The sequence below is a fragment of the Dinoroseobacter sp. S124A genome, from assembly GCF_049801015.1.
Classification (GTDB): domain Bacteria; phylum Pseudomonadota; class Alphaproteobacteria; order Rhodobacterales; family Rhodobacteraceae; genus Dinoroseobacter.
In genome coordinates this window covers 50952-105416 of record NZ_JBNAGD010000009.1, presented here as the reverse complement: position 1 = coordinate 105416, position 54465 = coordinate 50952, and the positions used below count along the sequence as shown (strand labels likewise).

The 54465-nt window shown below is 65.4% G+C and carries 60 protein-coding genes (2 of these 60 running past the window's edge); 31 read left to right on the top strand and 29 right to left on the bottom strand.

All coding sequences use genetic code 11. The annotated features are described in order from the left end of the window. Together pnp and ACP15I_RS19350 are read left to right on the top strand one after the other, a co-directional pair. Positions 1 to 198, top strand: the 3' end of a protein-coding gene (pnp, locus tag ACP15I_RS19355) for a polyribonucleotide nucleotidyltransferase (RefSeq protein ID WP_424976305.1). Its footprint begins 1938 nt before the window's first position; only the last 198 of its 2136 coding nucleotides appear in the window; its start codon lies beyond the left edge, outside the window; its stop codon occupies positions 196 to 198. A gap of 162 nt (positions 199 to 360) precedes the next feature. After that, positions 361 to 2808 carry a mechanosensitive ion channel domain-containing protein gene (locus ACP15I_RS19350; protein WP_424976304.1) on the top strand — a complete coding sequence of 816 codons (2448 nt, stop codon included), beginning with the start codon at positions 361 to 363 and terminating at the stop codon, positions 2806 to 2808. A gap of 51 nt (positions 2809 to 2859) precedes the next feature. Here ACP15I_RS19350 and ACP15I_RS19345 read toward each other — a convergent pair whose 3' ends face one another. The 6 genes from ACP15I_RS19345 to dctP all read right to left on the bottom strand — a co-directional run bounded on the left by ACP15I_RS19345 (position 2860) and on the right by dctP (position 9197). Further along, positions 2860 to 3375, bottom strand: a complete 516-nt coding sequence (locus ACP15I_RS19345) for a hypothetical protein (protein ID WP_424976303.1) — start codon at positions 3373 to 3375, stop codon at positions 2860 to 2862. Between the two features lie 137 nt (positions 3376 to 3512). After that, positions 3513 to 5024: a malonate--CoA ligase gene (locus tag ACP15I_RS19340; protein ID WP_424976302.1), complete on the bottom strand. Its 1512-nt coding sequence runs from the start codon at positions 5022 to 5024 to the stop codon at positions 3513 to 3515. Then, positions 5021 to 6274, bottom strand: coding sequence for a malonyl-CoA decarboxylase (locus ACP15I_RS19335; protein ID WP_424976301.1), 1254 nt, complete (start codon positions 6272 to 6274; stop codon positions 5021 to 5023). The genes ACP15I_RS19340 and ACP15I_RS19335 overlap by 4 nt, the downstream gene beginning before the upstream one ends. Continuing rightward, complete coding sequence (locus ACP15I_RS19330) at positions 6271 to 7587, bottom strand: TRAP transporter large permease (RefSeq protein WP_424967993.1); 1317 nt, start codon at positions 7585 to 7587, stop codon at positions 6271 to 6273. The genes ACP15I_RS19335 and ACP15I_RS19330 overlap by 4 nt, the downstream gene beginning before the upstream one ends. Then, positions 7587 to 8138: a TRAP transporter small permease subunit gene (locus ACP15I_RS19325; protein WP_424967994.1), complete on the bottom strand. Its 552-nt coding sequence runs from the start codon at positions 8136 to 8138 to the stop codon at positions 7587 to 7589. Before ACP15I_RS19325 ends, ACP15I_RS19330 begins: the two co-directional genes overlap by 1 nt. Before the next feature lie 75 nt (positions 8139 to 8213). Further along, positions 8214 to 9197 carry a TRAP transporter substrate-binding protein DctP gene (gene dctP, locus ACP15I_RS19320; protein ID WP_424967995.1) on the bottom strand — a complete coding sequence of 328 codons (984 nt, stop codon included), beginning with the start codon at positions 9195 to 9197 and terminating at the stop codon, positions 8214 to 8216. 140 nt (positions 9198 to 9337) lie between these two features. Between dctP and ACP15I_RS19315 the strand changes: the two genes are divergently transcribed. Both ACP15I_RS19315 and ACP15I_RS19310 read left to right on the top strand, forming a co-directional pair. Then, entirely contained in the window at positions 9338 to 9994 is a 657-nt protein-coding gene (locus tag ACP15I_RS19315) for a GntR family transcriptional regulator (protein WP_424976300.1), read from the top strand. 112 nt (positions 9995 to 10106) lie between these two features. Beyond that, positions 10107 to 10424, top strand: a complete 318-nt coding sequence (locus tag ACP15I_RS19310) for a hypothetical protein (protein WP_424967997.1) — start codon at positions 10107 to 10109, stop codon at positions 10422 to 10424. Here ACP15I_RS19310 and rpe read toward each other — a convergent pair. From rpe to ACP15I_RS19270, 8 genes are all read right to left on the bottom strand, one after another. Next, positions 10415 to 11104 carry a ribulose-phosphate 3-epimerase gene (gene rpe / locus ACP15I_RS19305; RefSeq protein ID WP_424976299.1) on the bottom strand — a complete coding sequence of 230 codons (690 nt, stop codon included), beginning with the start codon at positions 11102 to 11104 and terminating at the stop codon, positions 10415 to 10417. The genes ACP15I_RS19310 and rpe overlap by 10 nt on opposite strands. A gap of 136 nt (positions 11105 to 11240) precedes the next feature. Further along, complete coding sequence (locus ACP15I_RS19300; protein ID WP_424976298.1) at positions 11241 to 14408, bottom strand: alpha-mannosidase; 3168 nt, start codon at positions 14406 to 14408, stop codon at positions 11241 to 11243. Between the two features lie 63 nt (positions 14409 to 14471). Further along, positions 14472 to 16196, bottom strand: a complete 1725-nt coding sequence (locus tag ACP15I_RS19295; protein WP_424976297.1) for an ABC transporter ATP-binding protein — start codon at positions 16194 to 16196, stop codon at positions 14472 to 14474. Positions 16197 to 16204: 8 nt separating this feature from the next. Continuing rightward, on the bottom strand, positions 16205 to 17149 hold the full coding sequence (locus ACP15I_RS19290; protein ID WP_424968002.1) for an ABC transporter permease: 945 nt from the start codon (positions 17147 to 17149) through the stop codon (positions 16205 to 16207). After that, entirely contained in the window at positions 17146 to 18165 is a 1020-nt protein-coding gene (locus tag ACP15I_RS19285) for an ABC transporter permease (RefSeq protein ID WP_424968003.1), read from the bottom strand. Before ACP15I_RS19285 ends, ACP15I_RS19290 begins: the two co-directional genes overlap by 4 nt. A gap of 69 nt (positions 18166 to 18234) precedes the next feature. After that, the gene (locus ACP15I_RS19280; RefSeq protein ID WP_424976296.1) at positions 18235 to 19014 is read right to left on the bottom strand and encodes a phytanoyl-CoA dioxygenase family protein; all 780 of its coding nucleotides are present in this window, start codon (positions 19012 to 19014) and stop codon (positions 18235 to 18237) included. Between the two features lie 60 nt (positions 19015 to 19074). Continuing rightward, a complete protein-coding gene (locus tag ACP15I_RS19275; protein ID WP_424976295.1) occupies positions 19075 to 20808 on the bottom strand; it encodes an ABC transporter substrate-binding protein in 1734 nt (577 codons plus the stop codon). A 103-nt stretch (positions 20809 to 20911) separates the two neighbouring features. Beyond that, positions 20912 to 21598, bottom strand: a complete 687-nt coding sequence (locus tag ACP15I_RS19270; RefSeq protein WP_424976294.1) for an MBL fold metallo-hydrolase — start codon at positions 21596 to 21598, stop codon at positions 20912 to 20914. A gap of 184 nt (positions 21599 to 21782) precedes the next feature. On the opposite strand from ACP15I_RS19270, the gene ACP15I_RS19265 reads away from it, so the two are divergent. Further along, positions 21783 to 22229 (top strand): DMT family transporter, encoded by a 447-nt coding sequence (locus ACP15I_RS19265; RefSeq protein WP_424968007.1) that lies wholly within the window; start codon positions 21783 to 21785, stop codon positions 22227 to 22229. A 22-nt stretch (positions 22230 to 22251) separates the two neighbouring features. On the opposite strand, the gene ACP15I_RS19260 is transcribed toward ACP15I_RS19265, so the two are convergent. Next, the gene (locus ACP15I_RS19260) at positions 22252 to 23079 is read right to left on the bottom strand and encodes a phytanoyl-CoA dioxygenase family protein (protein WP_424976293.1); all 828 of its coding nucleotides are present in this window, start codon (positions 23077 to 23079) and stop codon (positions 22252 to 22254) included. Between the two features lie 90 nt (positions 23080 to 23169). Between ACP15I_RS19260 and ACP15I_RS19255 the strand changes: the two genes are divergently transcribed. The 3 genes from ACP15I_RS19255 to ACP15I_RS19245 all read left to right on the top strand — a co-directional run bounded on the left by ACP15I_RS19255 (position 23170) and on the right by ACP15I_RS19245 (position 27655). Continuing rightward, positions 23170 to 24015, top strand: coding sequence for an AraC family transcriptional regulator (locus tag ACP15I_RS19255; RefSeq protein ID WP_424976292.1), 846 nt, complete (start codon positions 23170 to 23172; stop codon positions 24013 to 24015). Between the two features lie 274 nt (positions 24016 to 24289). Further along, complete coding sequence (gene deoC, locus ACP15I_RS19250) at positions 24290 to 25267, top strand: deoxyribose-phosphate aldolase (RefSeq protein WP_424976357.1); 978 nt, start codon at positions 24290 to 24292, stop codon at positions 25265 to 25267. A gap of 45 nt (positions 25268 to 25312) precedes the next feature. Beyond that, positions 25313 to 27655 carry an aldehyde dehydrogenase family protein gene (locus ACP15I_RS19245; RefSeq protein ID WP_424976291.1) on the top strand — a complete coding sequence of 781 codons (2343 nt, stop codon included), beginning with the start codon at positions 25313 to 25315 and terminating at the stop codon, positions 27653 to 27655. 183 nt (positions 27656 to 27838) lie between these two features. Here the strand turns inward: ACP15I_RS19245 and ACP15I_RS19240 are convergent, their stop codons facing one another. Continuing rightward, positions 27839 to 28492: a DUF1523 family protein gene (locus ACP15I_RS19240; RefSeq protein WP_424976290.1), complete on the bottom strand. Its 654-nt coding sequence runs from the start codon at positions 28490 to 28492 to the stop codon at positions 27839 to 27841. A 1-nt stretch (position 28493) separates the two neighbouring features. Further along, a complete protein-coding gene (locus ACP15I_RS19235; protein WP_424976289.1) occupies positions 28494 to 28757 on the bottom strand; it encodes a hypothetical protein in 264 nt (87 codons plus the stop codon). A 125-nt stretch (positions 28758 to 28882) separates the two neighbouring features. Between ACP15I_RS19235 and ACP15I_RS19230 the strand changes: the two genes are divergently transcribed. Next, a complete protein-coding gene (locus tag ACP15I_RS19230) occupies positions 28883 to 30178 on the top strand; it encodes an acetylornithine deacetylase/succinyl-diaminopimelate desuccinylase family protein (RefSeq protein WP_424976288.1) in 1296 nt (431 codons plus the stop codon). Next, complete coding sequence (locus ACP15I_RS19225) at positions 30168 to 31619, top strand: aldehyde dehydrogenase family protein (RefSeq protein WP_424976287.1); 1452 nt, start codon at positions 30168 to 30170, stop codon at positions 31617 to 31619. Before ACP15I_RS19230 ends, ACP15I_RS19225 begins: the two co-directional genes overlap by 11 nt. Before the next feature lie 134 nt (positions 31620 to 31753). Here ACP15I_RS19225 and ACP15I_RS19220 read toward each other — a convergent pair whose 3' ends face one another. Genes ACP15I_RS19220 through nth form a run of 3 tightly spaced genes read right to left on the bottom strand, consistent with a single transcriptional unit; the run spans position 31754 to position 33782 of the window. Beyond that, a complete protein-coding gene (locus tag ACP15I_RS19220) occupies positions 31754 to 32746 on the bottom strand; it encodes an adenosine kinase (protein WP_424976286.1) in 993 nt (330 codons plus the stop codon). Beyond that, on the bottom strand, positions 32743 to 33141 hold the full coding sequence (locus ACP15I_RS19215) for a Rid family hydrolase (protein WP_424968016.1): 399 nt from the start codon (positions 33139 to 33141) through the stop codon (positions 32743 to 32745). The genes ACP15I_RS19220 and ACP15I_RS19215 overlap by 4 nt, the downstream gene beginning before the upstream one ends. Beyond that, on the bottom strand, positions 33138 to 33782 hold the full coding sequence (gene nth / locus ACP15I_RS19210; protein ID WP_424976285.1) for an endonuclease III: 645 nt from the start codon (positions 33780 to 33782) through the stop codon (positions 33138 to 33140). The genes ACP15I_RS19215 and nth overlap by 4 nt, the downstream gene beginning before the upstream one ends. A 111-nt stretch (positions 33783 to 33893) precedes the next feature. On the opposite strand from nth, the gene ACP15I_RS19205 reads away from it, so the two are divergent. The 3 genes from ACP15I_RS19205 to ACP15I_RS19195 all read left to right on the top strand — a co-directional run bounded on the left by ACP15I_RS19205 (position 33894) and on the right by ACP15I_RS19195 (position 36386). Beyond that, positions 33894 to 34781 carry a methylated-DNA--[protein]-cysteine S-methyltransferase gene (locus ACP15I_RS19205; protein WP_424976284.1) on the top strand — a complete coding sequence of 296 codons (888 nt, stop codon included), beginning with the start codon at positions 33894 to 33896 and terminating at the stop codon, positions 34779 to 34781. Between the two features lie 130 nt (positions 34782 to 34911). Continuing rightward, positions 34912 to 35538 carry an OmpA family protein gene (locus ACP15I_RS19200; protein ID WP_424968019.1) on the top strand — a complete coding sequence of 209 codons (627 nt, stop codon included), beginning with the start codon at positions 34912 to 34914 and terminating at the stop codon, positions 35536 to 35538. Positions 35539 to 35618: 80 nt separating this feature from the next. After that, positions 35619 to 36386 carry a FadR/GntR family transcriptional regulator gene (locus tag ACP15I_RS19195; protein ID WP_424968020.1) on the top strand — a complete coding sequence of 256 codons (768 nt, stop codon included), beginning with the start codon at positions 35619 to 35621 and terminating at the stop codon, positions 36384 to 36386. Positions 36387 to 36569: 183 nt separating this feature from the next. Here the strand turns inward: ACP15I_RS19195 and ACP15I_RS19190 are convergent, their stop codons facing one another. From ACP15I_RS19190 to ACP15I_RS19170, 5 genes are all read right to left on the bottom strand, one after another. Further along, entirely contained in the window at positions 36570 to 37130 is a 561-nt protein-coding gene (locus ACP15I_RS19190; RefSeq protein WP_424976283.1) for a F0F1 ATP synthase subunit B, read from the bottom strand. 4 nt (positions 37131 to 37134) lie between these two features. Continuing rightward, positions 37135 to 37659, bottom strand: a complete 525-nt coding sequence (locus ACP15I_RS19185) for a F0F1 ATP synthase subunit B' (RefSeq protein ID WP_424976282.1) — start codon at positions 37657 to 37659, stop codon at positions 37135 to 37137. A 78-nt stretch (positions 37660 to 37737) separates the two neighbouring features. Continuing rightward, the gene (locus ACP15I_RS19180) at positions 37738 to 37962 is read right to left on the bottom strand and encodes a F0F1 ATP synthase subunit C (protein WP_012179690.1); all 225 of its coding nucleotides are present in this window, start codon (positions 37960 to 37962) and stop codon (positions 37738 to 37740) included. A gap of 62 nt (positions 37963 to 38024) precedes the next feature. After that, positions 38025 to 38732, bottom strand: a complete 708-nt coding sequence (locus ACP15I_RS19175; protein WP_424968023.1) for a F0F1 ATP synthase subunit A — start codon at positions 38730 to 38732, stop codon at positions 38025 to 38027. A gap of 42 nt (positions 38733 to 38774) precedes the next feature. Next, entirely contained in the window at positions 38775 to 39107 is a 333-nt protein-coding gene (locus tag ACP15I_RS19170) for an AtpZ/AtpI family protein (protein ID WP_424968024.1), read from the bottom strand. A 359-nt stretch (positions 39108 to 39466) separates the two neighbouring features. On the opposite strand from ACP15I_RS19170, the gene ACP15I_RS19165 reads away from it, so the two are divergent. The 4 genes from ACP15I_RS19165 to ACP15I_RS19150 all read left to right on the top strand — a co-directional run bounded on the left by ACP15I_RS19165 (position 39467) and on the right by ACP15I_RS19150 (position 42291). Next, positions 39467 to 39853, top strand: coding sequence for a GFA family protein (locus ACP15I_RS19165; protein ID WP_424976281.1), 387 nt, complete (start codon positions 39467 to 39469; stop codon positions 39851 to 39853). A 143-nt stretch (positions 39854 to 39996) separates the two neighbouring features. Beyond that, positions 39997 to 40362, top strand: a complete 366-nt coding sequence (locus tag ACP15I_RS19160) for a hypothetical protein (RefSeq protein ID WP_424976280.1) — start codon at positions 39997 to 39999, stop codon at positions 40360 to 40362. Positions 40363 to 40433: 71 nt separating this feature from the next. After that, positions 40434 to 41819 carry a PepSY-associated TM helix domain-containing protein gene (locus ACP15I_RS19155; protein WP_424976279.1) on the top strand — a complete coding sequence of 462 codons (1386 nt, stop codon included), beginning with the start codon at positions 40434 to 40436 and terminating at the stop codon, positions 41817 to 41819. Positions 41820 to 41934: 115 nt separating this feature from the next. Beyond that, a complete protein-coding gene (locus tag ACP15I_RS19150; RefSeq protein ID WP_424968028.1) occupies positions 41935 to 42291 on the top strand; it encodes an ArsR/SmtB family transcription factor in 357 nt (118 codons plus the stop codon). Here ACP15I_RS19150 and ACP15I_RS19145 read toward each other — a convergent pair. From ACP15I_RS19145 to ACP15I_RS19135, 3 genes are all read right to left on the bottom strand, one after another. Next, positions 42209 to 42757: a ClbS/DfsB family four-helix bundle protein gene (locus ACP15I_RS19145; protein WP_424976278.1), complete on the bottom strand. Its 549-nt coding sequence runs from the start codon at positions 42755 to 42757 to the stop codon at positions 42209 to 42211. The two genes, ACP15I_RS19150 and ACP15I_RS19145, sit on opposite strands and share 83 nt — an antisense overlap. A gap of 80 nt (positions 42758 to 42837) precedes the next feature. Continuing rightward, positions 42838 to 43755, bottom strand: coding sequence for a DMT family transporter (locus ACP15I_RS19140; protein WP_424976356.1), 918 nt, complete (start codon positions 43753 to 43755; stop codon positions 42838 to 42840). A gap of 40 nt (positions 43756 to 43795) precedes the next feature. Next, positions 43796 to 44671 carry a LysR family transcriptional regulator gene (locus ACP15I_RS19135; protein ID WP_424968110.1) on the bottom strand — a complete coding sequence of 292 codons (876 nt, stop codon included), beginning with the start codon at positions 44669 to 44671 and terminating at the stop codon, positions 43796 to 43798. A 215-nt stretch (positions 44672 to 44886) separates the two neighbouring features. On the opposite strand from ACP15I_RS19135, the gene ACP15I_RS19130 reads away from it, so the two are divergent. The 12 genes from ACP15I_RS19130 (at position 44887) to rimM (ending at position 52060) form a co-directional block, all read left to right on the top strand. Beyond that, positions 44887 to 45465, top strand: coding sequence for an FMN-dependent NADH-azoreductase (locus ACP15I_RS19130; RefSeq protein ID WP_424976277.1), 579 nt, complete (start codon positions 44887 to 44889; stop codon positions 45463 to 45465). Between the two features lie 424 nt (positions 45466 to 45889). Next, a complete protein-coding gene (gene ffh / locus ACP15I_RS19125) occupies positions 45890 to 47401 on the top strand; it encodes a signal recognition particle protein (protein WP_424976276.1) in 1512 nt (503 codons plus the stop codon). Beyond that, entirely contained in the window at positions 47401 to 47934 is a 534-nt protein-coding gene (locus tag ACP15I_RS19120; protein WP_424976274.1) for a GNAT family N-acetyltransferase, read from the top strand. The genes ffh and ACP15I_RS19120 overlap by 1 nt, the downstream gene beginning before the upstream one ends. Continuing rightward, a complete protein-coding gene (locus ACP15I_RS19115; protein ID WP_424976273.1) occupies positions 47931 to 48446 on the top strand; it encodes a GNAT family N-acetyltransferase in 516 nt (171 codons plus the stop codon). The genes ACP15I_RS19120 and ACP15I_RS19115 overlap by 4 nt, the downstream gene beginning before the upstream one ends. Next, positions 48443 to 48970: a GNAT family N-acetyltransferase gene (locus tag ACP15I_RS19110; protein WP_424976272.1), complete on the top strand. Its 528-nt coding sequence runs from the start codon at positions 48443 to 48445 to the stop codon at positions 48968 to 48970. Before ACP15I_RS19115 ends, ACP15I_RS19110 begins: the two co-directional genes overlap by 4 nt. Then, positions 48970 to 49572, top strand: a complete 603-nt coding sequence (locus ACP15I_RS19105) for a GNAT family N-acetyltransferase (protein ID WP_424968036.1) — start codon at positions 48970 to 48972, stop codon at positions 49570 to 49572. The genes ACP15I_RS19110 and ACP15I_RS19105 overlap by 1 nt, the downstream gene beginning before the upstream one ends. Next, positions 49565 to 49861 carry a chorismate mutase gene (locus ACP15I_RS19100; RefSeq protein WP_424976271.1) on the top strand — a complete coding sequence of 99 codons (297 nt, stop codon included), beginning with the start codon at positions 49565 to 49567 and terminating at the stop codon, positions 49859 to 49861. Before ACP15I_RS19105 ends, ACP15I_RS19100 begins: the two co-directional genes overlap by 8 nt. Before the next feature lie 40 nt (positions 49862 to 49901). Beyond that, on the top strand, positions 49902 to 50279 hold the full coding sequence (gene rpsP / locus ACP15I_RS19095; RefSeq protein WP_424968038.1) for a 30S ribosomal protein S16: 378 nt from the start codon (positions 49902 to 49904) through the stop codon (positions 50277 to 50279). Between the two features lie 17 nt (positions 50280 to 50296). Continuing rightward, the gene (gene bluB / locus ACP15I_RS19090; RefSeq protein ID WP_424976270.1) at positions 50297 to 50932 is read left to right on the top strand and encodes a 5,6-dimethylbenzimidazole synthase; all 636 of its coding nucleotides are present in this window, start codon (positions 50297 to 50299) and stop codon (positions 50930 to 50932) included. A gap of 1 nt (position 50933) precedes the next feature. Then, complete coding sequence (locus ACP15I_RS19085) at positions 50934 to 51398, top strand: EVE domain-containing protein (protein WP_424976269.1); 465 nt, start codon at positions 50934 to 50936, stop codon at positions 51396 to 51398. A gap of 9 nt (positions 51399 to 51407) precedes the next feature. Continuing rightward, a complete protein-coding gene (locus ACP15I_RS19080) occupies positions 51408 to 51554 on the top strand; it encodes a hypothetical protein (protein WP_424976268.1) in 147 nt (48 codons plus the stop codon). Beyond that, on the top strand, positions 51551 to 52060 hold the full coding sequence (gene rimM, locus ACP15I_RS19075) for a ribosome maturation factor RimM (protein WP_424976267.1): 510 nt from the start codon (positions 51551 to 51553) through the stop codon (positions 52058 to 52060). Before ACP15I_RS19080 ends, rimM begins: the two co-directional genes overlap by 4 nt. 74 nt (positions 52061 to 52134) lie before the next feature. Here rimM and ACP15I_RS19070 read toward each other — a convergent pair whose 3' ends face one another. Beyond that, on the bottom strand, positions 52135 to 53124 hold the full coding sequence (locus ACP15I_RS19070; RefSeq protein WP_424976266.1) for a phosphotransferase: 990 nt from the start codon (positions 53122 to 53124) through the stop codon (positions 52135 to 52137). A gap of 89 nt (positions 53125 to 53213) precedes the next feature. On the opposite strand from ACP15I_RS19070, the gene trmD reads away from it, so the two are divergent. Together trmD and rplS are read left to right on the top strand one after the other, a co-directional pair. Next, entirely contained in the window at positions 53214 to 54059 is an 846-nt protein-coding gene (gene trmD / locus ACP15I_RS19065) for a tRNA (guanosine(37)-N1)-methyltransferase TrmD (protein WP_424976265.1), read from the top strand. Between the two features lie 50 nt (positions 54060 to 54109). After that, positions 54110 to 54465, top strand: the 5' portion of a protein-coding gene (rplS, locus tag ACP15I_RS19060; protein ID WP_424968045.1) for a 50S ribosomal protein L19. It continues 19 nt past the right edge of the window; 356 of the gene's 375 nt are visible here — the first part of the coding sequence; it begins with the start codon at positions 54110 to 54112; its stop codon lies beyond the right edge, outside the window.

The window sequence follows — 54465 nt, the reverse complement described above, 5'->3', positions numbered from 1 at the left end:
GGCAAGCGCGACGGTCTGGTCCATGTGTCCCAGATCGAGAACCGCCGCCTGAACCATCCGTCGGATGTTCTGAAGGAAGGTCAGGAAGTGAAGGTCAAGCTTCTGGGCTTTGATGATCGCGGCAAGGTGCGCCTGTCGATGAAGGTCGTCGATCAGGAGACCGGTGAAGAGGTCAAGAAGGAAGCGCCCGCCGACTAAGCGGCCCTGCCTTTGCGAAACTGCGAGCACCCCCGGCCCCTTGCCGGGGGTGTTTGCTTTTGCGGCCTTGGGCCTTGGCGGCCCTGCCCCGATGGTTCATGTTGCAGATCCGGGATCGGCCTCTGTCGATCTGTCCTTTTGATTCATCGCTTGAGTGCCCCAATGCCGACGACCCTCCCCCCTGTACCGCAGGCGCGCCCCGCCGATACGTTCCGAGCGGCTCTTCTGGTCCTTGCACTGGCGCTCTTTGCGGCCCTCTGGGCGGTTCAGGCCGCAGCCCAATCGACCTTCCCGATCCCCGGGATCGGCGGCGGCAGCAGCACCAGCGAGCCCGCGGCCAGTGACGCGCCAGAACCGGAGCCGACGCCGCAGGACCCCACTCAGGCCCTGATCGATATCCTGCAGGATGATGCGGCGCGCGCCGCTCTGATCGCCCAGCTGGAACAGGCCGCAGGCGAAAGCCCGCCCGTAGATGAAACCCAGGGCGGCGCAGGCCCACGCAGCGCAGTTTCCCCCTCCGAGGTCGCTCCACCGACCACGACGAGCACCGCGCCAGAGGGGAATTTCTCAACCCGGCTGGTGCATCAGTTGCGTACCGAAGTGGCGTCGGACGTACGTGATTTCGTGGCCCGGGTGAACCGGATCCCGACGACCCTGATGCTCGCCTTGCGGGGGTTCGAAACCGAGATCATCCTCTCGGTGATCCGCGATCTGGCCGAGGCGGTGCTCATCAGCTATGCCGCGCTCATCGCGCTGCGGCTGGCAACCCGGCCCATGCTGCGCGCCCTTGGACGGCGCGCCATCAGCGCCAACTGGTTCTACCGGCTCATCCTGCGGCTGGTCGGCACCGCAATCATTACCCTCGCCATCCCCATTGCCGGGGTGATCGGCGTCACCGCGGTGACATTCCTGATGGAAAACGGTGAGGGCGGCGCGACCTTCAGCACCGCGCAGACCGCCTTTTTCGCGGCCTTTGTGCTAGTCGAGACGCTCAAGATCCCGTCGCGCTTTGTCCTGACACCCCGGTCCAGAGACCTGCGCCTGATCGCGGTCGGAGACAAGGCGGCGCGCCGGATGCAGCGCATGCTGGCCTTTGCCATCGGACTGGCCGGGTACGGGCAGCTGGTGGCCGTGCCGGTGGTCACCGCCGAGACCTCGATCTTCATCGGGCGGGCGGTTTCGACCCTGCTGGGCGCGGTGGTGATCCTCTATCTGCTTATCGTTGTGCTGCGCTATCGCAAGGCTGTGGCGAAATGGTTGACCCGGAATTCCGAGGAGGACGCCACGCTGGACGAGGTGTTGGCCTTCTTCGCCATCCGCTGGCATTGGCCGGTGCTACTCTATCTCGGCTATCTGCTGACGGTCGTGCTGACCCGGCCGGGCAATGTTCTGGGCCCGCTGGCCATTGATACGGTCAAGGTCCTGGCGATCATCGCGGCGGGAGGGACGGCAACGGCCCTCGCCCGCCGCGCCACCCGGCGTCGTGTGCGCCTGCCACAGATGGTTGACAGCCGCCTGCCCCTTCTGGCGGGGCGGCTCAACCGGCTGCTGCCTGCCACGTTGATCGTGATCCGGATCGGTATCGTGGCGGTGGTCGTGCTCGGCGTGCTCGATGTGCTGGGTGGTTTCGATTTGAGCGGATATCTCGCCTCGGCGGCTGGGGCCAACTTCATCAGCGCCCTCTTCGGTGTGGCCTTTGCGACGATCCTCGTGACGCTGGTCTATCTGGCGATTTCGTCCTGGGTGGATTACCAGCTCAACCCGTTTGTCGGCACCGCCCCGACGCCGCGCATGATCACCCTGCTCACACTGCTGCGCAACGCGGTGACCATCGTGTTGGTGATTTTCGGGGCGATGTTCACCCTGTCCGAGCTGGGCCTGAATATCGGCCCGCTCCTGGCCTCTGCCGGGGTGCTGGGGCTCGCCATCTCCTTCGGCGCGCAGAAGCTGGTCGAGGATATCATCACCGGCGTCTTCATCCAGTTCGAGAACGCGATGAATGTCGGGGATGTGGTGGATGTGGGCGGTGTGGTCGGCGCGGTCGAGAAGCTCACCGTGCGCTCGGTCACCCTGCGTGACGTGCAGGGGGTCGTCCATATGATCCCCTTCTCCTCGGCCTCGATGATCTCGAACTACATGCGCGAGTTCTCGTTTTACGTTTGCGATATGGGCGTGGCCTATCGCGAGGATATCGAGGTCTCGAAACAGGCGATGTTCGACGCATTCGAAGAGCTGCGTGCCGATCCCGAACAGGGGGCCTTCCTGCTGGGGGATCTGGAATGGTTCGGCCTGAATTCCTTTGGTGACAGCGCGATCGTGCTGCGCGCGCGGATCAAGACCCAGCCGGGCAAGCAATGGGGCGTGGGGCGGGCCTATAACCTGATCCTCAAGCGGATCTTCGACGAACGCGGGATCGAGATCCCCTTCCCGCATCAGACGATCTATTTCGGCGAGGATCGCAAGGGCAAGGCCCCACCGGTGCATGTGATGATGCAGACAAGCAGTCCCGAAGCGTCGCAGGCCCATCCGGTGGCCGATGCGGTCCCCGATGCCAGCGGGCCGCAAGTGCTGGACGTGCCCGCCAGCGATGGCGACGATCCGGGACGGTAACCCGCCCCGGACCGAGCGCCCCCACCACGGGACGACAGGACGTCTGCGGGGCTAGGCCCGGAAATCCAGAATGGGCTGCGAGGTGTCGATCCCCGCATCCTCAAGCGCTTGCTGCAAGAGGCTGCTGAAATCCGTCTCCGCGTCGGTCTCGGAGGCCTCTTCCTCCAACTGTTCGACAATGGATTGCAGGGTCTGGACCGCGGCACTGTCCGGGCCCTTCGACCCTTGCGCCCCCCCGGGACCGCCGCCTCCGCCACCGCCGGGGGGCGGACCGCCCGCGCCACCGGGGCCACCGCCGCCGCCGGGCTTGCCCGCAATCCCGGCCTGCGCGGCCAGTTCACGGGCATCGAATCCGGCAGATCCGAGTGCCTCGGTCAGCGCGGCACCGCGCTGGATCTCGAGATCACGGATCCCTTCGACGAGGCTCCGGGCGTCCTCATCGGACAATGTCTCTGCGTCGTAGTTCGACAAGAGGTCGTCCAAGCCTTGCTGTTGCGTCTCGGACAGGGGTTTGGCCCCCAAACTCGCGCTTGGGGAAGGTGGCACACCACCTTGAACAGACAGCATGGGCCGTCTCCTTCTGCTGGCCCGCCGGGGCTGGTCGGGCCCCCTCGGGATAGGCAGAAAGCCTTGCAAAAGGCCTAGGCGCGTCCGGCGAAATGCGCCGTATTCATGTTGAATTTGCGGATTTTCCGAGGCACCGCTCAGGAAAACGCGTCGGCGAACTGGTCCCGCAGGACGTTCTTCTGGACCTTTCCCATGGTGTTGCGCGGCAGCGCGTCCATCACCACCAGCTTGCGCGGTTGCTTGAACCGGGCGAGCTCGGTCGTGATCTGGTCGGCCACGGCTTCCAGATCGATCTCCGCCCCACCCCGGGGCACAAGCACGCCCACGACACTCTCGCCGAAATCCGGATGGGGCACACCGATCACCGCGGATTCCAGAACGCCCGGCGCCTGATCCAGAGCCAGCTCCACCTCCTTGGGATAGATATTGTAGCCCCCGGAAATGATCAGGTCCTTGCCCCGCCCGACGATCTGCACATAGCCCTGATCATCGATCAACCCGAGATCGCCGGTGATGAAGAACCCGTCCGCGCGCAGCTCGGCGGCGGTCTTTTCCGGCATCTGCCAGTAGCCCTGAAAGACATTGGGCCCGCGCACTTCGATCTGCCCGATCTCGCCCTGAGCCAGCTCGACCCCGGTCTCGGGATCGGTGATCTTGAGCTCGATCCCCGGCAAAGGATGCCCCACCGTGCCCGCGCGGCGCGCGCCGTCATAGGGGTTCGAGGTGTTCATGTTGGTCTCGGTCATGCCGTAGCGTTCGAGGATCCGGTGCCCGGTGCGGTCCTCGAATTCCCGGTGTGTCTCCGCAAGGAGAGGGGCCGAGCCGGACACGAAAAGCCGCATATGAGCGACCAGATCCTTGTTGAACCGCGCATCGGCCAGCAGCCGCGTGTAAAAGGTCGGTACCCCCATCATCGAGGTGGCGCGCGGCAGGGCCGCGATCATCGCATCCGTGTCAAATTTCGGCAGGAAGATCATCGACCCGCCCGCCAGCAACGTGATGTTCGTCGCCACGAACAGCCCATGGGTATGGAAAATCGGCAGGGCGTGGAGCAGCGTGTCCTCCGCCGTGAAGCGCCAATAGTCGATCAGCACCTCGGCATTGGACAGCAGGTTCTCCTGGCTCAGCATCGCGCCCTTGGACCGGCCCGTCGTGCCCGAGGTGTAGAGAAACGCCGCCAGATCCTCACGCGTGCGGGGCACGGTTTCGAACTCTGCGGGGGCTTGCGCGGCGGCCTCGGCAAAGCTGCCCTCGCCCGCGCCTCCCAAGGTCAGGAGGGCAGCGCCCGCCTCGGCGGCGACGGGGGCAAGCCCGGCCTCGGCCCGGGGGTCGCACAGCACGAGTTTCGCCCCGGAATTGCCGACGAAATAGCTGACCTCCGCCGGGGTATAGGCGGTGTTGAGCGGCAGGAAGACGATCCCCGCCTGCACACAGGCGGCGTAGACCGCCAGCGCCTCGGGGGATTTCTCGACCTGCACCGCGAGCCGGTCTCCGGGGGCGAGCCCCTGCCCCGTCAGCGTAGCCGCGTAGCGGGCGGCCAGGGCCACGAAGTCGCCGTGGCTCTGGGTGCTGCCATCGGGCAGGTGGAGGAACGGCGCTGCGCTCCCGATATGGGCACCGAACAGGGCGTCATACAGCGGATTGGTCATATCTCGGTCTTCTCTTTCAGGTCGGCGGCGGGCGCGCGCTTGGCAAGGGCGGCCACATCGCGGGTCGTGACGATCCGCGCGTCGCTGGCATAGGCGGTGTGGTTGTCGGTGATCCGGTCGAGATCGTAAAGGTAGTTCACCATCACCCCACCGGATTGGGCACGGCCATTCTCGGACAGATCCGCCGCCGCATGGAGCGCGTGGATCAGCGCGCCATTGCCCAGATGGAAGCGGGCCACCGGGTCGCGCGGCCCCGCCCCGCGCCCCTTGACCTGGGTCAGGTAATGGGCGGCGAGGGCGCGCTGCGCCTCGGGGGCTTCGGGCCAGTCCAGACCGGCCTCGGCCACCCAGCCCTTCAGCCCCGGCAGAGGCGAGAGGGTGACGAAATTCGAGATCTGCGGCAATTCCCGCTGCAGGTCGCGCACCACCTGCTTGATCAGGAAGTTCCCGAAGGAGATCCCGGCGAGCCCGGCCTGACAGTTCGAGATCGAATAGAACGCCGCCGTGGTCGCCTGCGCCGGGTCCATCTCGACCCGTTCCGCCGCAAGCAGAGCCTGGATCGAGCCCGGCACCCCGTCGAGCAGGGCGACCTCGACAAAGATCAGCGGTTCATCGGGCATGGCCGGGTGGAAGAACGCGAAACAGCGGCGGTCCTCCGGTTCCAGCCGGCGGCGCAGGTCGTCCCAGCTGTCGATGGCGTGGACAGCTTCATAGGCGATGATCTTTTCGAGAATATGGGCCGGGCTTTCCCAGGTGATGGGCCGCAGCACGAGAAAGCCGCGGTTGAACCAGCTCTTGAAGAGATGCCGGAAATCGAGATCGACGCGCGCCAGCGCCGGGTCCTCGCCCAGCATGCTCAGCAGATCGGCGCGCATGGCCACAAGCTGTGCCGTGGCGCCCTGCACCTGGTTCAGACGGCGGGCCAGCTCTTGCCGGGGCGGCTCACTCAGGGCTGCGAACCGGCGATAGGCCCCGGCATCGCGGTCCGTGCCAAAGGCGGCCAGGGCCTCCTCCAGAGCGGCGAGGTCGAGATCCATCTCCTCGGCGAGGAAGCGAAACCAGTCCTGTCGTTCGTCCCGCCCCGCCGCCGCGTAGCGATCGAGCAGGGCATGGGCCAGCGCCCCGCCCGTCCCCTCGGCCCGGGTCTCGACCAAGGCGCGGCTGAGCTCGGGCAAGGACCGGCCATCGGGCGCACCGGCCCTGTAGCGCCGCTCAAAGAGCGTGCCGAGAAGATCCGCCATCACGCTCAAAAGCTGGGCCCCATGACCGCGTCAGGCAGCCAGGTCGCGATGCCCGGAAAGACGCAGAGGATCAGGATCGCGATCACCATGCAGGCCACGAAAGGCAGCGAGCCCATCAGGATGGTCTTGAGCTTGATATCCGGCGCGATGCCATTGATCACATAGAGGTTCAGCCCCACGGGCGGCGAGATCAGCCCGATCTCCATATTGATCGTCAGGATCACCGCGAACCAGATCGGGTCGAACCCGGCGGTGGTGATGATCGGCAACAGCACTGGCGCCGTCATCAGGATCACCGCCACGGGCGGCAGGAAGAAGCCCGCCACCAGAAGGAAGACGTTGATCGCCGCCATCAGGACCCAGCGATTGACCTCCAGCGTGCCGATCCACTCGGCGATGGCCTGGGTGATGAAGAGGCTGGACAGCATGTAGGAAAACACGCCCGCCGCCGCGATGATGAACAGGATCATCACGCTTTCCTTGGTACTGTCGCGCAGCACCGTCCAGAGGGCGGAGGGCGCCCAGAGCTTGTAGATGATCATTGCGATCAGCAGGCACAGGAGGGCCCCCACCGCCGCCGTCTCGGAGGGTGTCGCGATCCCGCCATACATGGCGTAGAGCACGCCGATGATGATCCCGATAAAGGGCAGGACGCGGGGCAGGATCTCGAGCTTTTCCTTCCAAGTATAGACCGTGCGAGACATCACGGCGGTGTTCCCGGATTTCCACGTGGAATAGAGTGACCAGGCCATGAAAAGTCCGACCAGCAGCAGCCCGGGAAAGACCCCGGCGAGGAAGAGGCGGCCAATCGAGGTTTCGGTCGCGATGCCATAGACGATCATGGTGACCGAGGGCGGGATCAAGATGCCCAGCGTGCCCCCCGCCGCGATGGAGCCTGCGGCGACCCCGTCCGGGTAGCCGCGCTTGCGCATCTCGGGGATGCCCATCTTGCCGATGGCGGCACAGGTGGCCGGGCTGGACCCGGACATGGCCGCAAACAGCGCGCAGGCCCCGAGATTGGAAATCACCAGCCCCCCGGGCACCCGGGTCAGCCAGCGCTCCAACGCCTCATAGAGGTCGGCCCCCGCTCGCGTGGAGGCAATCGAGGCGCCCATGATGATGAACATCGGGATCGACAGCAGCGCGAAATTGTCGAGCTTGCCGAAGAAAATCTCGGGCATCAGCTCCAGCGAGCGCATGCCGTCGAAGACGATCAGGAACCCGGCGGAGACGATCAGCAGGCCAATGGCCACGGAAACGCCGGAAAACAGGACAATGATGGTGGCAAAGGCGACCAGCGCGCCCAGCGTGAGGGGATCCATTACGCGTCCTCCTCAAGTCCGAAGGGCGTATCGATCCGCAGCAGGACCGCCACCAGATCGGCGATGAGCTGCAGCATCAGCAGGCCAAAGCCCAGCGGGATCGCGAGATAGGGGATCCAGAGCTTCGGGCCCCAGACCGTGTCCGAGCGCCAGCCCCGATCCCAGGCGAAATGCCAGTACTCGAACCCGTAAAACAGCATGACCCCGATGATCAGGATCGACATGCTCAGGGTGAAGATCGCCATGCCCCGGCGCAGGCGCGGGCCCATCATCAGCGGGATCAGATCCACATTCACATGCCCGCGCAGGCGCTGGACATAAGGCAGCCCGATCAGGGTCGCGGCCACTACGAGGTAGATCACCGCTTCGGTCTGCCACACCGTCGAGCCGTTCAGCACGAAGCGGATGAAGATCATCTGACAGGTCAGGCCGACCGCGATGACAATCATCGAAGCCGAGAGCCAACCGGCGAGTGTCGAGAGAGCTGCCACAGCCTTCAGGAAGGGGTTTCCCCCTGTCCGGGCCACGGCAGCAGAGCTTTGCCCTGCCATGGACTGACCTCAGTTCTTGGAATTCCGGGGAATGGGGGCGGCGGCGGGCGCCGCCCCGAGCGGTTCAGGTATCGATCACTCGACCGACAGCGCCAGATCCAGCAGCTCCTGGCCGCCCGGCGTGTCCTCGATGAACTTCGCGTAGGAGGTCTCCTGCGCCAGCGAACGCCAGGCGTCGAAGTCTTCCTGGCTCATGGCGGCGATCTCGACCCCGGCCTTTTCAAAGACTTCCGCCGAGGCGGCGTCCTGCTTCTTGGCTTCTTCGAGGTAATGCGCCTCGGCCTTGGCGGCCCCGGCCATCAGCGCGGCCTGCTGCGCCTCGTTCAGCCCGTCAAAGGTGGATTTGTTCATCAGAAGCGGTTGATACATGAACCACAGTGCGAAATCCGAGGCCGGCGTGTAGCAGGCGACCTGCTCGTAGATCCGGTAGGAGACGAAGGAGCTCGACGAGGTATTCGCCGCGTTCAGAACGCCGGTTTGCATTGCATTGTAGATCTCGGAGCTTGCCATGGAGGCGATGGACGCGCCCGCGCCTGCCAGCATCTGCTCGAACGCCTTGCCCGCCGCGCGGGTCTGCATCCCCTGCACATCCGACGGCGCCGTGATGCACTTGTCCTTGCCGACAAAACCGCCGGCCAGATAGCCATGGACCAGAACCATCACGTCATCTTCGGCCATCTTGGCCTCGATCGCGTCCATGAAGGCACTCTCGTTAAGACGCGCGGCATGGTCATGGTTCTTTACCAGCCCTGGCATCAGGGTCAGGTTGAAGGCCGGCTGCTGCCCGCCTGCATAGCTGAGCGGAAAGACCGTCATGTCGAGCTGTCCGCGCGACAGGGGCTTGTACTGCTCCCGGGCCTTGAAGAGCGATTGCGAACCGAAGATCTTGATCTCGAGATCCACATCCGCCGCGGCCACTTCATCGGCCACGATCTGGGCGACCTGATGACGGATATCCTTGTTCGACCACTGATGCGACAGGCGCAATTCGGTTGCCCCCGCAGTGGTGGCCAATCCCAGGGCTGTTGCCGCAACGGCGGCCAGCAAAGATGATTTCATGTCGTTTCCTCCCTTATCCGCGCCGCATCTCGCTCGGGCGCGCTAACCTTAAGCTTAGGGAGGCACGGGCATCTGTCAATCATATTGTATACAATTTTTGCACCATTGCATTCTATCGCCATGCGGGGCATCATCCCCGAATGGAGACGCGCCGCGCCGATACCATCGCCCTTGAGCTGGAGAACATGATCCTCACCGGCGCCTTCGCCGACGGCGACAGGTTGAACGAGATCAAGCTCGCAGCCCATTTCAACGTCTCCCGCACCCCGATTCGCGAAGCATTTCATCAACTTGGAACCGCCGGGCTTGTTGAACAAATCCCCCGTCGCGGGGTCTTTGTTCGCCATCCGGGACCGATGGAACTGGTCGCCCTCTTTGAATACATGGCCGAGCTTGAGGCCGCCTGCGGTCGCCTCGCCGCTCCCCGGATCTCCGAGTCCGCCCTGGCTGCGCTGGAGGCCGCAAACGCCACCTGCGCCGAGGCCGTGGCCGCCGGAGACAGCGATGGCTACTATGCCGAGAACGAGCGCTTTCACCGGATCATCTACGCGGAATGTGGCAATTCCTACCTGCAGAACGACGTGGAACGCCTGCATAAGCGGCTCAAACCCTTCCGCCGGATGCAGTTGCAATTGCGCGGACGTCTGGCCCAATCCATGGCCGAACACAAACAGATCGTCGCCGCCCTGACCGCCGCTGACGGCGATGCCGCGGCGGCCATCCTGCGCGATCACGTGGCCGTGCAGGGCGAGAAATTCCATCACCTCCTGGCCGGATTGAAGCAGGTCGCCGAATAAACGCGCGCCTTTCCACCGCTCCGGGATTTGAGATCAGCTGTTTTTTGCGCTAAAGCTCTCCGTCGACCATCCCGTGGGTGGATTTCAGGACGAGTTTGTTAGGTGCGCAGGGATGACAGAGATTTTCACAGATCGCATGATCGCGTCGGTGTTGGAACGTGTGGCCAGCGCCGAGGGCGTCGATTACGAGCTGGCCCGCGCCTTGGCCGAGGAGTTCCCTGAGGCCAGCGGCCTCGCCCTCGTCTTCGCGATCACCTCGGCCGCCAGCGGGCTGGAGGATATGTCCGGCGACGCCAAGGTCCCCGCGCTCTACCGTCTGGCCGCAATGATCGCCGCGGATCTGTTTGCCTATGAGGCGCGCAACGCGCCCCTCCCCGATGGCGAGACCCTGCGCGCGCTCTGGCTCTCGGAATTGCCCGGTCAGGACTGAGCGGCTTCGGCGGCGGCCCGGATCGCCGCGATATTGGCGCCGTACGGGGCCGGATCACACACCGATCCCCCCTTGAACACGGCGGAGCCGGCCACCAGCACATCCGCCCCGGCCTCCGCCACCAGAGGTGCCGTGATCGGGGTCACGCCGCCATCGATTTCGATATGGATCGGACGGTCCCCGATCATCGCGCGCAGGTCGCGGATCTTGGCGCTCAGATCGATGAATTTCTGCCCGCCAAAGCCCGGGTTGACGGTCATCACGCAGACCAGATCCACCATGTCCAGCAGATGGGCCATATCACCAAGCCCGGTCCCCGGGTTCAGCGCGAGCCCCGCCTTGGCCCCCGCCCCGCGGATCGCCTGCAGGGTGCGGTGAATATGGGGCCCGGCCTCCAGATGGGCGGTGATCACATCCGCCCCGGATTGCGCAAAAGCCTCGATATAGGGATCGACTGGTGCGATCATCAGATGGACATCCATCACCCCCTTGATATGGGGCCGGATCGCGGCGCAGGTCGCCGGGCCAAAGGTGATGTTCGGCACGAAATGCCCATCCATCACATCCACATGAACCCAATCCGCGCCCTGCGCTTCGACGGCGGCGCATTCCGCGCCAAAATTTGCGAAATCAGCGGCCAGGATGGACGGGGCGATCTTGATCGAGCGGTCAAAAGCCATGGGCGGTCTCCTTTGCGCGCTCCTTAGCTCGCGCAGCAGCGAGGATCAATCAGCCCGCCCTCTTCATTGTTCCTGAAATACTCCGGGGGGCGGCCCGGCACGGGCAGCGGGGGCAGAGCCCCCTCCACACCCGCCTTCAAACACCAACCGGCAGGACCCGCAGCGACACGATCTCGTAGGGTGTCAGATCCACCGTCACCACCCGGCCCCGCAGCGCGACCGGCCCCAGATCCTCCTCCAGAATGGTGACCTGCCGCACCTCCGCCACATCGAAGCCAAAGCGCAGGTCCACCGGCCCCCGCGTGCGTTCATTCTCGAAGATCCGCACGATATAGCCCCGGCCATCCTCGGCCCGCTTGACCGTCTCGACCACGGTCGAGAACCCTGACACGCCCACCATCTGGACCAAAGGCGCGGCCCCTTGCCCGCCCGACACAGGACGGCACAGCACCGGATTGTTCAGGACATAGCCGCTCTCGGTCACATCGGACCGCCAGTTCCCTTCATGGAGCAAGAGCGCATAGGTCATCTCATGGTGGCCCTGATCCTGCTCCGGATCCGGCATGGTCGCGGATTTCAGCAGGCTGAGCCGCATGACATTGTCCCGGATATCATAGCCATATTTGCAGTCGTTGAGCAGCGCGACGCCGTAATTCCCCTCGCTCAGATCCGCCCATTTATGCCCGACACTCTCGAACCGGGCCCAGTCCCAACTGGTGTTGGAATGGGTGGTCCGCTCGGTATTGCCGAACTGGATGTCATAGGTGGCGCGCGGGCTGAAAATCGCGACCGGAAAGGCGCATTTCAGCAGGATGTGGGAGGCGCGCCAATCCACATCCGTCTTGAACTCGATCCGTTTGGAGTTGTGATGCAGGCAGATCCGCTGGGTGATGGTGGAGCCGCGCCAGTGATGCTCCACCTCGAGGCTGGCGCGCAAGGGGCCGCGCTCGGTGATCTCGAACCGCACGGGCGCATCGATCACCTCGCAGCGATCCTCGTAAAAGATATCGATATCCCAGGCGTCCCAAACCATGGGCCGGTCCTCGAACGCCAGCAGCTGATTGCCGTACGCGCCCTCGGCCAGAACCTCGCGCAAGGCGGTCTTGTCGAACACCGAGACAAGCTGGCCATTCGGGGCCACATGCACCCGGATCAGGTCATTCTCAATCACGGCCCCATCGGGGAACTCGGTGATCCGGAGCGCAGTCGGCTCCGGCGCCTCCTCAGACGGGCCAAGCCCGAGTGCGGCATAACCCGGCAGAGCCGGCAGGTCGATCAACGTGCCACCCTCCACGCCTTGGGTCCGCAAGACCCGGCCCGAGCGCAGATCTGCAAGGTCCGAGACCTCCGCCCCGATCCAGCCGATCCGGTCCACGGAGAACCCCGTGGGGTTCACGGCCATGACCTCGGCCTCTGCGGGCATCTGCGTGCCGAGCGCCGTCAATGCGACCTCCCGCAGGGCCGTGCCCGTCTCCATCACCGCCGCATAGTCCCGCTCCGCATCCGCGAAGACCTCGGTGATCGAGGTGCCCGGCAGGATGTCGTGGAACTGGTTCAGAAGGACCAGCTTCCACGCCTCCTCCAGCACGGAGGCAGGATACTCCGCCCCGGTGGTCAGCCCGGCGAGGCTGGCGAGAAATTCCACATCGTGGAGCAGGACCTCCGCCTTGCGATTGGCCCGCTTGATCCGCGCCTGGCTTGTCAGTGTGCCCCGGTGCAGCTCCAGATAGAACTCCCCGGACCATGTGGGCAGGTCATGGGCGACCTCCGCCTCCACCCGTTCAAAGAAATCGCGCACCTTGCCCATGCGCACCCGCGGCGTGCCCGGCAGCGCATCATAGGCCCGGGCCGCATCGATCAGCTCCCGCGTCGGGCCGCCGCCACCGTCGCCATAGCCGAAACAGGTGATCAGCTCCTGATGCAGGTGCTTCTGGCGGAAGTTTTCCCATGTGCCGAACACCTCGCGCGCGGTCATCTCGGCCTTGTAGGTCGTGGGATGGGGCAGGTATTGCACCGTGGAGGGCGTCGTCAGGAAATGGCTCAACACGCGAGATCCGTCGATCCCCTCCCACCAGAAAAGCTGGTTGGGCATCTGGTTGTACTGGTTCCAGTTCAGCTTGTTGGCCACGAACCATTTCATCCCGGCCTGCTTCATCAACTGCGGCAGGGCGGCAGTGAAGCCGAACGTATCCGGCAGCCAGAGCACGGGCGTCTCGGCCCCCTCGCCGAACTGATCGCGGTAATATCGCCGTCCATACATGAGTTGCCGCACAAGGCTCTCGCCACCCGCAAGGTTGCAATCGGGCTCGACCCACATGCCGCCCATGGGCTCCCACCGCCCTTCGGCCACGCGCGCCTTGATGCCTTCGAAGACCTGCGGATAATCCTGCGCGGTCATCTCGTAGAGTACGGGCTGGGATTGGCTGAAATGGTAGTCCGGGTATTCCTCCATCAACGCCAGCACATTCGAGAAACTGCGCCCGCATTTGCGCCGGGTCTGATCCACCTGCCAGAGATAGGCGATGTCGATATGGGCGTGGCCGATGGCGAGGATGTCGACCTCCATCTCACCGCGATACCCTTCGAGCGTTTCGCGGAACACATCCAGCGCTGCGGGCACGCTGTCGTAGAACGCGTCCCCGCGGATCGGGTCGCGCGTGTCCAGCGCCTTGAAGCACAGATCGAGCGCGCGCAGGATCCGGCCCCGCGCGGTGTTGCCCTCTTCCATATGCCCCGCCACGTCGAGCGCGCGGGTCACCAACGCCACCAGCTCGCGCGTGGGGGTGTCGATCTCGACCACCGCGCAGGGCTTCATGAAGAGCTTCTGCTTGGAATTGCGGTCGGGGGGCCAGCCGCTCAGCCCCGTCCAACCATGGAGCGCGAGGCTGTGCAGCCCGCCATCGCAGAGCTCCGGGCTGAGATAGATCTCGTGATGCTGCCGGTCCGCCGAGGCGCAGCTCACCCCGTCGATATAGGCCAGCCCCTCCGGGTGGCAGAAGATATCCCCGGCAACTCCCAGCGGCAGGTGCAGCGCGACCGGGCCATGGGTGCCAAACCCCTCGGGCACGGCAAAGGCCGAACGCAGGACGAAATCCTGGCTCCAATCGCCCCAATAGCTGTCAAAGGGGATCTCGTCCCAGCCGGAGGCATCCACATCCGCGCCCACCGGGGCCTCGGCCAGTGGGCCGGGCAGCGGCAGATAGCGGAAGGGCAGGATCGGGGACGTGCGGCGATGGACCAGCGGGGTGATCAGCGGCAAACGGCTGAGGATCTTTTGCTCGGTCCAGAAAATCTGGTGCTTCATGGGCTCCTGTCATGCCTTTCGGTCCCGGCCCCCTCAGGCCCTGCGCTTATAGCGCGCCACGGGTTAAGAGAGCGCAAAACCCGGCACCTCCCCGCGGATCACCGTCTCGGTCGAACGGGCGATCTCGGCCAGCCGCGCCGCATCCGACGCCTCATCGGCATGGCCCCAATCCCGGGTCAGATCGGGCCACGGGATCGCCTCGATCAGCATCTGGGTATAGGGGTGCTGCGGATCTCCGATCACCTGTTTCGGCGGCCCCGCCTCGACCACATGGCCGTGATAGAGGACCATCACATAGTCGCTCACGTGATAGGCGGTGGCCAGATCATGGGTGATGTAGAGAATGGAGATGCCGTAGCGGTCCTTCAGGTCATAGATGTTCTTGAGGATTGTCGCGCGCAGGGACGCGTCCACCATCGAGACCGGTTCATCCGCGATCAGCAGCTTTGGCTCCAGCATCAGCGCGCGGGCCACGATCAGGCGCTGGCGCTGCCCGCCCGACAACTCGTGCGGAAAACGGCGGAGAATGAGCTGACCGTCGAGCCCCACGGCCTCGCACGCCTCCAGCATCTTGGCCTCGACCTCCGCATCTGAGGAGCCGAGGCCGAAACGCTTGTAGGGAAACTTCAGAGCATGATCGACCCTGTAGAACGGGTTGAAGCAGGCATAGGGGTCCTGAAACACCGCCTGCACGGATTTGCGGAACTCGAGCCGCTCGGCGGCGGAGTGTTTGGCGATATCCGCGCCCTCGAACAGGACCTGCCCCGCGCTCGGTGGGTTGAAGCCCAGCATCAGGCTGCCCATGGTGGATTTGCCCGACCCGGACTGGCCGACGATCGAGATGATCTTGGGTTTTTCGCCGTCGAGCGCAAAGCTCATCGGGTGGAGCGCGGTGACATCGCCATAGGTTTTCGAAACGGATTTGAACTCCAGAAGCGGGACGCCGGGCTTGCCGCGCTTGACCGGGGCCGCGCCGATCTCGTCATCGAGGAAACTCGCGCCACCCACCAAGGGCACCGAGGAAATCAGCTGCTTTGTATAGGGATGCTCAGGCGCCTCGAGGATCTGTTTGACCGAGCCATGCTCGACCAGCACACCGTCCTTGAGCACGGCAAGTTCATCCACCGATTGCGCCATCAGCCCCATGTCATGCCCGATCAGGATCAGACCCGAGCCGATCCGCGCCTGCACGTCCTTGAGCGTCTGCATCACATGGCGTTGGGTCACCACATCGAGCGCCGAGGTCGGCTCATCCGCGATGATCAGCTCAGGGTTCAGGGACACGCCCAGCGCGATGCAGACCCGCTGCTTCATGCCGCCCGACAGCTCATGGGGGTAAAGCCGCCCCGTGCGCGCGGACAGGCCGACGCTTTCCAGACAAGCATCCGAACGGGATTTCAGTTCGGCGGCATCGGTCTTGCCCTCATGGGCGATGATCCCGTCCCAGATCTGGTTCTCGATCCGCATGATCGGGTTCAGCGAATTCATCGCCCCTTGGGGGATGTAGCTGACCCGGCTGAGGCGCGTCAGGCGCATCTCCTCCTCGCTGAGCGCGAGCATATCGGTCTCGCCCAGCTGGATTGCCCCGCTGGCCACCCGGCCCGAGCCGCCGAGCATCCGCATCACCGAGAGCGCCGTGGTGGTCTTGCCCGAGCCGCTTTCCCCGATGAAGCCGACCCGAATACCCGGGCGGATCTTCAGCGAGAGCTTCGTGACCGCATGGACCACCCCCCGCGCCGTGGGGAAGTCGATGCTGAGATCCGTGAGTTCGAGGACATGCTTGGTCATGATCGGCCTCAGATCTTGCGCAGGCGCGGGTTGGAGACCTCGTCGAGGCCGAGATTGATCAGCAGGAGCGCGATGAACATCGTCGCCAGCAGGGCCGTGGGCAGGCCCCACCACCACCAGAGGTTCTGGATCAGCGCGCCGGAATTGATCGCGTCGTAGATCACCCGGCCCAGAGTCGGGATCCGCTGGGGCCCGAGGCCCAGAACCTCCAGCCCCACGGCAGTGACGATGGCGGTGGTCACGTTCGCGATGAACGACCCGAAGAGATACGGGATCAGGTTCGGCAGCATCTCGCGGAACATGATGTGAAAGGTCGAGGCCCCGCTCAGCTGCGCCATCTGCACATAGCCCGAGCGTTTCATGGACAGCACCTGCGCCCGGATCAGGCGCGTCGGCGATTGCCACATGAAGCCCGCGATCAGGAACGCCATCATCACGAGGCTTACGTCTCCGAAGGCCGACTGGAACACCACGAGGATCAAAAGGGGCGGGATCGTGATCATCACATCCGACAGCACACGGATCGTGTCATCCACGCGCCCGCCGACAAACCCGGCCGAAAAGCCGAGAAAGATCCCGAGGCTCATCCCGATGATCGAAGCAATCGCCCCGATCATCAGCGTATTGGGCGTGCCGATGATCAGCATCGCCAGCATATCGCGCCCGGCCCCGTCAGTGCCCAGCGGGAATTCCGCGACGCCTTCCTGCCGGCGCAGGTTCTCGAACCCAAGCGGTGGGAGCTTCAGGGGCGTCGAGCCGGTAAAGACCAGCTCGGTGTTCCAGACCATCCGCCCGATGATCCCGCCAAGGATGATGACCAGCAGGATGCCCACGCCCCACATCAGCTTGGGGTTGAACCACGGATTGTCGAACCGGTTGAACCGCGAGATCTCGGCGGCATTCGCCTCCCCTGTTTGCGGGTTTGGCGTTTGCGGGGGCGACGTATCGGTCATGCCGCGGCCTCCTCGGACAGACGGATCCGCGGGTCGATCAGCGGATAGATCAGATCGACAAGGAAGACCGAGAGCGCGGTCATCAGGATGATGATGTAACTGACGCCCTGGATGACGGCGAAATCCTGATCGAGGATCGCGTCATAGAGCAGCTTGCCCATGCCATTATAGCCAAAGATCCGCTCGACGAGGATCTGCCCCGAGACGAGCAACCCGATCTTGAGCGCGAAGGCCGTGATCTGCGGCAGGATCGCGTTGCGCACCATGTACTTATACAGGACATAGCGCGGTTTCAGACCCTTGGCCTTGGCGAGGTTCACGTAATCCTCGCCCTGCACCGAGATCATCAGCCCGCGCATCCCCAGCGTCCAGAAGCCGAAGGTCACCACGATGATCGACAGCGCCGGCAGGGTGCCATGCTCGATCACGCTGGCCACGAAGGTCCAGTCCCAACCCGGCTCCACCGTCAGCCCGTAACTGCCGGTCAGCGGCAGCCAGCGCAGGGTGATCGAGAAGATATACATCAACAGGAGCCCCGACAGGATCGGCGGGATCGAGGTGAAGATCATGAAGGTCGGGATGACGACCTTCCAGATTTTCGGCGTGCGTTCCCAGACCATGAACGCGCCCAGCGCATTGCCAATCAGGAAGGTGATCACCACCGACAGGATCATCAGCCCCAAGGTCCAGGGCAGCGCCTGCGCGATGAGCACCGAGACCGGGGTCGGGAAAGAGGCCGTCGAGATCCCCAGATTGAAGGTCAGCAAATTGCCCATGTATTTCAGGTATTGGACGATCAACGGGTCATTCAGCCCGAAATCCGCACGCAGCTGGGCAAGGATCGCCTCGCTATCGGCCACGGCTCCGCCACCTGCGGCCATGCGGCTGAGCATGATCTCTGCCGGGTCCACCGGCGAGAAACGCGGAATCAACCAGATCAGCGTCGCCGCGATGAATACGGTCAGCACGAAGGTGATCGTACGGTTGATCAGATAGCTGCGTGGAATACCGAACACGGCCCCCTCCCCCTCATTGCGTTATGCAGAACGCCCCGGGGGGCGTCCCGCGCTCTCAAGGGCCGCCCGTCAGGCCGCCGCGGCGCTCGCCCGGCTGGCATGGTGGTTCCAGCCCCGCAGCACCATCCGCTCGTCGGGATGGGTGTTGCCCTCCACCACGCGGTCCTGACCGTCATACATCTGCACCAGAACGGTCTTGCGGGTGCGATCCGACCGGTTCGGCATGGACCCGTGAAGCGTCAGGTAATGAAAGAACACCACATCCCCGGCCTTGGCCTCCAGCACCCTGGCCTGCTCGATAGGATACCGGTCAAGCGTGGCATTGGCCTGCCGCCCATCGGCCCCCGCGATCCGGCCCAGCTTGTGAGAGCCGGGATAGACCCGAAGGCAGCCCATCTCGTCCGTGGCATCGCTCACATGGACGATGGCCGCGATCATCCGATCCTGCTCGGTCGGGAAATAGGGCCAGTCCTGATGCATCGGAAAGGGCGCGCCCGCCTCGGCCGGTTTCTGAAAAAGCTTGGAATGATGCAGCACGATATCCGGGCCGAGGATCTCTTCGGCCACATCGAGAAACCCGTCATCGAGAAAGGCATTGAGCCAGGCGCGCGAATATTTCTGCACATTATGGGTGTGCAGGATCCGGTCCCCGGCCCGCGCCAAACGGGCCGTTTCGTCCCCGTCCCATGTGGCATCTACCTGTTCGCCAGAGCGCAACAATTGCCCGACGATGCGGTCGAAATCCCGCACCAACGGATCCAGCTGGCTTGCGCTCAGAAGGCCCTTCGCGTGGTAATAGCCGTTCTCTTCGAAAAAGCGTCCGATCTCGGAAACAGATCTCTCGGACATGGGTCCTCTCCCTTGCATGGCCCCGGGCCGGACCATCCGGCCCGGGGAAGAGCGGTCAGATCAGTTCGCCTTCTCGAGGTTGTGAATGATCTGATGCGTGTGGTTCCACCAGAAGAATGGGTGGTTGTAATAGTTCTCGGAGGTCGGCCAGCCGGTCCAGTATGTGGTGTTCATCGGCAAAAGCTTGGCCGACTGCACCAGCGGGATGAACGGCATCTCCGCATCGAGATACTGATAGGCCTCGGCGACCAGCGTCGGCACCTCCGGATCGCCCAGGGGCAGCCCGCCGATTTTGTCCACCAGCGCGCTATAGGCCTCGGCCCCCGGCCCGTCCCAGCGCGAGGTGTTGTTGAACCCGGGGCTCCGCTCGCCCACGGGCACCACATCCTTGACCGTGTAGCGGCCCATGGACGCCCAGGGCTCGTTCACCGACCCGCAGGACAGCCAGCTATAGGACATCTCGAAGCCGCCAAAGGGCAGAACCTCGCCCCAGAACACGCCATTCTCGACCGGCACGGACTTGGCCTGAATACCGGCGCGCGTCAGCTGCTCGGCGATCACGTCGATTGTTCGGGTATACTCGGTGGAGGCCGAATTCACGTGGATGTCGACGCTCAGGACCTCGCCATCCTTTTCATACAGCCCATCGCCATTCTTGGCCCAGCCCTCGCCCTCGATCAGCGCGGCCGCCGCGTCGAGATCCGGCGCATCCGACAGCCCGAAGCCCGCCGCCTTCACCGCGTCGATAAAGGGCGCCATGGAGCCGTATTGCGCGAACATCGTCTCGGAGGCGACAGTCGCCCCCTCGGCGGCCACATTCACGATCTGGTTGCGATCGATGATCATCGCCACGGCCTTGCGCATATTGGCACTGTCCCAGGGCGCGATGGTCGTGTTGATCTCAAGCTGGCGCGCGCAGGGGTCGGCGGCCGCATAGGGATAGTCCGGATACCAGGCGATCACCGCCGGGTTCTGGAACCTGATCGCCTCGAAGGTGCCCACGGACACGTTCTGGGAGGCATCGAGCTGGTTCGTCGCCATCAACTGCGCACGGCTCTCTTCGCCGCCGGTCTCGAGCCAGATCAGGCGCTGGGGCTCAGGCAGGTCCATGAACCCGGATTTCGCACCCCACCAGTCATCATTGCGGTCCCAGATCGCCCGGTTCGTGGCGCTGGAGGTATAGGTATAGGGTCCGGTCCCGATGGGCGGGAAGAAGGCGAAGGTCGCCGGGTCCTGACCGTTCCAGACATGCTCCGGCATGATCAGGAAGGACCCGAAAATCCGCACCCCGAAGTTTTCTACCAGAAAGCGCGGGTTGGGCGCGTTCAGAGTGAACCGCACCGTCAGGTCATCAACCTTCTCGACCGAGGCCACCTGCGCCCGGATCGTGGCCGCTTCGCGCGACGAGATCTCACTGTTCTCAAGGGCCATGGAGACGGTGAAGACCACGTCATCGGCGTCAAACGCCTCGCCATCGGACCATTCCACGCCCTCGCGCAGCGAGATGGTGAAGACATCGTTGGTATCGTTGCCCTCGAACCCGCTGGCGAGCCACGGATCGAGCTCGCCCGTGCCGTAATTCAGGATGAAGAGCGGCTCCCACATGGCCTGATGCGCGCCATGCATGCGCTTGGTGCCGGGGGTGAACCAGTTGAAATTCTCAGGATCCTTGATGGTTCGGTCGAGATCGAAGATCACCGTGTCCTCGCGGGCCACGTCCTGAGCCAGGGCGGCCCCGCTGGTGGCGGCCAACGCCGCGATCGAGATCGAAAGCAAGCTGCGTCTGAGGGTCATATCTGTTCTCCTGTTGTCGTGATCCAGCTTGGATGCCGGTTGTTTTGAAATGGGCGGATGCTTGACAGAATGTCGCAGGCGCGCCGAGGATCAACCCCCGAGTTCAGGCGTTCGGTCGCACATAGTCCATGACCAGCACCCGCGTGTCCGGGCTCAGGTCCTCTTTGAAAATCTGCGCATGGGCGCCAAAGGCGAAATCCACCTGCGCCTCGTCGAAATGGCTCAGGAAGCTTTCGATCCACATGGTGTTGCAGGGCCGATAGGTGAGGGTCCTGAAATGCATGGGGATGACCAGCTTGGGCCTGACGGCGCGGATCATCGTCATCAGGTCCGGCAGTTCGATGGTCAGGTAGCCCCCCGCCAAGGCCAGCAGGACATCCACATCCTCGAAAAACGCGATCTGATCGGCGGTCAGCGGGTTTCCCACATCGCCCATATGGGCGATCTGCATCCCGTCCATCTCGAACCGGTACATGCCATTCTGGCCCGGCACGCCCCTTGGGTGATGTTCCCACTCGGCGGCGGCGACAGCGCGGATCTCGCGCCCGGCCACGTTCTGCGCCCCGCCATGGTCCAACGCCACGTTGAGCGCGTTGCACACCGCCGGATCCCCGGGGATCAGGTCGGCCCGGCAATGGGCATCATCGTCATCGGACGAGATGACCACCAGATCCGCGCTCTGGGTGATCGGCGCATATCCCACGCCTTCGGGCGTGTAAGGGTCCGTAATGACCGCGCCCCGGGCATCGCTCAGCCGGAACGCCGCATGGCCAAACCATGTGATATCCATAGACGCCCTTCCCCTCCCAAAGTCGGTGCGTGCGGCATTTGCATAGGTATGCAAACACGGTGACTGAACCATAGCCCCCGGCCCAAAGCAAGCCTTTCATCCGAGCTTGGGCAGAACCGGGTACCGGACCTAGTGCTGGACGCGGCAACGTGGTTCTCTGCGCGCAGAGAAAAGGACACCCATCATGAGTTTGACCTATTGGCTCGCCCTCGGAGCCGTGGCCCTTGGCGGTGCGGGCATCGCGACCCAGGCCCCGATCAATGCAACCCTGGCCCGAAACGCGGGGGATCCGGTGGCGACTGCGGCGATCTCCTTCGGGGTCGGGTTCGTCGTGCTGAGCGCGATCACCCTGGCCCGGGGCACGGTGCCGAGCTGGGATGCGCTGGCCCCTTTACCCTGGTGGGCCTGGACCGGCGGTGCGCTTGGCGCGATCTATGTCTGTGCGGCCGCCTGGAGCGCGGATCGCATCGGTGTCGTCTCGCTGGTGGCGGCGCTGGTCTTTGGCCAGCTGGTCGCGGCGCTGATCCTTGACGCGCTGGGGGCGTTCGGGATGGCCGCGCGCGAGATCAGCCCGACCCGCATCCTCGCCGTCGTAATGGTGGCCGGGGGGCTGCTCCTGTCGCGGATCTGACCCGCAGGGCAGGTCACGCCGGTTAGTTTCCGCCAAGGTTGCGCGGGCTGTTTTCTGGCGAGACGTCATTGCCTCGGGGCCGTGCGTGGTGGCGCCAGTGGCCAGAGGGATCATTGCCCCGGCAGAGGATCGCCTCGATCCCTTGCGCCCAGGCCGCATCCGTCATCCGCACCTCGGGCGGGCAATAGCGGATGGTCAGCCCGCATCGGCGGCGATTGCTGAGATTGGCGGCCGACCCATGGGCCAGCATATCCGCATGAACCGACATCTCGCCTGCGCGCAGGGCGTTGGTCACCGGCGCGCCAAGGCTCGCGGTGTCGACCAGTTCCTTGTTCAAAACGCCGCCCTCCGAAGCGCGCCAGTCAAGCGCACCTTTGTCGTGGCTGCGCGGAATAAACTGCATCGCCGCGTTCTCGGCATCGGTGTCGTCGATGGCCAGCCAGACGGTCACCGTGCGGGCCGGGGCCAGATGCCAGAAGGCGGCGTCCTGATGCCAGGGCACGTGCTTCGGGTCCCCCGGCAGCTTGCAGAAGAAATGCGAGGCCCAGCAGACGATGTTCGGCCCCACCAGATCCTCCACCACGTCGAGGATCGCGGGCGCAGTGCATAGATCCCAGATCGCCTGGGCGCGCGCCTGATAGCAGTTGATCGCATAGGCGCCGTCGCGCCCGAGCCCGGCGAGCAGCCCGTCAAAGGTCGTGCGGTTCGCCTCGGCCTGGCTGGGGGGGAAGGCGCGCAGACCCGTCAGGTAGCCGTCGCGATTATAGCGGTCGATCTGCTCGGGTGTCAGAGTGGCCGGGTTCGGGTTGCGCACGGGGGCGAAAGACAGATCGGGGGATGTATCAAGCATGGGGGGATCCTTTCACGCCCTATCATTTCTCTGGTTTCGCAATAATTCTGGCGCTATTTTTCCCAAAAGCTCCTCTGTGTTGACCTATCTATGTCTTTGACCCTGCGCCACCGGGATTACCTGCGCCCGCCGACCGCGTTTCACTTTGCCCGTGTGGCCCTCGGGGACGGGCCGATCCCCGCCCCCCATGGGCAGGATTTCCACGAGATGTTTTTTGTGCTCGACGGCATGGTGCAACACCGGATCAATGGCACCCGGATCGCGCTGCCGCCCCGCAGCCTGTGTTTCATGCGACCGCAGGACCGGCACGGTCTGGGCGGGCCCGCGCGGCTTGTGAATGTGCTCATCGCGCCCGACAGCCTCACCCATCTGCTGGCGCGTTACCCGGAGCTGGGCGGGCGCACCTTCTGGAGCGACGGGGCGCTCCCGGTGACGCTGAGCCTCAATGCGGATCAGGCGAGTACGATGACACGGGCGCTGGAGCGGCTGGAGGTCGGACCGCGCAGCCAGCTCGCCATCGAATCGGTGCTGCTGGAGCTGCATACGCGGATCCTTCGGCCCCTGCCGGCGCTGCCCGGCGGATTGCCGGGTTGGTTGACGCGCACCTTGCGCGCGGCCGAGGACCCGGAGGTATTCGCGCGAGGCCCCGGCGCGCTGGCCGAGATCGCGGGCAAGTCACCCGCCTATCTGGCCCGCAGCTTTCGCACGCATCTCGGTGCCACGCCCACCGACTGGATCAATGCGCGGCGAATGGCCCATGCGGCGCGGTTGATGACCGGGACGGATCTGAGCCTGACGCGAGTGGCAGAAGCCTGTGGCATCGAGACCCCGAGCCATTTCCAAGCCCTCTTCAAAGCCCATCACGGTGCGCCTCCAGCCCGATGGCGGCGCGCCCATCGCCGAGACGTGGTCCAGCCCGGGGCGCGGAGAGGCTGAGGATAGAGGGCGCGGTCCGCATGCGGACCGCGCGGACCCGCGCCGCAGGACCGTCAAATGGAAGGATGGACGACAGGCGATCACGGGCACGTCCGCGCGGGGCGCGCAGCGGACCGCGCCACCGTACATCCGCACATCCACATATCCGCGCTCGGGCGTCGGGACGTGGCGGCGCGCTTGCGCCCCTTCGCGGGCCGTGTCAGCCTCAGATCACGCAGCAGGAGACCTCATCGTGACCAGCACCCCACCGGGCCGCACCGCCACCGGCCAGCAGATCGACCTGCACCGGGCACATTTGCCGGAGACCACCTTGCCGCGCAATCCTGGCATGGCGCTCGATCTCGACTGGGTCCGCGCCGTCGCGGTCAATACATCGGCCGTGGAACGCCGGGCCGCGACCCTGCCCGGGCGGCGGACGGTCAAGAAAGACTTTCAGGCGGCGTGGCTGCTGAAGGCGATCACCCTGATCGATCTCACCACCCTTGCGGGCGACGACACGCCGGGCCGGGTCCAGCGGCTTTGCGCCAAGGCGCGTCGGCCGGTGGATCCCGAGATCCTCGCGGCTCTCGGCATGGGGGCAATCACCACCGGGGCGGTCTGCGTCTATCACGACATGGTCGAGGTGGCCGTGGAGGCGCTTGCCGGTTCCGGCATCCCTGTCGCCGCCGTGTCGACGGGGTTTCCGGCAGGCCTTTCGCCCTTTCGGCTGCGCGTGGGCGAGATCGAGGAAAGCGTGGCCGCAGGCGCCGGAGAGATCGATATCGTCATCTCCCGCCGCCATGTCCTGACCGGCAATTGGCAAGCGCTCTATGACGAGATGCGCGCCTTTCGCGCAGCGTGCGGGGATGCCCATGTGAAGGCGATCCTGGCCACCGGCGAGCTCGGGGATCTGGGCAATGTCGCCCGCGCGAGCCTGATCTGCATGATGGCCGGCGCGGATTTCATCAAGACCTCCACCGGCAAGGAGAGCGTGAACGCGACCCTGCCCGTGAGCCTCGTGATGATCCGCGCGATCCGGGATTACGAGGCGGCCACGGGGATCAAGGTGGGCTACAAACCCGCGGGCGGGATCTCCAAGGCCAAGGATGCGCTGGTCTATCTGAGCCTGCTGAAAGAGGAGCTGGGCAACCGCTGGCTGCAACCGGACCTCTTCCGCTTTGGCGCCTCGTCCCTTCTTGGCGACATCGAACGGCAACTCGAGCATCATGTCACTGGGGCCTATTCCGCAGGCCACCGGCACTCGCTTGGCTGAGGGGGGGACCATGAGTATTTGGGGAACAATGAAGGGGCGTGCAGCATGACAGTCAAGGAGATCTTCGAGACCATGGAGTATGGCCCGGCGCCCGAGGATGACGGCCCGGCCCAGGCCTGGCTGGACCAGCATGATCGGCAGTTCGGGTGCTTCATCGGCGGTGGGTTTCAAGCCCCCGGCGAGACCTTTGCCACCTTGAACCCGGCGCGCGGGACCGCGCTTGCGCAGGTCACCCAAGGCTCCGCTGGCGATGTGGACGCCGCCGTGGCGGCGGCGCGCAAGGCGCAGCCTGGCTGGGCCAAACTGGGCGGGTCGGGTCGGGCGCGGGTCATCTATGGGTTGGCGCGGCTGTTGCAGAAACACGCGCGGCTCTTTGCGGTGCTCGAGACGCTCGACAATGGCAAGCCCATCCGCGAGAGCCGGGATATCGACATCCCCCTCGCCCAGCGGCATTTCTACTACCATGCGGGCATGGCCGCCCTGATGGAAGACGAGCTGCCCGACCGCGCGCCGCTGGGCGTCTGTGGTCAGATCGTGCCGTGGAATTTCCCGCTTCTGATGTTGGCCTGGAAGATCGCACCGGCGCTGGCCATGGGCAATACGGTGGTTCTGAAACCGGCTGAATGGACCCCGCTGACGGCGCTGCTCTTTGCTGAGATCTGCGGCGAGGCCGGGGTGCCCCCGGGCGTGGTGAATATTGTCACCGGGGATGGCGCGACCGGTGCGGCGCTTGTGGCGCATCCGGGTGTGGACAAGATCGCCTTTACCGGCTCCACCGAGGTGGGGCGCGAGATCCGCCGGGCGACGGCGGGCTCGGGCAAGGCGCTGACACTCGAGCTGGGTGGCAAGTCACCCTATATCGTCTTCGAAGACGCGGATCTCGACTCTGCAGTTGAGGGTCTGGTGGACGCGATCTGGTTCAATCAGGGCCAGGTCTGCTGTGCGGGCTCGCGCCTTCTGGTGCAGGAGGGGATCGCGGAGGCCTTCCACGGCAAGCTCCGTGCACGGATGGAGACCCTGCGGATCGGCGATCCGTTGGACAAGTGCATTGATGTGGGGGCGATGATCGACCCCGCGCACCGCACCAAGGTCGCCGGGATGGTGGCCAGCAGCGGGGGGACAGTACATCAGCCGGGTGTGGTGCCCGCCGAGGGGGCGTTCTATCCGCCGACCCTGATCACCGGGCTCTCGCCCGCCGATCCGCTCATGCGGGACGAGATCTTTGGCCCGGTCCTGGTTTCGACGACCTTTCGCACCCCGTCCGAGGCCGTGCAGGTGGCCAATGCCACGCGCTACGGGCTGGCGGCAACGCTCTGGTCCGAGGATATAAACCGGGCGCTGGACATCGCCCCCAAGCTTGCCGCGGGTGTGGTCTGGGTGAATGCCACGAACCTCTTCGACGCGGCCGCCGGGTTTGGCGGGGTCCGCGAGAGCGGATTTGGACGCGAAGGCGGATGGGAGGGTCTGCGCGCCTATACAAAGCCCGTTGGAGCCGCGAAGCCACTCAAACCCGTCGCGGCGGTGCCAGCACCGCAGACGCCCAAGGCCGAAGGGCTCGACCGCACGGCCAAGATGTATATCGGCGGCAAGCAAGCCCGGCCCGATAGCGGCTATTCCCGGGCCATCTGGTCGACCAAGGGCGCGCTTCTGGGCCATGCGCCCGAGGGCAATCGCAAGGACATCCGTAACGCGGTGGAGGCCGCGACCGGGGCCTCTGGCTGGGCCAAAACCACCGGGCATTTGCGGGCGCAGATCCTCTATTATCTTGCCGAGAACCTGTCTGCCCGCGCCGAGGAATTCGCGGCGCGGCTCAAGGCGATGACCGGTGCGCGGGAGCCTGCGGCCAAGGCCGAGGTCGCAGCCTCGATCGAGCGGCTCTTCACCTATGCGGCCTGGGCCGACAAGTATGACGGGGCGGTCAAGCCCGTGCCCCTGCGCGGTGTCGCGCTGGCCATGCCCGAGCCTGTCGGAGTGATCGGGGCCTTTGCACCGGATGAGGCCCCATTGCTGGGGACGGTGTCGATCCTCGGGGCCGCGCTGGCCATGGGCAATCGGCTGGTGCTGGTGCCGTCACAGCCCTTCCCACTGGCGGCAACCGATCTCTATCAGGTGCTGGACACGTCGGACGTGCCCGCAGGCGTGGTCAATATCGTCACGGGCGATCCGGAGGCGCTGGCCAAGCCGCTGGCCAGCCATCTGGGGGTCGATGCGGTCTGGAGTTTTGCGGGCGCTGACATCTCGGCCCAGATCGAGGCCGAAGCGGCGGGCAATCTCAAACGCACATGGGTGAACCACGGAGTCGCCCGGGATTGGTTCAAAGCCGATGCGCGCAGCTTCCTGTCGGAAGCGACCGAGACGAAGACCGTATGGGTGCCTTACGGCACCTGACCGGGGGCGCCCAACTGGCGGCGCTTGATCCGGAGCGCCCTCGCCCATGGCGAGGGCGCGGACACACCCGGCCTCTATCGTCTCAGCACCATTGAACGCGTTGGCCTGTCTCGCGGGTCCGCGCGGTCGGGATACCGACCGCGCCACGTCCGGCGGGTGCCTGACGACGCCTCTCGCCTTACCTCAGGCCTTGCCGCGCATCTTGTCCCACCAGCGGCGAATGCGCCCCTTGGTGGCATCCGCGCGGTCATCGGCCCGGTGCATGGCAATCACCATATCATCCACGATCGGCTCGATCCGCGCCTCGTGGAAATTCGCCCACCAGCGCCAGATCCGCAGCGCGATCAGCGCCAGCACAAGGAAAAAGGCGATGTTGAACCACGGGATGATTTGTGGATCCGGTGAATCGGTCACCTTCAAGGAGACCGCATTTGGAAAGATCGAAAACAGGTTCGAGCGCCATCCGTAATGCCGCACGATCACCCATGTGGGGTCTTCGGCATCCGAGACCAGATCCTTGGCCCGCGCGTTCACATCGCTCGAGTCAAACTTGAAGTAAAAGGGCCAGCCCCAGCCCGTATCCTCGTTGCGGTACACGATCGCCTCGCCCCCGGGCCGCGCGGCGTCAATGAATCTCACATCCCGGCTGTCGGCCATGGGCGCACCACTATCCGGTCGCGCCCAGAAGATACGGTTGCTCTCGGTAAAATCCACGCGCCGCTCGGAGGCATCCACCATCCGCACCACGTCATGCTGGGGCAGCACGTAATGCAACAAGCCTCCAACCAGCACCAGCAGGATCAGTTTCAGCGTCCAGCGCAGGTAGGTCCAAAACATCTCAATCCCAATTCGTCAAAAGCGCCAGCAGCCCGATCACAGCCGCCGGAAACGCGTATACACCCCAGATCAGCCTCTGCCGGAGCGACCGCTCCAGGGCCGCAAGGCCATCCTTCTCATAGGCCTCCCACGTCCCGGGACGGCCTTCGGCCAGCCATTGCTCTTCGAGCGCGGCCGACTTGCGCCACCGCTGTAGCATGGCGGCAAGGATATGCGCCACTGCCAGCACCAGAAAAACCAGAACACCTACCCGCAGAACCGCCATCCATTGCTCCTTTTTCACTGCGTTGCACACCTCTGACTAGAAATGGGGCGCGTCGCGCCAAACACAACGCATCGAGGTGCCCGGGCCCGCTTGTCGCGCCCGGGCTGCGGGCCTAGGCTCGCCTCATGCAGACCGACACCCCCCTCAAGACCGCGATCACCGCCCGGCGCGACGCGCTGGTCGCGCTGACCCAGGACCTGATCCGAATTCCGACCCTGAACCCGCCCGGCCGGCACTACCACGACATCTGCGCGGTGCTCGAAGCGCGGCTCGCACCGCAGGGCTTTACCTGCGAGCTGGTCCGCGCCAAGGGCGCCGCCGCCGATAGCGAGGCCTTTCCGCGCTGGAACCTCGTGGCGCGCTACGAGGGCGGCCGCGCGGGGGAGTGCGTGCATTTCAACTCGCACCACGATGTGGTCGAGGTCGGCCATGGCTGGACCACGGACCCGTTCGGTGGCGAGGTGAAACAGGGCCGGGTCTATGGCCGTGGGGCCTGTGACATGAAAGGCGGGCTCGCCGCCTCGATCATCGCGGCCGAGGCCTTCATCGCCACCCATCCCGAGTTTGCAGGCGCGATCGAGATCAGCGCCACCGCGGACGAGGAATCGGGCGGCTTTGGCGGGGTCGCCTATCTGGCCGAGAACGGCTGGTTCTCGCCCGAGCGCGTGCAGCATGTGATCATCCCCGAACCCCTGAACAAAGACCGGATTTGCCTCGGTCATCGCGGGGTCTGGTGGGCCGAGATCGAGACCAAGGGTCGGATCGCCCATGGCTCCATGCCTTTTCTCGGCGACAGCGCGATCCGCCATATGGGGGCTGTTCTACACGAGATCGAGACGGTGCTCTATCCCCTGCTGGCCACCAAACGCACCGAGATGCCCGTGGTGCCCGAGGGCGCGCGCCAATCCACGCTCAACATCAACTCGATTCATGGCGGCGAGCCCGAGCAGGACCCGGACTATACCGGCCTGCCGGCCCCCTGCGTGGCAGATCGCTGCCGCATCGTGCTCGACCGCCGCTTCCTGATCGAAGAAGACATCGCGGAGGTGAAAGCCGAGATCACATCGCTGCTGGAGCGGGTGAAAGCCAGCCGTCCGAGTTTCGAGTACGACATCCGCGAGCTCTTCGAGGTGCAGCCCACCATGGCAGACAAAGACGCCCCAGTGGTGCGCTCCGTCGCGGCCTCGATCGAGCGGGTGCTGGCGCGGCAGCCGGATTACGTGGTCTCCCCCGGCACCTATGACCAGAAACATATCGACCGGATCGGGCGGCTCAAGAACTGCATCGCCTATGGGCCGGGGATCCTCGACCTCGCCCACCAACCCGACGAATGGGTGGGCATCGACGACATGATCGATAGCGCGCAGGTCATGGCCCTGACGCTCGCCGACCTGCTGCTGGAGCCTCAAGATGACCTATGACCCGGGCTTTCCAAGCCACGAAATCCTGATCGGCGGGGCCTGGGGCCCCTGTGCCAGCGGCGAAACGGTGGGCCTGATCGATCCGTCCGATGGTCGTCCTCTGGCCGAGATCGCGCGCGGTGGCCCGGTCGATATCGACCGGGCTGTCGCAGCGGCGCAGGCCGCCCTGGACGGCGACTGGGGACGCCACAGCGCGACCGAACGGGGCCGGTTGCTGAGCCGCCTCGGCGCATTGGTCCTGCGCGAGGCGGACCGGCTGGCCGACATGGAAGCCCGCGATGTGGGCAAGCCCCTGGGACAGGCCCGCGCCGACGCGCTCGCCCTGGCCCGCTATCTGGAATTCTATGGCGGGGCCGCCGACAAGATCATGGGCGAGACCATCCCCTATATGGACGGCTACACGGTCTATACCTTGCGCGAACCCCACGGGGTGACGGGTCATATCGTCCCCTGGAACTACCCGATGCAGATCATCGGACGCTCGGTCGGGGCGGCCCTCGCCATGGGCAATGCCTGCGTGCTCAAACCCGCCGAGGAGGCCTGCCTGACCGCGCTGGCCTTCGCCCGGTTTGCCGAGGAGGCAGGCCTGCCGCCCGGTGCACTCAATGTGGTGCCCGGGCTGGGCCCCGAGGCGGGCGCGGCCCTGAGCGCCCATCCCGGGGTCGACCATATGAGCTTCACCGGCTCCGTGCCCGTGGGCAGCGCGGTGCAGGCCGCCGCCGCTGGTCAAATCACGCCCGTGACGCTGGAGCTGGGCGGCAAGTCCCCGCAGCTCGTCTTCGCCGATGCAGATCTCGATGCCGCCTTGCACTTTCTCGTCAATGCCGGGGTCCAGAATGCCGGGCAGACCTGCTCGGCCGCGTCTCGGATCCTGATCGAAGCCCCGATCTTCGACACGGTCGCCGACCGCATGGCCGAAGCCTATGGCACGCTCACGGTGGGGCCCGCCCGCAGTGATCCCAAGATCGGCCCGCTGATCTCCGCCCGCCAAAAGGCCCGCGTGACCGAGATGCTCGCCCTCGCCGATCCCTCTCATATCCGGGCCACGGGGCGGCTGAGCCCGGACGCCCCCGAGACCGGGGCTTATGTGGTCCCGCATCTCCTCTCGGGCATGGGCCCGGATCACCCGCTCGCCCAACAGGAGATCTTTGGACCCGTTCAGATCCTTCTCCCCTTCGAGACCGAGGAGGAGGCAATAGCCATCGCCAACGGCACCGAGTTTGGCCTGGTTGCAGCGGTCTGGAGCCGGGACGGCGGGCGTCAGATGCGCCTCGCCAAACGTCTGCGCGCGGGGCAGGTCTTTCTCAACACCTATGGCGCGGGCGGAGGTGTCGAGCTGCCCTTTGGCGGCGTCGGTAAATCCGGTCACGGACGGGAAAAGGGGTTCGAGGCGCTGTACGGGTTCTCGCAGCTCAAGACGGTGGCGGCGCGGCACGGTTAGGGATTTGAGTATTTGGGGAACAATGAAACACAAATCTCAGCATCTTAAGTCGTCAAGTATCCCCGCCGGAGGCCCCGCCCTGATCAGGGGCGGAAAAAATCATGTGCGCCGAAGGCGCTCCGTTTGACTGACGGTCACAGCAGGTCTTCGGCCACAAATCTAGCGCGGACATCCGTTTTGGGGCGCGCCCCGAAATGGCTGATCACTTCGGCCGCTGCGATCACCCCCATGCGCCCGCAGGTCTCCAGCGTCTGGCCCGTCGCCAGACCATAGAGGAACCCGGCGGCGAACTGATCCCCGGCCCCGGTGGCATCCACGGGCACCACGCGGGTCACGGGCACCTGCACCCGCTCTTCTCCACGGATGGCGACGACCGGATCGCCCGAGCGTGTGCAGACCACCAGTTCGCAAACCGCCGCCGCTTGCGCCAGAGCCGTATCCAGATCCTCGGTCTCGTAGAGCGCTTTGTATTCATGCTCATTGCCGATCACGAAGGTCAGCTCATCGGCCACCAGCCGCTGAAAGTCGCTCCGGTGCCGGTCAACGCAGAACGGGTCCGACAGGGTGATCCCGGCCTGCCCGCCGCCCGTGCGCGCAAACCGAGCAGCCGCCTCGAAGGCGGCTTTGCCCGGCACCTTGTCGAAGAGATACCCCTCGAGGAACAGCAACCCCACCTGATCGAACACGGTCTCAGACACATCTTCGGGCCCCAGATCCGCACCGGCACCGAGATAGGTGTTCATGGACCGCTCGCCATCCGGCGTGACGAAGATCATCGAACGCGAGGTCGGTGCCTCCACACCCGGCTGAGGCGGGTTGGGAAAGGCCGTGCCCTCGGCCTCCATGCCCTGGGCATAGAACCGCCCGAGCGCGTCATCCTTGACCCGTCCGATAAACGCGCAGCGCAGACCGAGCTCCCCCAGCCCCGCCAGCGTATTGGCCACCGACCCGCCAGGTGCCTGCACGCGTTCGGACATGGCCGCATAGAGCATCTCGGCGCGGGAGCGTTCGACCAGCTGCATGATCCCCTTCTCGATCCCCATATGGTCGAGAAAGCTGTCATCGGTCTGGGCGAGCACATCGACAATCGCGTTGCCGATGCCGACAACCTGAAACGGGTGGGTCATGGGGCGGGGTCCTTTACGACAGCATCAAGTTCGGTTTCGACCAACCAGGTCGGATCGATAAAGCGGCTCACTTCGACAAAGGTGCAGGCCGGACGGATCGCGCCGAACACCTCGCCATGGGCGCGGGCGGCCTCCTGCCATGTCCCGGCATCGGTCAGCAGGATCCGGCTGCGCAGCACATCCTCGGGGCGCGCGCCAGCCTCGGCCAGTGCGGCCAGCCCGATCTCGAGACAGCGCAGGGTCTGGCCATAGACATCGCCCGGGCAGGCCGTGCCACCGGCCTCGGCGATGGGGGCGGTGCCCGCCACGGCCACGATCTCGCCGATCCGGACAGCGCGGGAAAAGCCGATCACCGGCTCCATGGGCGAGCCCGAGGCCACGTTGATCCGGCTCATTCGATCTTGTCCTCGAAGGGGCAGAGATCCCGGATCAGGCAGGCCCCGCAGGCAGGCTTGCGCGCCTTGCAGATATAGCGGCCATGCAGGATCAGCCAGTGATGGGCGTGATGCTGGAAATCGACGGGGATGTGATCCTCGATGGCCCGTTCCACGGCGACCACATCCTTGCCCGGGCAAATCCCGGTCCGGTTCCCGATCCGAAAGATATGGGTGTCCACGGCCTGGCTCGGATGCCCCCACCACATGTTCAGCACCACATTGGCCGTCTTGCGCCCCACGCCCGGCAGGCTTTCGAGTGCTGCGCGCGAGTTCGGGACCTCACCGCCATATTCGTCGACCAAAATCCGGCTGAGCTTGATCACGTTCTTGGCCTTGTTGCGATAAAGCCCGATCGTCTTGATATGCGCGATCACGCCCTCTTCGCCCAGCTCCAGCATCTTCTCCGGCGTATCGGCGATCTTGAACAGCGCCTCGGTCGCCTTGTTCACCCCGGCATCTGTCGCCTGCGCACTCAGCGCCACGGCCACCACCAGCGTGTAGGCATTCACATGGTTGAGCTCGCCCTTCGGCTCCGCCTCAGCGGTCTGGAACCGGGTGAAGATCTCGCGGATCGTGTGATAATCGAGTTGCTTGGCCATCCGCGCTCATATGCCCAATGCGCGCCCTCGGGGCAAGCGGCGCAAATGCGCAAAATTCGGGTCGCTCGGGCGCGCGCGGAGGATTAGCTTGGAAGGAACAGGAGGCCCGAGATGTCCGACCCCGCCAAGACCCAGATCATGACCGACCCGATGACCGATGACCGCTACCATTACGGCGTGATCCGCCGCGCGATTGACGAGATCGATGCCGCGGGCGGCGCGCCCCTGCCGCTGGAGGATCTGGCGACCCGGATCGGGATGAGCCCGGCCCATCTGCAGCGCACCTTCTCGGCCTGGGTCGGGGTCTCGCCCAAGCGGTACCAGCAATACCTGACCCTCGACCATGCCAAGGCCCTGCTTGCCGAGCGCTTCACGACGCTGGAGGCGGCGGGGGAGCTGGGTCTTTCGGGGTCCGGGCGGCTCCATGATCTCTTCGTGACATGGGAGGCCATGAGCCCCGGGGAGTTTGCCCGCAAGGGGGCCGGGCTCACCATTCGCTGGGGCTGGTTCGACAGCCCCTTCGGTCTCGCACTGGTGATGGGGACAGATAAGGGGATCTGCGGGATCGCCTTTGCCTCCGAGACCGGGACGGAGGCCGCGATGGAGGATATGGTCGCGCGCTGGCCCAATGCGGATTTCGTCGAGGACCCGATGGGGCTGCGGCCCTGGGCTCTGGCGGCCTTTGGGGCCGAGGATGGAGATCTGACCAAGGCCCCGCTCTACCTGATCGGGGCCCCGTTCCAGATCAAGGTCTGGGAGGCACTGCTGCGCATCCCGTCGGGCCATGTGACGACCTATTCCGAGATTGCCCAGTCCATTGGATCCCCCAAGGCGGTGCGCGCCGTGGGCACCGCCGTCGGGCGGAATCCGGTCAGCTGGTTGATCCCATGCCACCGGGCGCTGCGCAAATCCGGCGGGCTTGGCGGGTATCACTGGGGCTTGCCGGTCAAGCGCGCCATGCTCGCGCAGGAGGCCGCGCAGCTCGCCGAGGCCGGATAACCGCGCGGGCTACGGCGCCGTTCTGTCGGCCAAAGAGCGCCAAATTTCAGGCATTCCGGGGCTTGGCTATTGAATAACACGGCCAAGTATCCCGATATGCTGAAAAACAACCGCCTGAGGACGAGTACCCATGCCCCTACGCACACCCCTGATCCTGATGACGACCGGCGCGCTGGCCCTGTCGGCCTGCACCGTGACCGAAGACAATCGCAGAATGACCACCGGCGCCGCCATTGGCGGGCTTGTGGGCGCAGCCATCGGCGCGGGCGAAAGCCGGGACAAGGCGCTTGTGGGCGCGGTCCTGGGCGCAGGCGTGGGTGCGGCCATCGGCGATGCGCTCGACCGGCAGGCCCGCGCGCTTGAGGAAGACCTCAACAACGATGCGGTGCAGATCGTCAATACCGGCTCCGAGCTGATCGTGACCCTGCCTCAGGACATCCTCTTTGCGGTGGATAGCACCGTGGTGCAGCCGACCCTGCAATCGGACCTGGTGGCGCTGGCGGGCAACCTGCTCGAATACCCGGAGACCACGGTTCAGGTGATCGGACATACGGACAATACCGGCTCGGCCTCCTACAATCAGGACCTGTCCCAGCGTCGTGCGAACGCGGTCTCGTCGATCCTGCTGCAGAACGGGGTTCCGGCCTCTCGCGTGGTGGCCTTCGGGCGCGGGGAGGACCAGCCTGTGGCCTCCAATCTCGACGCCGCCGGACGCGCCCTGAACCGTCGCGTGGATATCGTCATCACGCCGCGGTAGTACCCGCGCAAAGATACGCCCTTCACGGGTTGCGGCGCGCCCCTTGTGGTCATATCTTTTGACCACTCAGGGGGCGCATCATGCCATTTCAACGCATTCAGTCCGAAAAGCTGTCGCACTCGGTGGTTCGCCAGATCGAGAAGCTGATCCTGCGCGGGATCCTGCGCCCAGGGGAGCGTTTGCCCTCGGAGCGCGAGCTATCCGAGAAGCTGGGCGTGTCGCGCCCGTCCCTGCGCGAAGCGCTGGCCGAGTTGCAGGAACGCGGTCTGTTGGAAACGCGTGCGGGGGCCGGCGTCTATGTGGCCGAAGTGCTGGGCTCGGCCTTTTCAGATGCGCTGATCCAGCTCTTTGCCCAGCATGACGAGGCGGTCTTCGATTACCTCGCCTTTCGCCGGGATCTGGAGGGGCTGGCCGCAGATCGGGCCGCCCGGCTGGGCTCGGAAACGGATCTGCGCGTGGTCGATACGATCTTTCGCAAGATGGAAGCAGCCCATTCCAAGCGGAATCCGGACGAGGAATCCGCGCTCGATGCGGAGTTTCATCTGGCGATCATCGAAGCCAGCCACAACGTAATCATGCTGCATATGATGCGGTCGATGTTCGACCTGCTGCGCGAGGGCGTGTTCTACAACCGCAAGATCATGTTCAAGCAGCGCGCCACACGGGATCAGCTGCTGGAGCAGCACCGGGCGATCAACGCCGCTGTGCAGGCCCGCGATCCGCTGGCCGCGCGTGAGGCGGTGCAGACCCACCTGGACTTCGTGGAGGGCTCGCTGGCCGATTGGCGGCAGATGGAAAAGAACGAAGCCATCGCCCGCCAACGCTTCGAACACGAGCAGCAGCGCTAGGATCGGTGGCGCCTTCCGCCTGCGGAAGGCGCGGACCCGCGAGAGGCCCAAGCGCCCCGCATGGCGCGTCCGTTGGGACAGAGCGCGACCGCGCGGTCCACATGTGGACCGCGCCTGCCCCCACCACACAGCAAAAAACCCGGCACAAGGCCGGGTTTCTCGAAATCGTTGTGAGATCGGGGATCAGTGCAGCTTGGCCTGAACTTCCTGGATCGCAGCAGCGTTCATCGCCTCGAGCTCGGATTTGCCCAGCTTGGCTTCGATCACCTCGGCCGCCGCAGCGACAGCCACGGTCACGGCCTTGTCCTTGACCTCTTTCACTGCTGAGGCCTGAGCGGAGGCGAGCTGCTCTTCCGCGGCAGCCAGACGCCGTGCGATGGAGGTTTCCAGGTCGATCTTCGCCTGGGCAGCCGCGGCTTCGGCGTCTTCCTTGGCCGTGGCCACGATGGCATCCGCCTGGCCCTGAACCTCGCGCTGCTGGCGCTCGTAGGAGGCCAGGATGGTCTGCGCTTCTTCGCGCAGCGCCTTGGCTTCGTCCAGCTCGGCCTTGATGCCCTCGGCTCGCTTGTCGAGCATGCCACTCAGCATCTGCGGCACCTTGAAGTACAGCACGACGCCAATGAAACACAGGAATGAGATCAACACGATGAAGTCCGTGTTGGCGAGCGAGAAGAACGGCCCCTTGGCCGCCAGCGCCGGTGTCGCCACCAGAGCGAATGCGGCGGGCAGGATCAGTTTTGTCATGTCCTTACCCCTTCACGCGCTGCGACACAGCCGACGAGACATCCACATCCGTGGCGTTCGGCAGCAAGGCAGAGACCAGTGCGGCTGCGGTTTCGGTCGCGACCTCGGTCACGCTCTCCATCGCATTGGCCCGGATCTCGGCAATGGCTTTCTCCGACTCCGCAGCTTTCGCGGCGATCTCGGCATCGGCCTTCTGAGTGGCCACGTCCAGATCCGCCTGGATCTCGGCCTTGGCTTCGGCAACGATTTTCTGTGCTTCGGCACGGGCATCCGCCAGCGCCTGGTTATAGGCTTTCTCAGCCTCCACTGCCGCGAGCTTGAGCTCTTCGGCGGCGGCCAGATCGTTGGTGATCGTCCCGCTGCGTTCGGCCAGAACCGACGCGATGCGCGGCAAGGCCACCTTGGTCAGGATCAGATAGATCGCTGCCAGCGTGATGATCAGCCAGAAAATCTGGTTGGGAAAGGTCGAGAAATCCAGCTGGGGCATGCCCGGCGCGGATTCAACGGCCCCGTGTGCGTCAGTTGCCATGCGTCCCTCCTTGGCCCTCTTTCACATCGGATCAGCCCTTTTCAGGCTGACCCGACCGTAAGGATGGCTTTGGAAAGCTTAGACGGCAAACATCAGCAGCAGAGCGACGAGGAATGCGAAGATCCCCAGAGCTTCTGCGAACGCGATGCCGATGAAGAGGGTCGCGGTCTGGCCAGCTGCCGCGGAGGGGTTCCGCAGAGCGCCTGCCAGGAAGTTGCCTGCCACGTGGCCCACACCGATTGCGGCTGCGCCGGAACCGATTGCTGCCAGGCCTGCGCCGATATGTGCGAGTTCGCCTTCCATGATGTGTCTCCTTACGATGGAATTGCTGAGTTTCAGAGGCAGGGTCGACCCTGCCGGTTGTCTTAGTGATGCGGGTGCAGTGCGTCCTTGAGATACACGCATGTCAGGATGGTAAAGACGTAGGCCTGGATGGCCGACACCAGAACCTCGAGCCCGTAGATCGCCATCACGCCGATGATGGCGATGGGCGCCACGGCGGTGACCTGGGCAAAGCCGGCGAACACCTTGAGAACGGCGTGACCGGCCATCATGTTGCCCGCCAGACGAATGGAATGGCTCACGGGGCGCACAAAGTACGAAATCACCTCGATCACGGCCAGCACCGGGCGCAACGGCAGGGGCGCCGAGGACACCCAGAACAGGCTCAGGAAGCCCGCGCCGTTCTTGACGAAGCCGATGATGGTTACGGTGAAGAACACCGCGAAGGCCAGAACCGCCGTCACAGCGATATGCGAGGTGGTGGTGAAGCTCATCGGGATCAGGCCGAGGAAGTTCGACAGGATGATGAACATGAAAAGCGTAAAGATGTAGGGGAAGTACTTCAGACCGTCTTTGCCGGTCACATCCTCAACCATCTTGTAGACAAAGCCATAAGCAAGCTCGGCGATGGACTGCGCCTTGGTCGGCACCACGGCGCGCCCGCGCGTTCCGGTCACCAGCAGCAGCGTCAGCGCGGCCACGGCCAGCGCCATCCACAGGGTCACATTGGTCGGTGTGTAGAAGTGCACCGGTCCGTCCCCGAACAGGGGAGACACGATGAACTGGTCCATGGGATGGAATGAGAGTCCGCCGCCGTCTTCGCTTGCCACAGTCTAGTCCCCTTCGCGCTCGGCGGATGGCTCCGCCTTCAGTCGTTCCGCCTGGATCTCGCGCGAGGACCGTATCATGGTCTGGATCCCCGCCGCAAAGCCCAGCAATGTAAATACCACCAGGAGGATCGGCGTTGTGCCGAACAGGCTGTCCAGCCCGTACCCGATGCCAAAACCGATCCCGAGACCGGCAACCAATTCCACCACCATCCGCCAGGCATGCTGGGCAAGAGAGTAGTGCTCATCCTTCTTCGGAGCCGGGGCCTGCGCCTCTTTGGCGGCGTCGATCCGTGCCTCCAGCGCTTTGAGGCGCTCTTTGTGAGGGTCATCGGTCATGCCACACGTCTCCGCGTTGTTGAGCGCAAGCTAGGCCGGAGGGTGGGGCAGAGTCAACGCGCTGCGGCGCGGCGCATCACGGCCTTAAGTGCATGTATTTGATATATTTTTCAAAACTGCGACAAGCTGGCCTCCACAGCGTTAGCGCCATCACTGGGCCTACGCTTATTCAACCGATTGGTTGATTTTAGCCAAGGACGCCACCTGGCCGTGCCACACGACGGGCCTCTGACAACCCCGCCAGAGGGCCCTGCGCCACCGCTCAAACCGTCGGTATGGACGGACCCGCCCCTCTTGCGCGGCCCGCGGTTTCGCACCAGACCATTGAGACCCAGACGGACAAGGGACGGAGGATCGCGATGGATAGGGTGACCGGTGGCTGCCTCTGCGGTCAGGTGCGCTTTGCCGCGCGCGGTGCGCCGCTGCGCGTGGGGATCTGCCATTGCCTCGACTGCCGCAAGCATCACGGAGCTTTGTTCTACGCCGCCGCCATCTATGCGGAGGGCGCGGTGACCGTAACCGGCGAGACGCGCGCCCATGAGGGGCGGCATTTCTGCCCGACCTGCGGCTCTTCGGTCTTTGCCGAGAGCCCCGGCGAGGTGGAGCTTCACCTCGGGGCCCTCGATACCCCAAGCCAGTTCGCACCGGATTACGAACTCTGGACCCGGCGCAGGGAGGATTGGCTACCAGCCTTCCCCGATACGGTCTGTCACCGCGAAAGCCGCGAAGAACCTGCCCCCGACTGAGCCGCCCCGCTCGGGCGCGTCCGGCCTGCGACAGGACAGAATCCGGCCCCGGCGACGCGGCCTCGACCCTCGGCGCCTGCCTCTGCACAACTGCGACGAGAGCGCGCTGGTCAGCTTCGTGCCCCCCGGCTAGAGCAGAAGGCATGGTGTCGATTGCCCTTCGCCTTCTCCGGCTTTCCGTGACCGCCGCGCTTTGTCTTGCGCTGGTGGCGATCGGCTATGGCCACCGGGCGCAGGGGCCGGACATGACACCGGAGCTGGCCGCCTATGTGGCGGCGGGCGGATCGCTCTCTGACCTGTGCGGCCCGACCGAGGGCGACGGCCCCGCACCCCGCGTGGACTGCGAAGCCTGCCGGTTGAGCGATACGCTCACCACCCTGCGCGGCCCCTGCCCGGCGGCGAGCCGCACAACGCCCAAGACCTTTGTCTTCGGCTTTGTCGCCAAACGCCTGCGGCAGACCAGTGGCCCCGATCCGGTCCGCCTGACCCGCGCCCCTCCGCGCGCCTGAGACCTCACCGTTTCAACTCAATAACCCCCCGCGTCCTGCATGGCCCGGGGTCTCAGGCTTGGAGTCCTTACATGACGATGACCGATACACCTGCGCAGCCCCACGGGCGCGCAAACAAACTCTATTTCGCGGCATGGCGCTGGCATTTCTATGCGGGCCTGTTCGTGATCCCCTTTCTCGCCATTCTGGCCGTGACCGGGCTGATGATGCTGTGGATCGCCTGGATCGACGGGCGCGACGGCGAGCGCACGCCCGTGATCCCGCAAGAGACCGCGCAGGCTGTCTCGATCCAGTCGGACGCGGCGCTGGCAGCCATCCCCGGCGGGACGCTCAAGCAGTATGTCGCGCCGCGCCGGGATGATCTCGCAGCGCTCTTCCGCGTGGATCTTGACGGCGAGGCGACCATGGTGGCCGTCGATCCCTATACCGCAGAGGTGATCGAGACCTTTCCGCGTCGCAGCGGCTGGTACGACTTTTTCGACAACATCCATAGCGACCTGATGCTCGGGGTGACCGGCGACCGCCTGCTGGAGACTGCCGCCTCGCTCACCCTCGTTCTGGTGGCGACCGGGCTCTACCTCTGGTGGCCGCGCGAGACCGGCTGGCGCCGCGCCCTGATCCCCAGCCTTGGCCGGGGCCGCGGGCTGTGGAAATCCCTGCACGGGGTTGTGGGCATCTGGATGTCGCTCTTTCTGGTGTTCTTCCTGATCTCGGGGCTTGCATGGGCCGGGATCTGGGGCGGCAAGATGGTACAGGCCTGGAGCCATTTCCCCGCCGAGAAATGGGACAATGTCCCGCTCTCGGACGAGACCCATGCCAGCATGAACCATGATCGCCGCGAGGTGCCCTGGGCGCTGGAGCAGACCCGGATGCCTGCCTCGGGCAGCGATGCGGGGCTGGCCGGGATCACGGGCCCGGTGACCCTCGACAGCGTCGACGCGCTGGCCCGGACCATCGAGTTTGACGGGCGTTACCAACTGAACCTGCCACGCGGCACGACCGGGGTCTGGACCCTGAGCCGGGATTCCATGAGCACCGACAGCCACTCGCCCACAACGGACCGGACCGTGCATGTGGACCAGTATACGGGCAAGGTTCTCGCCGATGTGCGCTATGCGGACTATTCGCTGCCCGGCAAGGCGATGGCCGTGGGGATCGCCCTGCATATGGGGACGCTGGGCCTGTGGAGCGTGCTGGCCAACAGCCTGATCTGCCTATCGGTGCTGTTTCTCTGCGTCAGCGCGATCGTGCTCTGGTGGAAGCGTCGCCCGAGCAAGGCGGGCCGTCTCGCGGCCCCGCCCATGCCGCGTGAATTGCCGCTCTGGCAAGGCGCGGTCCTCGTCGGGCTGGGGGTATCCATGGCCTTTCCCATGGCCGGGCTTGCCCTGCTGACGGTGCTGCTGGTGGATACGCTGATCCTGTCCCGGCTCCCCAAACTGCGCCACAGCCTGACTTGAGCCCCCCTGCGGCGCCGGGCTCAGGTCCCGGCGCCGCCCTTGCGGGACGGGGTCAGGACCACGCCCTGCGCCCCGGGCCTACCGCTTGGCGTGGCGGCGTGGTAGCCCTGCGACCATGACCCCACGTCTCGACACAGTCTTTGCGGCGCTTGCCGATCCCACCCGCCGGGCGATCCTGACCATGCTTCTGGAGGATGACATGGCGGTGACCGACGTGGCCGAGCCCTTCGAGATGTCGCTGGCCGCGATCTCCAAGCATCTGACGATCCTCACCCGGGCCGGGCTGATCAGCCAAGAGAAACGCGGGCGGGTGAAATGGTGCAAGCTCGAGCCGGACGCCCTGCGCGACGCCTCGATCTGGATGCAAAGCTTCGGACAGTTCGAGGCGGTCAATCTCGACGCGTTCGAGCGGTTTCTTGAGACGGAGCTTCCGCCGCAGCCGAGGCCTGATCCCGAAGGGTCTTGCGGATAAACTTCGCCGCCGAGCGGTAATGGCTGGCCCCCGAGGCCTCGGCCCAGCGCCCCAGCGTCCAGTCATTCATCCAGGGCATCAGATGGGGCGTATACAGGCTCTCGTCACTCTCGGCGGCCAGGAACGCCATCAGCCGCGCATGTTCCGCGGCCAGATCCGCCTGCGCCTCAGCCCAGCTAAGCCCGGCCTGCGCTGCGCGGAGCTGCGCGTTATAGGCTTTGAGCTCGGACCATTTATAGCCCGGCGCGGGGGTCTGCACCTCGGCCCCTGCGCGCCCATCGGACACCCAGCCGAGATAAAGCGTGATCCAATGGGCGCGGTGGGCCACCGTGTCCTTGATCGACACACCCTCCGCACCGGGCGCGGTGGCGGTCGCATCAGATAGCGGCGCGATCAGCCGCGCGAGCTTGGCATACTCCTTGTCACAAATGGCGATCAGGTCGGTCTTGCAGGTTGCGGCGGGCATGTGCGGCTCCTTTCGGAAACCTGTTTGCCCGCTTGCGCAGCGCCTGTCCTTGCGCGGGGTCAAAGACCCGCCTCACAGGTTCAGCTTTGCGGCACTTCCTCTTTCAGCAGCAGCACCAGCGCCACACAGGTCAGCGCCACGCCGATCAGGATCAGCGGGTTCGGCACCGGCTGGCCCAGCCCGATCTGCCACAGGATCACCCAGCTCGGCGTGAGATAGGTATAGGCCATCACCTTGGCCGAAGGCAGCCGCAGGGTGGCCGCCTGCAACAGGACAAAGGTCGCCGCGCTCGCCCCGACCGAAAGATACCCCATGGTGATCCAAACCAGCGGGCGCAGCTCGGACCACTGGGTCGCCTGTACATCCCGCCAGCCATAGGCAAAGAGCAGTGCGCAGCCCGCGATCAGCATCCCGAAGGTGAAGCCCGCGGCACTCTCGCCCCGGTTCAGCAGCCGCGCCATGGGGGCATAGGCCGCGTGCGAGATGCAGCCGATGAAAAAGATCGCCTCGCCCCGGCCGATATCAAAGGCCAGAAAGGCCGCGAAGGACGCGTCGAAGATCACCCAGAGCGCCCCGGTCGCCCCCACTGCCAGGGCCAGAGCCATGCGTTTCGTGGTGACCTGCCGCATCAGGATCCAGCCGAACACCCCCGACATGATCGGGGTCAGCGTGAAAACCGCGGCGGTCGAGACCGGATCCGCCGTCTTCAGCCCTTCGAACATCAGGACGAAATAGATCCCGAAGAGCCCGCCCAGAACCACGAACCGCCAGGGCGCGCGGAGCAGGTCACGGCTCAACCCGCCACTGGCCCAGGCCGCAAGCCCCACGACCCCGCCCGCAATCCCAAAGCGCACCGCGTTCAGGGCAGCGGGCGCGATCTCGTTGGCGATCTGACCGCCCAGCGCGAAAGAGCCCGCGACCAGCGCGGAAAAGGTCAGCATCGCCAGATGCCCCTGGGCCGGACGCGACAGCGCGCGCACCCGCGCGACCGGGCTCATCGCCATGGACGTGTCCCGGTCCGGGTCGCGGTCTGCGGGGTCATGGCCAGTCTTTGGCGGCCGCCTTGAGGAAATTGGTGAAACTCTGCACCTTTGCCGTCCTGTGCAGATCCACATGGGTGATCAACCAGACCCGGCTCGACCAAGCATCGATGGGATCACAGAGCGGCACGAGGTTGGGGCATTGCGCCGCCCACCACATGGGCAGGAAGCCCGCGCCGATCCCGGCAACGACCGCGTCGCCCCCGGCCCGGATATCCGAGGCCCGATAGATGATGCGATCGGCGGGCATGTTGTCCTTCATCCAGATGTTGAAGGGCGCACGCGGCTCCTCGATGGCGCTGCCGACGATCCGGTGCCCGGCATAGTCGCTGCCCATCACGATGGGCCCATGGGTGTCGAGATACTCCTGCGTGCCATAGAAGGTCATCCGCTGGGTATAGAGCGGCTGCACGATGTTGTCGGGATCATCCGGCTTGCGCCCGGCGCGGATCGCCACATGGGCTTCGCCATATTCCAGACGGAACACCCGCGTATCGGTGATGAACTTCACCCCCAGATCCTCGTGATCGGCCTGAAACTGCGCCAGAACCGGCGCGATCAGCGGCGAGAACATCTCCAGCGAGGTGATGATCAACTCGCCCGTCACCTTCGCCCCGTGGCCATGGAGCCGCCCGGACAGCTGATCGAACTGATCGGCGGTCACCTGCGCCACCTGCAGCAGGTCATTGCCTGCATCCGTGGCCGTATAGCCCCGCGCATGGCGCTGGAACAGCTTGACCCCAAGCCGCCCCTCCAGACTGTCAATATGTCGGATCACCGTGGCATGGTGCACACCCAGCACCTCCGCCGCACCGCTGACCGTGCCCAACCGCGCCACCTGAAAGGCGGTGCGGATCTCATCCCAATTCTCAATCGGCATATCGTCTCAATCGCTAAACTGTCGCGTCCAGAGAAATGTGCACTCACTCACATTTCCTGTTCAATATGAGGAATTGTGTTCATCCACGCAACGGCTAAATCTCTCTTCACACGACGCACGCAACTTCTCGCTCATGGCCCGGCCACCCTCCGGTCGGGCCCGCACTCCCCCCGGCGCCACCCCGCCTCCGATAGCACAGGATCACACCCATGACGTCCGTTCTTCGCATCGACAGCTCCCCCCGCAGCGACGCTTCGATCTCACGCGCCCTCGCCGACCGCATCGTGGACCGCCTCGCACCCGCACAAATCTCCGCCCGCGATGTGAGCCCCGGCCTCCCGGTCATCGACGCGGACTGGATCGGTGCTAACTTCACCCCGGCGGCCGAGCGTAGCCCGACCCAGATCGAGACCCTCGCCCTCTCCGACACCCTTGTCGCGGAATTACAGGCGGCGGATGTGGTCGTCATCTCCCTGCCGATCTGGAATTTCGGGATTCCGGCCAGCCTGAAAGCCTGGATCGACCTCGTCGCCCGCGCGGGCCTGACCTTCCAATACACAGCAGAGGGCCCCAAGGGCTTGCTGGAGGGAAAGCGCGCCATCCTCGCCATCGCCTCCGGCGGCACCGAGGTCGGCAGCCAGATCGACTTCGCCACGGAGTACATGAAACACGTGCTCGGCTTCATCGGCATCCATGAGGTCGAGATCGTCGCCGCCGACCGCCTGATGGTCGATGCCGAGGCAAGCCACGCCAAGGCCGATGCCGCAATCGAAGCCCTCGCCGCCTGATCCCACCTGCCCGCAACCAACCACCCCGCCCTGCCGCCCTCCCGCGGCAGGGCTTTTTTGCGCGCAGCTCTCCCCTTAACCTAAATATCCCCGCCGGAGGCCCATGCGCCCGCCCCCGGCACGGGGGACCGGGCGCAGCCTGCATGAAAATGCGCCGCAGGCGCTCAATTTGATCGGCCACAACCGCCGGGCTCGGCCCAACCGTGGCTTGACAGACCACCCGCAACCGTCCATACGCCCCCCAACCTCCGGAGAGCCTGTGCCCTCCGGTCCCTATGCCATTGGGCAGGGATCGCCACCCGTCAGCGCGTTGCGCCCACGGGTGCTTTACCGCTTGGGGCTTCGGGATTGCCGCGGAACGGCCCGCGGCGGATTTCATGACGGCGGGGCGGACGCGCTCCGAGAGGACCAAAAGGAAGACCTGATGTTTGAAAATCTGTCCGATCGCCTCTCTGGTGTCTTTGACCGCCTGACCAAGCAGGGTGCGCTCAGCGAAGCCGACGTCTCCACCGCCCTGCGCGAGGTCCGCGTGGCCCTGCTCGAGGCCGATGTCTCGCTGCCCGTCGCCCGGGATTTCGTGAAAGCCGTCCAAGAGAAAGCCACCGGCCAAGCCGTCACCAAATCGGTCACACCGGGTCAGCAGGTGGTCAAGATCGTCCATGACGAGCTGGTCCATGTCCTCAAGGGCGACGAAGATCCCGGCGCGCTGAAAATCGACAACCCGCCGGCCCCGATCCTGATGGTCGGCCTGCAGGGCTCCGGTAAGACCACCACCACCGCCAAGCTCGCCAAGCGCATGTCCGAGCGCGATGGCAAGCGCGTGCTGATGGCCTCGCTCGACGTGAACCGCCCCGCGGCCATGGAACAGCTCGCCATTCTCGGCACCCAGATCGGCGTCGACACGCTGCCCATCGTCAAGGGCGAAGACCCGGTCGCCATTGCCAAGCGCGCCAAGACCCAGGCCTCCCTCGGCGGCTATGATGTCTACATGCTCGACACCGCCGGGCGCCTGTCGATTGACGAAGAGCTGATGGCCCAGGTCGAGGCGGTCCGCGATGTCGCCAACCCGCGCGAGACCCTGCTGGTGGTCGATGGCCTGACCGGTCAGGACGCGGTCCACACGGCCGAGAATTTCGATGACCGCATCGGCATCTCCGGCGTTGTGCTGACCCGGATGGATGGCGACGGGCGCGGCGGTGCGGCGCTCTCCATGCGCGCGGTGACCGGCAAGCCGATCCGCTTTGTCGGCCTCGGCGAGAAGATGGACGCGCTCGAGACCTTCGAGCCGGACCGTGTTGCCGGTCGTATCCTCGGCATGGGCGACATCGTGGCCCTGGTCGAGAAAGCCCAGGAAACCATCGAGGCCGAGCAGGCCGAGCGCATGATGAAGCGCTTCCAGAAGGGTCAGTTCAACATGAACGACCTGCGCGGCCAGCTCGAGCAGATGGAAAAAATGGGCGGCGTCGAGGGGCTCATGGGCATGATGCCCGGCATGAACAAGATGAAGGGCAAGCTCGACGAGGCCGGGTTCGACGACAAGGTCATCCGCCGCCAGATCGCCCTCATCCAGTCCATGACCAAGCGCGAGCGCGCCAACCCGCAACTCCTGCAGGCCTCCCGCAAGAAGCGGATCGCCAAGGGCGCGGGGATGGAGGTCTCGGATCTCAACAAGCTGCTGAAGCTGCACCGTCAGATGGCCGACGCCATGAAGAAGATGGGCAAAATGGGCAAGAAAGGCATGATGAAGAACCTCGGCGGCCTCTTGGGCGGCAAGGGGGGCATGCCCGCAGGGATGCCTGGCGATCTGGCCGGCATGAACCCTGCCGATCTGGAAAAAGCCGCCAAGGCCATGGGCAACATGCCCGGCGGCGGCCTGCCCGGTCTGGGCGGTGGCGGTCTGCCCCCCGGCCTGTCGGGGTTCGGCAAGAAGAAGTAATGACCGGCACCACCCTGCATATCCCGACGCTCACGACCGAGCGCCTGACCTTGCGTGCGCCGCGCGCCGAGGATGCCGCCGCCTATGGCGCCTTCCTCGAGAGCCCGCGCTCGGCGGGTGTGGGCGGGCCGTACAAGGCGACCGATGCGTTCGACCGGATGTGTGGCACAGTGGGCCATTGGCACCTGCGCGGCTATGGCCGCTGGATGATCGCCGATCGCGAGACCGACGCGGCGCTGGGCATCTGCGGCCCCTACTTCCCCGAGACATGGCCCGCGCCCGAGCTCGCCTGGAGCGTGTTCGGCGGCGCCGAAGGCCGCGGCATCGCCCGGGAAGCCGTGATAGTGGCGCGCCGCTGGGCCTATGAAACCCTCGGATGGGATCGCCCGATCAGCCTGATCATCGACGGCAACACCCGGTCCTTTGCCCTGGCCGAACGGCTCGGCTGCCAGCAGGACGGCACCTATGACAGCCCCTATTACGGGGCGATGCAGGTCTGGCGCCACCCGGCCCGGGCGGAGGTGCTCGCATGAACACCCTCACGACCGAGCGCCTGACCCTGCGCCCGCCCTGCCCGGCGGATGTGCCTGCCCTGACGGAGTTCTACCGCTCCGAGCGGTCGCAATATGCCGGCGGGCATGTGCCCCATGCCAAGGCCTGGAGCAACGCCGTGGCCATGCTCGGCCATTGGCAGGTGCGCGGCTACGGGCTCTGGGCCGTGACCGAAACCGGCGACGACAGGGCGCTGGGACTTGTCGGCCCCTACTATCCCGATGGCCGCCCGGAGACAGAGCTCGGCTGGGTGCTGTTCGCGGCGGCCGAAGGCCGCGGCATCGCACAAGAGGCCGCCCTGGCGGCCCGCGCAGATGCCCGTTCCCGTCTCGGCTGGTCCGAAATCGTCAGCTATATCGATGCGCGCAACACCCGCTCGATCGCCCTGGCCGAGCGCCTCGGCGCACGCCTTGACGAAACCGCACCGCAGCCCAAGCCGGACGATCCCTGCCTGGTCTTCCGCCACCCCTCCGACGTGGAGGGGACCGCATGACCCTGTTGACCACGGATCGGCTGATCCTGCGCCCCCCCGCGGCACAGGATTTCGACGGCTACCGCAGCTTCTACATGTCCGACCGCGCGCGGTTCGCCCATGGCCCCCTGACCGAGACCGAGGCGTGGTACGCCTTTTGCGTGGAAATGGCCCACTGGCCCATGCGTGGCTTTGGCATGTTCACCGTTCTGGCCCAGACCGATCCCGAGACCCCGATCGGCCTTGTCGGCCCCTGGTATCCCGCCGACTGGCCCGAGCCCGAGATCGGCTGGCTGCTCTGGGATGGGCACGAGGGCCAGGGCTACGCCGATGAGGCCGCCCGCGCCTGCCTGATCCATGCCTTCGGACATCTCGGCTGGGACAGCGCCGTCAGCTATATCCACCCCGAGAACACGCCCTCCGTCACACTGGCGGAGCGGCTCGGTGCACAGATCGACCCCACGGCCCGCGCCGCCAAACCCGACCTGACCGTCTGGCGTCATGACCGGGTCTATTGGGTCGGCGACAAGAAGGGGACTGCCTGATGGGCCATCGCGACATTCCCGTTCTGGAAACCCAGCGTCTCTCCCTGCGTGGCCCGGACCCGCAGGATTATCCGAATTTCAAGGCGACCTTCGCCTCCTACCGCTCGCGCTTCATGGGCGGGCCGCTGAACCCCTACGAGACCTGGATGCTCTACGCCGCCGAGATCGGCCATTGGGAAATCCGCGGCTTCGGCATGTGGATGATCCACGACAAGATCACCGACGAGACCTATGGCATGGCCGGCGGCTGGCAGCCCGCCAAATGGCCCGAGCGCGAGATCGCCTGGATCATCTGGCCCGAGAAATCCGGCAAGGGCTTCGCGCTGGAGGCCACCCATGCCTGCCGCACCCACTTCTATGCCCAGGGCTGGGAGGGCGCGGTCAGCTATCTCGACCCAATGGATCTCGACAGCATCCGGCTGGCCGAGCGCCTCGGCGCGGTCAAGGACAAGGACGCGGCCACGGTGGCGGGCGATGACGTGGTCTATCGCCATCCCGACCCGGCGGCCCTGCGCGACAGCCAGCTCGCCCATGGCATCGAAATGGAGATCGGCCACTACGCCGACCCGCTCTTCAAACCGAAAGGATACGCGCTTGACTGACGCCGTGACCCGCGCCGCAGCCGTGCTCGCCGAGCACCGCGACAGCATCGACCGCCTCGATGCGATCCTCGTCTTCACCCTGGCCGAGCGCTTTGCCCATACCCAGGCCGTGGGCAAGCTGAAGGCCGAGCATGACCTGCCGCCCTCGGATCCTGCGCGCGAGGAAACGCAGATCAAACGCCTGTCGGAGCTGGCCAACATGGCCGATCTCGACCCCGACTTCGCCAAGAAATTCCTGAATTTCATCATTCAGGAAGTCATCCAACACCACAAACAACACCAATCCTGAACCCCGGTTCAGACATAAGAAACTCTAGGAGAACAACACCATGGCAATGAAAATCCGGCTCGCCCGCGGCGGTTCCAAGAAGCGCCCCTTCTATCGCATCGTGGCCACCGACAGCCGCATGCCGCGCGACGGCCGCTTCATCGAGAAGCTCGGCACCTACAACCCGCTCCTGCCCAAGGACAGCGAAGAGCGCGTGAAGATGGACATGGAGCGCGTCCAGTACTGGCTGGGTGAAGGCGCCAAGCCGACCGACCGCGTGGCCCGTATGCTCGAAGCCGCCGGCACCCTGCCCAAGGCCGAGCGTTCGAACCCCAAGAAAGCCGTCCCGGGCAAGAAAGCCCAGGAGCGCGCCGAAGAGAAAGCCGCCAAGGCCGCCGAAGCCGCAGAGGCACCGGCAGAAGAAGCCGCGGCCGAATAATCGGCGCGGCCCCGCCCGTGACCGCGCGCAGCTTCAGCCCGGATTTCCGGGCGGAACTGACCGAGTTGATGCGCTGGCGGCGCGATGTGCGTCGCTTCCGCACCGATCCGGTGCCCGAGGATTTGCTGGCCCGGTGTCTCGATGCGCTGCGGCTGGCCCCCTCGGTGGGTCTGTCCGAGCCGTGGCGCGTGCTGCGGGTCGACGGTGCCGAGGCGCGCGCAGCGGCCGCCGCGAATTTCGCCGAGGCGAATGCGACGGCCCTTGCGGGTCAGGACGGCGACCGGGCGGCGCGCTACGCGACGCTCAAGCTCTCGGGGATGGATGCTGCCCCGGTGCAGCTTGCCATCTATTGCGACACGGATCCGCCCAAGGGGGCGGGTCTCGGCGCGGCCAGCATGCCGCAAATGCGCCAGTACTCCGTGGTGGCGGGGGTCACCATGATGTGGCTCACCGCCCGGGCCGAGGGGTTGGGATTGGGCTGGATCTCGATCCTTGATCCGGACCGGCTGGCGCGGGACCTCGACGTCCCAACGACATGGGATCTGATCGGCTATTTCTGCCTCGGCTGGCCCGAGCAGGAGGCCGACAGCCCGGAATTGGAACGCGCGGGGTGGGAAACACGCGCCGACACTTTGGATTTGGAGGTCCGCTGAGGTGGCACGGTATTGGATTGGATTGGCCGAACGCGACAGCGTGCATGCGGCCGTGGCAAATGGCGTCTGCGTCTTTTCCGGAGGCAAGGCCTCGCCGGTGCGCAAGCTCGAACCCGGGGACGGCATTCTCTACTACTCACCCCATGAAAGCGCGGGCGGCGCGGTGCTGGAATGCTTCACCGCCGTGGGCGAAGTGGTCGATGACGCGCCCTGGACCCAGAACTGGACACAGATCTGCGCCGGCGGACCCTATCTGAGCCAAGGCGCCGCGCGCCAGAGCGGCCTGACCTGGGTCCGGCGCTGCGATTACGACGCCGTGGGCGAGGTCTCGGTTCGCCCGCTCCTGTCGGAGCTGCGCTTCGTCGCTCAGCCGCGCCATTGGGGCCGGACCTTCCATCGCGGCCAGATGGAGATCGGCGCCGCCGACTTCTTCCGCATCGCCGACCGCCTGCGCGCGGTTGCCTGAGGGGGCGGGGTGACCAAGACCATGATCCTTCTGGTGTTCGGCGCCAGCGTCTATATCGGCATGCAGTTCGAGCAACGCCTCGCCTCGGATCGCTGTATCGCGGCCGGGGGCACCCCGGATGCGCGCGGCATCTGCACAGGAGTGCCCGCACAATGAGCAAGCGCAAGGATCTGACCTGCGTCGGGGCGATCGCCGGGGCCTTCGGAGTGCGCGGCGAGGTGCGGCTGAAGAGCTTCTGTGCCGTGCCCGAGGATATCGCCGGGTACACCCCGCTCAGCTTCGAGGATGGGACCGAGGTCACCCTGCGACTGACCGGCCAGATCAAGAACGGGCTCTCGGCGCGGCTCTCGGGCGTGGGCAACAAGGAGGCCGCGGATGCGCTGCGAGGCACCCGGCTCTACGTGCCGCGCGACCGGCTGCCCCATCTGCCCGATGACGAATATTACCATACGGACCTGATCGGTCTGGCGGTCCACGACACGGGCGGGACCCATTTGGGCAAGGTCACGGCGGTGCATAATCACGGCGCGGGCGATCTGTTGGAGGTCAAGGGCCCGCTGGCCAAGGGTCCGGTCCTGATCCCCTTCACCCTGGCCATCGTGCCGACGGTGGACCTGCGGGCCGGGCGCATCGTGGCCGATCCGCCGGAGGGCCTTTTTTAGACCCATCACCTGCGCGCCCCGGACGGCGCGGCGCGGGTCCGCGCGGTCCTGCCAAGGACCGCGCCACCGATCCCCTAGACTTCGGCGAGAATCGTCGCCGCGCGCTGCAACTGCACCAGACGCTCCTGCTGGAACGCGCTGCGCTGGCCACCCACCGACGGCAAGGCCGCCCAATCCTGCAGGACCCGGCAGCGACACAGGAACGCCATACAAGGATCCGCGCCCAGATCCGCGCCATAGCCCTCGGACAAGGCCGCCAGATCCTCTGGCGGCAAGCCGCAGCGCGGATCCAGCGCCCGCGTCCCGGCAAACCGCGCCCCCAGATCCACCAGCAGCCGCGCCAGATCATAGACCGCGGGCGCTTCCTTATCATGCATGAAGTCGATCAGCGTCGCCCGGTTGGCCGACAGGATCATGTTGCGCGCGTGCAGATCCCCATGCTGCGCCGCGAGCATGACCGGCGCGCCTTCGGCCGCCGCTGCCGCGGCCTTGAGGCTCTCTACAAGCACCGCAAAGAGATCGGGATCCACGATCGCTAATTGCCCGTCCAGCGCCTTGCGTGCGAGCCGCTCCATATAGTCGACCATGCGCGCCGGGTTGAAGCGCTTCTCCCCCGCTGCCGTGCTGTCGTAATAGGCCCGCAGCGCGGCCCCCGCCCGCGTCAACAGCGCGCCGCGCTGATCCGGCTTGTCATATTTCAGCAGGAGATGATCCTGCAGCGTGCGCCCGACCACATAATCCTGAATGGTCGATAGGCTGCTCGCATCCTCCGCCAGGATCGCTGCGGGCGCGTGGACCTTGTCCGCGCGCAACGCCCGTACCGCGCGGCGCTGCCCGGCAAGCCCCTCGGCCCAGCGCGCCTGATCCACCGGCGCAAAGATGCGCTTGAATACCAGGTTGCGCCCATCGGGGCCGGTCATGCGCATCACGATCCGCACCCGCCCGGGATCCTCGCGCCGCCAGAGCTCCTCGCCGCTGAAGGACGCGGGATCGAGCCCGGCAAAGGGTGCCAGCTGCTGCCAGCTGCCCAGGGCCGATGCCATCATGCGGTCGTCTCGGGTCATGCCTCACTCCGGTTCGCGGCGCCGGTCACAGGGGCGCCCGGACGCAAAATGCCTTGCAGGTTGCTAAACATTGATTAAACCGCCCGAACATGACCAAACCACCCGCCCCTTCGCTCAGCCGCTCGCACGGCACCAAGAGCATCTCGCTCTCGGCCCAGCCGCAGGACCTGATGGCCCCGCGCCAGCGCAAACGCGGCGCCTGGACCGCCAAGGTGATCACCCTCTTTCCCAAGGCCTTCCCCGGCGTGCTCGGCGAAAGCCTGACCGGCAAGGCGCTGGACGACGGGCTCTGGGCGCTCGAGACCCTGGATCTGCGCAGCTTCGGCGTGGGCAAGCACCGGAATGTCGATGACACGCCCGCCGGCGGCGGCGCGGGTATGGTCCTGCGTCCGGATGTGCTGGGCCGTGCGCTCGGTACCGCAGCCACGGGCACGCCGGAGGACCGCCGCAAATGGCCGGTGGTCTATCTCAGCCCCCGCGGCGCGCCCTTCACCCAGGCGCGGGCCCAGGCCTGGTCCGAGGCCGAGGGCATCACCCTGCTCTGCGGCCGGTTCGAAGGCGTGGACGAGCGCGTGATCGAGGAATTCGGCATCGAAGAGGTCTCGCTCGGGGACTTTGTCCTCACCGGCGGCGAGATTGCAGCACAAGCCTTGATTGACGCCACGGTCCGACTTATACCGCGCGTGCTTGGGAATCAGGCGTCCACGGAGGAGGAGTCCTTCTCCACCGGCCTTCTGGAGCACCCGCACTATACACGACCCGCTGTCTGGAAGGGACGCGAGATACCCGGGATTCTCCTTTCGGGCCATCACGCGAAGATCACCGACTGGCGCCGGGAGATGGCCGAAAGGCTAACCAAAGAACGCCGCCCTGACCTCTGGCGGGCATATTGTGAGACCCACGATATGGACCCGGACGGAGACCAAGAGCTCTAGGGGCAGCCCCACGTCGCGGAACAACCGCGCATATAGAGGAGTCAGGGCCCATGAACTTGATTGCACAGCTGGAAGCCGAGCAGATCGAAGCGCTCGGCAAAGACATTCCGGATTTCAAAGCCGGCGACACCCTCCGGGTCGGCTACAAAGTGACCGAGGGCACCCGCTCCCGTGTTCAGAACTACGAAGGCGTCTGCATCGCCCGCAAAGGCGGCGACGGCATCGCAGCGTCCTTCACCGTCCGCAAGATCAGCTTCGGCGAAGGTGTGGAGCGTGTGTTCCCCCTGCACTCGACCAATATCGACAGCATCACCGTGGTGCGTCGCGGTAAGGTCCGTCGCGCCAAGCTGTACTACCTGCGCGCCCGTCGCGGGAAGTCTGCGCGTATCGCCGAGCAGACCAACTA

What these genes read in the sequence shown, in the direction of transcription:
- ACP15I_RS19350 (WP_424976304.1), top strand. Translation starts at nt 361, where the DNA reads ATGCCGACGACCCTCCCCCCTGTACCGCAGGCGCGCCCCGCCGATACG.
- ACP15I_RS19345 (WP_424976303.1), bottom strand. Translation starts at nt 3,375, where the DNA reads ATGCTGTCTGTTCAAGGTGGTGTGCCACCTTCCCCAAGCGCGAGTTTG.
- ACP15I_RS19340 (WP_424976302.1), bottom strand. Translation starts at nt 5,024, where the DNA reads ATGACCAATCCGCTGTATGACGCCCTGTTCGGTGCCCATATCGGGAGC.
- ACP15I_RS19330 (WP_424967993.1), bottom strand. Translation starts at nt 7,587, where the DNA reads ATGGATCCCCTCACGCTGGGCGCGCTGGTCGCCTTTGCCACCATCATT.
- ACP15I_RS19325 (WP_424967994.1), bottom strand. Translation starts at nt 8,138, where the DNA reads ATGGCAGGGCAAAGCTCTGCTGCCGTGGCCCGGACAGGGGGAAACCCC.
- dctP (WP_424967995.1), bottom strand. Translation starts at nt 9,197, where the DNA reads ATGAAATCATCTTTGCTGGCCGCCGTTGCGGCAACAGCCCTGGGATTG.
- ACP15I_RS19315 (WP_424976300.1), top strand. Translation starts at nt 9,338, where the DNA reads ATGGAGACGCGCCGCGCCGATACCATCGCCCTTGAGCTGGAGAACATG.
- ACP15I_RS19310 (WP_424967997.1), top strand. Translation starts at nt 10,107, where the DNA reads ATGACAGAGATTTTCACAGATCGCATGATCGCGTCGGTGTTGGAACGT.
- rpe (WP_424976299.1), bottom strand. Translation starts at nt 11,104, where the DNA reads ATGGCTTTTGACCGCTCGATCAAGATCGCCCCGTCCATCCTGGCCGCT.
- ACP15I_RS19300 (WP_424976298.1), bottom strand. Translation starts at nt 14,408, where the DNA reads ATGAAGCACCAGATTTTCTGGACCGAGCAAAAGATCCTCAGCCGTTTG.
- ACP15I_RS19295 (WP_424976297.1), bottom strand. Translation starts at nt 16,196, where the DNA reads ATGACCAAGCATGTCCTCGAACTCACGGATCTCAGCATCGACTTCCCC.
- ACP15I_RS19290 (WP_424968002.1), bottom strand. Translation starts at nt 17,149, where the DNA reads ATGACCGATACGTCGCCCCCGCAAACGCCAAACCCGCAAACAGGGGAG.
- ACP15I_RS19280 (WP_424976296.1), bottom strand. Translation starts at nt 19,014, where the DNA reads ATGTCCGAGAGATCTGTTTCCGAGATCGGACGCTTTTTCGAAGAGAAC.
- ACP15I_RS19275 (WP_424976295.1), bottom strand. Translation starts at nt 20,808, where the DNA reads ATGACCCTCAGACGCAGCTTGCTTTCGATCTCGATCGCGGCGTTGGCC.
- ACP15I_RS19270 (WP_424976294.1), bottom strand. Translation starts at nt 21,598, where the DNA reads ATGGATATCACATGGTTTGGCCATGCGGCGTTCCGGCTGAGCGATGCC.
- ACP15I_RS19265 (WP_424968007.1), top strand. Translation starts at nt 21,783, where the DNA reads ATGAGTTTGACCTATTGGCTCGCCCTCGGAGCCGTGGCCCTTGGCGGT.
- ACP15I_RS19260 (WP_424976293.1), bottom strand. Translation starts at nt 23,079, where the DNA reads ATGCTTGATACATCCCCCGATCTGTCTTTCGCCCCCGTGCGCAACCCG.
- ACP15I_RS19255 (WP_424976292.1), top strand. Translation starts at nt 23,170, where the DNA reads ATGTCTTTGACCCTGCGCCACCGGGATTACCTGCGCCCGCCGACCGCG.
- ACP15I_RS19245 (WP_424976291.1), top strand. Translation starts at nt 25,313, where the DNA reads ATGACAGTCAAGGAGATCTTCGAGACCATGGAGTATGGCCCGGCGCCC.
- ACP15I_RS19240 (WP_424976290.1), bottom strand. Translation starts at nt 28,492, where the DNA reads ATGTTTTGGACCTACCTGCGCTGGACGCTGAAACTGATCCTGCTGGTG.
- ACP15I_RS19235 (WP_424976289.1), bottom strand. Translation starts at nt 28,757, where the DNA reads ATGGCGGTTCTGCGGGTAGGTGTTCTGGTTTTTCTGGTGCTGGCAGTG.
- ACP15I_RS19230 (WP_424976288.1), top strand. Translation starts at nt 28,883, where the DNA reads ATGCAGACCGACACCCCCCTCAAGACCGCGATCACCGCCCGGCGCGAC.
- ACP15I_RS19225 (WP_424976287.1), top strand. Translation starts at nt 30,168, where the DNA reads ATGACCTATGACCCGGGCTTTCCAAGCCACGAAATCCTGATCGGCGGG.
- ACP15I_RS19220 (WP_424976286.1), bottom strand. Translation starts at nt 32,746, where the DNA reads ATGACCCACCCGTTTCAGGTTGTCGGCATCGGCAACGCGATTGTCGAT.
- ACP15I_RS19215 (WP_424968016.1), bottom strand. Translation starts at nt 33,141, where the DNA reads ATGAGCCGGATCAACGTGGCCTCGGGCTCGCCCATGGAGCCGGTGATC.
- nth (WP_424976285.1), bottom strand. Translation starts at nt 33,782, where the DNA reads ATGGCCAAGCAACTCGATTATCACACGATCCGCGAGATCTTCACCCGG.
- ACP15I_RS19205 (WP_424976284.1), top strand. Translation starts at nt 33,894, where the DNA reads ATGTCCGACCCCGCCAAGACCCAGATCATGACCGACCCGATGACCGAT.
- ACP15I_RS19200 (WP_424968019.1), top strand. Translation starts at nt 34,912, where the DNA reads ATGCCCCTACGCACACCCCTGATCCTGATGACGACCGGCGCGCTGGCC.
- ACP15I_RS19195 (WP_424968020.1), top strand. Translation starts at nt 35,619, where the DNA reads ATGCCATTTCAACGCATTCAGTCCGAAAAGCTGTCGCACTCGGTGGTT.
- ACP15I_RS19190 (WP_424976283.1), bottom strand. Translation starts at nt 37,130, where the DNA reads ATGACAAAACTGATCCTGCCCGCCGCATTCGCTCTGGTGGCGACACCG.
- ACP15I_RS19185 (WP_424976282.1), bottom strand. Translation starts at nt 37,659, where the DNA reads ATGGCAACTGACGCACACGGGGCCGTTGAATCCGCGCCGGGCATGCCC.
- ACP15I_RS19180 (WP_012179690.1), bottom strand. Translation starts at nt 37,962, where the DNA reads ATGGAAGGCGAACTCGCACATATCGGCGCAGGCCTGGCAGCAATCGGT.
- ACP15I_RS19175 (WP_424968023.1), bottom strand. Translation starts at nt 38,732, where the DNA reads ATGGACCAGTTCATCGTGTCTCCCCTGTTCGGGGACGGACCGGTGCAC.
- ACP15I_RS19170 (WP_424968024.1), bottom strand. Translation starts at nt 39,107, where the DNA reads ATGACCGATGACCCTCACAAAGAGCGCCTCAAAGCGCTGGAGGCACGG.
- ACP15I_RS19165 (WP_424976281.1), top strand. Translation starts at nt 39,467, where the DNA reads ATGGATAGGGTGACCGGTGGCTGCCTCTGCGGTCAGGTGCGCTTTGCC.
- ACP15I_RS19160 (WP_424976280.1), top strand. Translation starts at nt 39,997, where the DNA reads ATGGTGTCGATTGCCCTTCGCCTTCTCCGGCTTTCCGTGACCGCCGCG.
- ACP15I_RS19155 (WP_424976279.1), top strand. Translation starts at nt 40,434, where the DNA reads ATGACGATGACCGATACACCTGCGCAGCCCCACGGGCGCGCAAACAAA.
- ACP15I_RS19150 (WP_424968028.1), top strand. Translation starts at nt 41,935, where the DNA reads ATGACCCCACGTCTCGACACAGTCTTTGCGGCGCTTGCCGATCCCACC.
- ACP15I_RS19145 (WP_424976278.1), bottom strand. Translation starts at nt 42,757, where the DNA reads ATGCCCGCCGCAACCTGCAAGACCGACCTGATCGCCATTTGTGACAAG.
- ACP15I_RS19140 (WP_424976356.1), bottom strand. Translation starts at nt 43,755, where the DNA reads ATGAGCCCGGTCGCGCGGGTGCGCGCGCTGTCGCGTCCGGCCCAGGGG.
- ACP15I_RS19130 (WP_424976277.1), top strand. Translation starts at nt 44,887, where the DNA reads ATGACGTCCGTTCTTCGCATCGACAGCTCCCCCCGCAGCGACGCTTCG.
- ffh (WP_424976276.1), top strand. Translation starts at nt 45,890, where the DNA reads ATGTTTGAAAATCTGTCCGATCGCCTCTCTGGTGTCTTTGACCGCCTG.
- ACP15I_RS19120 (WP_424976274.1), top strand. Translation starts at nt 47,401, where the DNA reads ATGACCGGCACCACCCTGCATATCCCGACGCTCACGACCGAGCGCCTG.
- ACP15I_RS19115 (WP_424976273.1), top strand. Translation starts at nt 47,931, where the DNA reads ATGAACACCCTCACGACCGAGCGCCTGACCCTGCGCCCGCCCTGCCCG.
- ACP15I_RS19110 (WP_424976272.1), top strand. Translation starts at nt 48,443, where the DNA reads ATGACCCTGTTGACCACGGATCGGCTGATCCTGCGCCCCCCCGCGGCA.
- ACP15I_RS19105 (WP_424968036.1), top strand. Translation starts at nt 48,970, where the DNA reads ATGGGCCATCGCGACATTCCCGTTCTGGAAACCCAGCGTCTCTCCCTG.
- rpsP (WP_424968038.1), top strand. Translation starts at nt 49,902, where the DNA reads ATGGCAATGAAAATCCGGCTCGCCCGCGGCGGTTCCAAGAAGCGCCCC.
- rimM (WP_424976267.1), top strand. Translation starts at nt 51,551, where the DNA reads ATGAGCAAGCGCAAGGATCTGACCTGCGTCGGGGCGATCGCCGGGGCC.
- ACP15I_RS19070 (WP_424976266.1), bottom strand. Translation starts at nt 53,124, where the DNA reads ATGACCCGAGACGACCGCATGATGGCATCGGCCCTGGGCAGCTGGCAG.
- trmD (WP_424976265.1), top strand. Translation starts at nt 53,214, where the DNA reads ATGACCAAACCACCCGCCCCTTCGCTCAGCCGCTCGCACGGCACCAAG.